Here is a 53,300-nt window from a genome sequence, read left to right on the forward strand (position 1 = left end):
CCCCGGCGTCGGCGTCCGCGCCCCGGTCGAGCAGCGCGCGGGCGGCCCCGGCCGCACCGCCCGCGGCGGCCCACGTCAGCAGGTCCACGCCGGTGACCGGGTCGGCCAGCGGTGCGCCCGCGTCGAGCGCCGCGGCCAGCTGGTCGGCGTCGTCGAGGTAGGCCGCGCTCGGCGCGTCGACCGGGGCGCCGAGGCTCCGGAGGACGGCGACCAGGTCTGGTGCGGACTCCAGCGCGGTGTGCAGCGGCGTGCGGTGCTGCTCGGTGCGCGCGGCCGGGTCCGCGCCGGCGGCGACCAGCAGCCGGACGATCTCGGCCTGACCCTCGGCGACCGCGACGTGCAGCGGCGTCCAGCCGCCCTGTCCGTCCCGCTCCACGGTCGCCGACAGCAGCCGCGGCGACTGCTCGACGGCGGTGCGGACGGCGTCGACGTCACCCTGGGCGATCAGCCGGGCCAGCCGCGGGCCGGTCATGCGGGTGGTCATGGGGGATCCCCGTTTCCGTTCGGGACGTGCCGGGCGGCCGTGCTAGACGACGTCCCGCCGGACGGCGAGCAGGGTGCCCAGCAGGGCCGCCACCAGACCGTAACCGAGCAGCAGCAGCCCGCCCTGCCAGGGTTCGAGGAGCTCGGGACCCTGGAAGGTCGCCGTCATCGCCTCGAGCGCGCCGCCGGGCATCCACTTGTAGGCCCCGGCCGTGGCCGGGATCTGGCGGATGATCGGCTCGACCACGAACAGGTAGACCAGGCCGCCGACGATGGCGCCCACCTGGTTGCGCAGCAGCGCGCCGAGACCGACGCCGATGACGGCGTAGATGACCAGGGCCAGGCCGGCACCCGTCATGACCCGCAGGTTGTCCCCGGTCAGCGACGGTGCCGCCCCCCGGGCGCCGGCGTGGATCGCGACGACGAGGTAGTTCACCGCCAGCACCAGCAGAGCGAAGGGCACCGCCGCCAGCGCGTAGCCGATCAGCTTGGCGACGACGACGCGGCCGCGCCGGGGCGTCGTGAGGAAGGTCGGCGTGGCGGTGCGGTGCCGGTACTCCTGGGTCATCCCGATGATGCCGAGGATGAGGAACAGCACCGTGACGTTGGCCGCGGTGGCCAGCGCGAGCTCCTCGTAGGCCTCCGTGCCCACGGCGGGCAGGCCGCTCTCCGCGCCGCCGGCGAAGGCGGTGAAGAGGATCGCGAAGCCGGTCACCATGACGCAGGCGCCGAGCAGCAGCCCGATCCACACGCGCGTGGTGAACAGCTTGGTCCACTCGGCGCGGACGAGCGCGGTCATCGGGCAGCTCCCTGCGTGATCGTGTCGGTCGGAGCGGCGGCGAACTGCTCCTGGCCCGCGGTGAGCCGGAAGTACAGGTCCTCCAGGCCGCTGCTCTCGGCGCGCAGCTCGTGCAGCTCGATCCCGGCCGCGAACGCGCGGGCGCCGACGACGGCCGGCGTCGTCCCGGAGACGGTCACCAGCCCGTCGCCGCCCGGTGCGACCTCGAGGCCGGCGGATCCGAGGACCTCGACCAGCCGGGCGGCCTCGGGGCTGCGGGCGAGCACGGTCCCGGGGCCCTGGGCGCCGGCGTGCAGCTCGGCGATCGAGCCCTCGCGGACCAGCCGGCCGGCGCCGACGATGACCACGCGGTCGGCGGTGTGCTCCATCTCCGAGAGCAGGTGGCTGGAGACCAGCACGGTGCGGCCCTGCTCGTGGGCCAGGTGGCGGATGAACCCACGCAGCCACTGGATGCCCTCGGGGTCCAGGCCGTTGGCCGGCTCGTCGAGGACGAGCACCGCCGGGTCGCCCAGCAGCGCCGTCGCCAGCGCGAGACGCTGCCGCATGCCGAGGGAGTAGCCGCCCGCGCGGCGTCCGCCGGCGTCGGCCAGCCCGACCTGCACGAGGACGTCCTCCGCGCGGGAGAGCGGCAGCCCCGCCGCGCGGCAGTACACGCGCAGGTGGTTGCGGCCGGACCGGGCCGGGTGGAACGCCGTCTCGAGGACGGCGCCCACGGTGCGGACCGGCGCGGGCAGGGCCGTGTACGGGGCGCCGTTGAACGTCGCGGTGCCCGAGTCCGGCTGCTCCAGGCCCAGCAGCATGCGCATGGTCGTGGTCTTCCCGGCCCCGTTGGGCCCGAGGAAGCCGGTGACCGACCCGGGTTCGACGGTGAAGGTCAGGTCGTCGACGGCGCGCACGGCGCCGAAGGTCTTGGTGAGGCCGCGGACCTCGACCCGCACGGGGTCTCGGGGTGCGGTGCTGCCGGGGCGGATGGCGCTCTCCTGGGGTCGGCGGGGGCCTGACGACGGCTCCATCCAAGCGCACCCGGACGACGGTCCGGGAGTCCCGGCGGGCGTGGCGGCCGAGGGTGATCGCGCGCACAGCGGAGGCCCTGCCGGTAGGTTCCCGAGCCGTGAGCGCGTATCGCACGGTGGTCGTCGGGACCGACGGGTCGGAGTCATCCCTGCGGGCGGTGCGCCGCGCCGGCGCGCTGGCCGGGGCCTGTGGCGCGCGGCTGGTCCTCGTCTGCGCCTACCAGCCCCCGCGGGTCGACGAGCGCGAGCTCCAGGAGGCGCGCGAGGTCTTCGGTGACGACGCCTACCAGGTCATCGGCTCGGGCCCGGCCGAGTCCACGGTGCAGACCGCGGCCGAGCGTGCGCGGGAGGCCGGCGCCACCGACGTCTACCCGATCGCCGTCGTCGGCGCGCCGGTCGAGACGCTGCTCGACGTGTGCGCCCGCGAGCAGGCCGACCTCCTCGTGGTGGGCAACCGCGGGCTCAACAGCATCAAGGGCCGGTTGCTCGGGTCGGTGCCCTCCGACGTGACCCGCCGGTCCACGGTCGACGTGCTGGTCGTCCACACCACGGGCTGACCCCCTGCCGGGCACCGGAGCCGAGGACGCCGCCGCGGGTGCACCCGACGCCCGGGAGGCGCTCGAGCGGCTGCTCCTCGACGGCCCGGGCTGCTACACCCGGCTGCAGGTCGCCGAGCTGGCCGGCATGCCGCCGGAGCGGACGCAGCGGCTGTGGCGGGCGCTCGGCTTCCCCGACGCCGCCGACGACGAGGCGCTCTTCACCGACACCGACGTGCGGGCGCTGGGCACGCTCTCGGCGCTGATCGACTCCGGCTTCGTCGACCCCGAGACCGAGGCGTCGATCGCCCGGGCCATGGGCCAGTCGCTGTCCCGGCTGGCCGACTGGCAGACCGACATGCTCGCCGACCTGCTGACCCGGGACGCCGGCGGCGAGCAGGCGATCGACCCCGCGGAGGCGGTGCGGACCGCGCAGCGGCTCTTCCCGCTGCTGCGCGAGGTGCAGGACTACGTGTGGCGGCGTCACCTGGCCGCCAACGCCGACCGGCTGCTGGCCTCGGCCGGACCCGGCGACCGGCGCGAGCTCGCCGTCGGCTTCGCGGACCTCGTCGGCTACACCACCCGCAGCCGCGGCATGGGCGGGCGGGAGCTCGGCGAGATGGTCGAGGACTTCGAGAGCACCGCCAGCGAGGTGATCGCCCGCCACCACGGCCGGGTGGTGAAGACCGTGGGGGACGGCGTCCTCTACACCGCCGTCTCACCCATCGACGCCGTCGAGATCGGGCTGGAGCTCCCCGAGGCGTGGCAGGCCGCCGACCGCCCGCCGCTGCGGGTGGGTGCCGCGCACGGCACGGTGCTGACCCACCTCGGCGACGTCTACTCCCCGGTGGTCAACCTGGCCAGCCGGCTGACCTCGATCGCCCGGCCGTCGGCCCTGCTGGTCGACCGCGAGCTGGCCCGGCACCTGCGCGGCCTGCCGCGGTACCGGGTCCGCCCGCTGAACCGGGTCTCCGTCCGCGGGTACGACCAGCTGCAGCCGTGGCTGGTCCGCCGCCGTCCTCCCGGCGGGGAGGACAACGCCCTGGAGGGCATGCTCGACGAGATGGCCGACGAGGTCCTCGCCGCCCCGGAGGACGGCGAGCAGCCCTGACAGGGGCCGGTGAGAGGCTGAACCCGTGCCCGCCACCCTCGTCGCCCGCGGGCTGGCCGCCGGCCACGGCGCCCGCGTCCTGTTCTCCGACCTCGACCTCGTCGTCGCGCCCGGTGACGTCGTCGGGCTGGTCGGGGTGAACGGCGCGGGGAAGTCCACCCTCCTGCGCACGCTGGCCGGCGAGCTGCCGGCCGAGTCCGGGGAGGTGACGGTCAGCCCGCCGACGGCAACTCTCGGGTACCTGCCGCAGGAGCACGAGCGGCGCCCCGGGGAGTCGGTGCGCGACGCCCTGGCCCGCCGCACCGGGGTGACCGCGGCCCACGCCGCACTGGACGCGGCCACGTCCGCGCTCACCGCCGGGCTCGATGGGGCCGGCGACGCCTACGGCGACGCCCTCGAGCACTGGCTGGCGCTCGGCGGCGCCGACCTGGACGAGCGCGCGGAGCAGGTGGTGGCCGAGGTGGCACCCGGCGTCGCGCTCGACGCCGCCATGACCGGGCTCTCCGGCGGGCAGGCCGCCCGGGTCGGGCTGGCGGCGCTGCTGCTGTCGCGCTACGACGTCCTGCTGCTCGACGAGCCGACCAACGACCTCGACCTGGCGGGCCTGGAGCAGCTGGAGCGGTTCGTCACCGACGCCCGCGGCGGGATCGTCGTGGTCAGCCACGACCGCGAGTTCCTCGCCCGCACGGTGACCCGGGTGGTCGAGCTGGACCTCGCCCAGCAGCTGGTGCGGGTGCACGATGGCGGCTACGAGGCCTACCTCGTCGAGCGGGAGGTCGCCCGCCGGCACGCCCGCGAGGAGTACGAGGAGTACGCCGACACCCGATCGGGGCTCGAGGCGCGGGCCCGGACGCAGCGCTCCTGGATGGACAAGGGGCTGCGCAACGCCGTCCGCAAGCAGAAGGACCCGGACAAGCACGTCAAGAACTTCCAGCGGCAGACCTCGGAGAAGCAGGCGGCCAAGGCCCGGCAGACCGAGCGGCGGATCGAGCGGCTCGAGGAGGTGGAGGAACCGCGCAAGGAGTGGGAGCTGCGGATGGAGATCGCCGCGGCGCCGCGCGCCGGTGCGGTGGTCGCCACCCTGTCCGGCGCCGTCGTCCGGCGCGGCGGCTTCACGCTCGGGCCGGTCGACCTGCAGGTCGACTGGGGCGACCGGGTGGCGATCACCGGGCCCAACGGCGCCGGCAAGTCCACCCTGCTGGCCGCCCTCCTCGGGCGGGTGCCGCTCGACGCGGGGCGGCACTCGCTGGGGCCGGCGGTGCGGATCGGCGAGGTGGACCAGGCGCGCCGGGCGTTCCTGGGGTCGGAGGGGCTGCTGGCCGCGTTCTCGGCGGAGGTGCCCGACCGGCCGACCGCGGAGGTGCGCACCCTGCTGGCCAAGTTCGGGCTGACCGCCGAGCACGTGCTCCGGCCCGCCGACACGCTCTCGCCGGGGGAGCGCACCCGCGCGGGGCTGGCCCTGCTGCAGGCGCGCGGCGTCAACGTGCTGGTGCTCGACGAGCCCACCAACCACCTGGACCTGCCGGCCATCGAGCAGCTGGAGCAGGCGCTGGCCGGCTACCGCGGCACGCTGCTGCTGGTCACGCACGACCGCCGGATGCTGGCCGCGGTGGAGACCACCCGCCGGCTCGCCGTCGACGGCGGCCGGGTCACCGGGTAGCGGGACCTCTCGCCGGCTCGCGGCGGGCCCCTCCAGCGAGGCCGGTCGCCGGGGCGGGCGACGGCGCCTCGAGGACGGCGGCCACCGCGTACTCGGCCAGCGTCGCGAGCTCCTCGGCCGTCGCGGCGGCCGAGGAGAGCGCCGGCAGCAGGTGCACCTCCACGACCACGCCCGCGGCGGCGCCCAGCCAGCGGAGGGTGGCGACCGTCGAGCGGGTCGCCGGCGGGTCGCCCGCGCCGCGGTAGCGCAGCGCCACCGGGCAGACGGGGGCGCCGGTCTCCGCCGCCGCGGCGAACAGCGCGGGGGAGAAGCGGCCGAGCGCGGCGGCCCCGGTCGGCTGCTCCTCGGGGCGGACGACGACCGGCATCCCGCGGCGCAGCGCGGTCGCGACGCGGGCGGAGACCGGGGCGACGGCGGGCACGGGCACCCCGGCGATCCGGTCGCGGTGTCCCGCGACCAGGACCCCGGGCAGCGCCGTCTGCAGGACCAGCGGGTCCAGCGCGGAGACGGCGTTGGCGACCAGCAGCAGTCCCGGGTCGCGGCCGGCGCGGGGCCACGGCGCCGACGGTGCGCGAACCGCCACCCGGACCCCCAGGCCGGTGAGCACCCGGGAGGCGCCGCACACCGCCCGGCGCCGGGAACTGCCGACGGCGGGGCGCAGCCGCTCGGTGGCGACGAGGGCGCCGGTGCGCAGCCAGCGGGCGGAGGCGGGGGGCGGGGGCACGGACGGTCGGGACACCGGGACCTCCAGGGTCACCCGGGCCCGGGTGGGCCCGTGGGGACCGAGCGTGACCGGCGGAGATGGCCGGGCGATGACACCGAGGCGACGGTGCCGGGACGTTCCGGGGTGGGCGCTCCGCGCCGGTTGCCGGCTCAGCCGTCGCCGAGCGCGTCGGCGAGGCCGACCGCGCTCATCCCGGCCCAGGTGTCGCGGACGTGGTGCGCCAGCACCAGCAGGTCCCGCAGCTCCCCGTCGCGGTCGCGGATGTGGTCGACCAGCAGCGCCTCGCCGGTGAAGCCCAGGTCGGTGAAGAGCGCGAGCGCCGCGCCCTGCTCGGCGACCACCTCGACCACCAGCTTGGTCAGCCCCTCCTCGAGGCCCTGCACCATCGCGTGCCGGGCCAGCTCGCGGCCCTGGCCGCTGCCGCGCGCGCCGGGCGCCACGACCAGCCGGAGCTCGCCGACGTGGTCCGACCAGCCGGGCAGCCGCAGCACCGCGACGTACCCGGTGACCCGCCCGTCGCCGTCCAGGGCCACCCACCGCCGGACGCCGGGGGCGCCGGCCGTCCACCCCCGCACCACGTCGGGGTCGGTGACGTCCTCGCGGATGAAGGTGCGGTCGCCCTCGGGGAGGTCGGCGAAGAAGCGCAGCAGCGCGTCGCAGTGCGCGTCGGTCACCTCGACGACGTCGCTCACCGGGCGGCCTCCTCGGCGGTCGCGTCCAGCGGTTCGCTGCGCCGCCGGAGGAAGTCGATGATCTGCGGCACCGTCGTGCGGGCCGCCGTCCGCCCGACCACCAGGCCCATGTGCCCGGCCGACAGCCGCAGCTCGTGCTTGTCCGGCGAGCCGACCAGGTCGATCAGCGGCGCGGTCGCCTCGGGCGGGACGATGTGGTCGCGGTCGGCTCGGACGGTGAGGAACGGCACGCGGATGTCGGCCAGGTGGATCCGGTCCCCGCTCACCGCCAGCCGGTCGGTGACCATCCCGTTGTCCCGCACCAGCATCCGCACCGTCTCCTCCGCCGCCGCCCCGGGGAAGGGCACGTGGTCGTCCGACCAGCCGGTCATGGCCTGGTAGGCGGAGACGTACTCGTCGTTCCAGAGCCGCTCCCACAGGGTCACGTAGCGGGTGACCTCGGAGGTCGGGGTCAGCGCGCGGAAGCCCTGGACGACGACCCGCGGCGGCACGTTGCCGTTCGCGTCGAGCACCGCGGCGACCTCCAGGCCGCCCACCCGGAACAGGTCGGCCAGCGGGCCCATGTGCCGGAAGTCGACCGGCGTGGCGAGCACGGTGAGGCTGCGCAGCGGGGCGTCGGGGTGGTGCGCGGCGTACAGCAGGGTGAGGTTCCCGCCGAAGCAGTAGCCGAACAGGTTGACCTCGCCGGCGCCGGAGAGCTCCAGCACCCGATGCACCGCGGCCGGGATGTAGTCGTCGACGTAGTCCTCGAGGGTGTTGGCCGCGTCCCGCTCGTCCGGTTCCCCCCAGTCGAGCAGGTAGACGTCGAACCCCGCGCCCAGGAGCTGCTCGACGAAGCTGTTGCCCGGCGTGAGGTCCAGGACGTAGCTGCGGCTGACCAGGCTGAACACGATCAGCAGCGGCGGGCTGTGCCGCACGTCGTCGTTGCGGTAGTGCCACAGCTGGGTGCGGCCGCGCTGCCAGACGACGTCCTTCGGGGTCAGCCCGACCCCGGGCCGGTCGACCCCGCTGACCAGCTTCAGCCCGTTACGGGCGCGCAGGGCGTTGCGTTCGACGTCGCGACGGACGCGGTCGAGGATCGTCTGCGGACGAGGCGCTGTCGGCATGGCTCTCCTCGGTCGTGCGTCGTCGCTCCGCCTCGAGTTGCAGGGTCAGCCGCCGGATCTCCCGGTCGAGCGCCCCCACCTGGGCCCGCAGCCGGCTGACGTCGGTGCCGGCGGGCAGGTTCAGCAGGTGCCACGCGCGGGTGGTCACGTCCCGCGCGGAGTCGCGGGCCAGCGTGGTGGCCCGGCGCAGCAGCGCGGCGCCGATCGAGAAGGTGTCGGTGCGGACGAACTCCTCGGCGCGCGGGGTCACCCGGCGCTCGGCGGCGTCGAAGGCCTGCCGCCACAGCGGCGGGCGTGCGTCGGCCACGGTTCCTCCTCGGGTCGGCGGGTGCGGGCTCAGGTGAAGGCGCTGACCCCGGTGATGTCGCGGCCGACGATGAGCGTCTGCACCGTCTCGGTGCCCTCGAAGGTGTGGATCGCCTCGATGTCGGCCATGTGCCGGATGACGTGGTTCTGCAGCAGGATCCCGTTGCCGCCGAGCAGGTCGCGGGCCTCGGCGAGGATCTCGCGGGCGGTCCGCGTGTTGTGCATCTTGGCCAGCCCCGCGACGGTCGGGGAGAGCCGGCCGGCCTCGGCCAGCCGGCCGATCTGCATGCAGTACAGCTGCATCCCGGTGAGCGCGGCGAGCATCCGCACCAGCCGCTCCTGCACGATCTGGAAGCTGACCAGCGGCTTGCCGAACTGCTTGCGCTCGCGTGTGTAGGCAAGCGCCGTCTCGTAGCCGGCGGTGGCGTGCCCCAGGGCCATCCACGCACAGGCGCCGCGGGTGGTGGCCAGCACCCGGCCGGTGTCGGCGAAACTGTGCGCCTCCTGCAGCCGGTCGGCCTCGGGCACCCGGACGCCGCTCAGCTCGATCTCGGCCTGCCAGACCGCGCGCAGCGACATCTTCCCGGTGATGACCGTCGCCTCGTACCCCTCGGCCGGCGTCTGGACGACGAAGCCCTTGACCTGTCCGTCGGCGACGTCCCGCGCCCACACGACCACCAGGTCGGCCAGCGACCCGTTGCCGATCCAGCGCTTCGAGCCGTCCAGCACCCAGGTGTCGCCCTCCCGGCGGGCGGTGGTCTCCAGCGCGACGGAGTCCGACCCGTGGTGCGGCTCGGTGAGCGCGAACGCGCCGAGCTTGTCCAGCGTCGACATCTGCGGCAGCCAGCGGTCCTTCTGCTCCGCCGAGCCGCACATCTCGATCGACTGCATCGCCAGCCCGGCGTGCACGCCGAGGAAGGTGCCCAGGCTGCCGTCGCCGCGGTGCAGCTCCATCTGCACCAGGCCCGCGGCCATGGGGCTCATCCCCGCAGCGCCGTGGCCGGTGATGCTGCCGCCGACGATGCCCAGCTCGGGCAGCCGGCGGATCAGCGGCCACGGCACCTCCGCGCGCTCCCAGTAGTCGCCGGCGACCGGCAGCACCTCGCTGTCCACGAAGCGCCGCACGGCGAGGAACTTCTCCCACTGTTCCTCGGTGAACTGGTCGCGCACCGAGAAGAAGTCGGTGCCGAGGGCCTCGCCCAGGTGGCTGGTGTCCAACTGCTGCGTCACTGACCGACCTCCGTGGGGACCTCGACGGCGCGGCGCAGGATCTTGCCGGTGGGCCCCTTGGGGAGGCTGTCGACCAGCCAGACGTGCCGCGGGTACTTGTAGGCGGCGACCCGCTCCTTCACCCAGGCCTGCAGCTCGGCCGGGTCGGCCTGTGTGCCGGGCTTGAGCGCGACGGCGGCGGCGACCTCCTCACCCAGTTCCGCGTGCGGGACGCCGATGCAGGCGGCCTCGGCGACCGCCGGGTGCTCGTAGAGCGCCTCCTCGATCTCCCGCGGGTACACGTTGTAGCCCCCGCGGATGATCATCTCCTTCTTCCGGTCGACGATCGCGTAGTAGCCGTCGGCGTCCCGGCGGGCGAGGTCGCCGGTGCGGAACCAGCCGTCCGGGATGGCCTTCGCCGTCTCCTCGGGGCGGTTCCAGTACCCCTTCATGACGTTCTCGCCGCGGATCGCGATCTCGCCGACGTCGCCCTCGCGGACGTCGCGGCCCTCGTCGTCGACCAGGCGCATCTCCACGCCGCGGATCGGCGTGCCGATCGTGCCGGGCTTCCGCTCCGCGTGCGGGTGGTTGAACGAGGCGACCGGCGAGGTCTCCGACAGGCCGTAGCCCTCCAGGACGATGCAGCTGAACGCCTCCTCGAAGCCGCGCATCACCTCCACCGGCATCGCCGACCCGCCCGAGACGCACAGCCGCAGGCTGGAGACGTCGTACCGGTCGCGGTCGGGGGAGTGCAGCATCGCCGAGAACATCGTCGGCACCCCCTCGAAGACGGTCACCCGGTCCCGCTCGACGATCGACAGCGCCTTGGCACCGTCGAACCGCGGCAGCAGGGTCAGGCACGACCCCGCGAGGACGCCGGCGTTGAGGGCGCAGGTCAGGCCGAAGACGTGGAACAGCGGCAGGCAGCCCATGATCACGTCGTCCGGGGAGCCCTCGAGCAGCGTCTCCTGCGTCGTCCGGGCGTTGCCGCGCAGGTTGGCGTGGGTGAGCTCGGCGCCCTTGGGCGGGCCGGTGGTCCCCGAGGTGTAGAGGATCACCGCGGCGTCCCCGTCGGCGCGGTCCACGACGTCGCCGTCGGGGGTGCCGGTCAGCGCGTCCCCGGTCCCGGTCGGCCCCACGGCCACCGCGTCCACACCGACCGCGCCGGCGGCCTCGGTGGCCGCCTCGGCCACCGAGTCGAGCGCGACCACGATCCGGGCGCCGGAGTCGCGCAGGTAGTACTCGACCTCGCGCGCCTTGAGCAGCGGGTTCATCGGGACGACGGCGGCACCGGCCATGAGGGCGCCGTAGAAGACGACCGGGAAGCTCACGACGTTGGGCAGCACCATCCCCACCCGGTCGCCGGGCTGCACCCCGCGGGCCCGCAGCCCGGCGGCGACCCGCGTCGCGTCCTCCCGGAACCGGTCGTAGGTGAGGACGGCGTCGTCCATCCGCAGTGCCGGGCGGTCGCCGTGCGCCGCCGCGGTGTCCACCAGGTGCTGGGCCAGGTTCGTCATGGGGCTGCCACCTCTGCTGGGGGCTGGGAGCCGACCCCTACCCGGCCGCGGGGTGGTCCACCCCTCACTTGGGGTCGCGGTGGCGGCCGGGCCTCGCGGGCGACAGGCTCGCGGGCACCGACACCGACGACGGGAGCGACAGTGGCAGGCATCCTCGACATGTTCCGGCTCGACGGCCGGGTGGCGATCGTGACGGGGGCCTCCTCCGGCCTGGGCGCGGTCTTCGCCCAGGCGCTCGCCGAGGCCGGCTGCGACGTCGCACTCGGTGCCCGTCGCGAGGACCGGCTGGCCGGCACCCGGGAGGCGGTCGAGGCCGCGGGCCGGCGGGCGATCCCGGTGCGCACCGACGTCGCCCGGCCCGAGGACTGCCAGGGCCTGGTCGACGCCGCGATGGCCGAGTTCGGCAAGGTCGACGTGCTGGTCAACAACGCCGGGGTCGGCACCGCCGTCCCGGCCACCCGGGAGACCCCCGAGCAGTTCCGCGACGTCATCGACGTCAACCTCAACGGCTGCTACTGGATGGCCCAGGCCTGCGGGCGGGTCATGCAGCCGGGCAGCTCCATCGTCAACGTCTCGAGCATCCTCGGGCTGACGACGGCGGGGCTGCCGCAGGCGGCGTACGCGGCGAGCAAGGCCGGCCTGATCGGGCTGACCCGCGACCTGGCGCAGCAGTGGACCGGCCGCAAGGGCATCCGGGTCAACGCGCTCGCGCCCGGGTTCTTCGAGTCGGAGATGACCGACCAGTACCCGGAGGGGTACATCGAGTCGCAGTTGTCCCGGGTGCTCGTCGGGCGCAAGGGCGACCCCCGCGAGCTGGCCGCGGCGCTGGTGTTCCTGGTCAGCGACGCCGGGGGCTACGTCACCGGCACGACGCTGCCGGTCGAGGGCGGGCTGCTGACCAGCTGACGGCGTCGGCGGCCGGCCCTACGCTGCCGGCCGTGCGCGAGGAGCTGGACGAGCGCTTCCCGGGGGAGTCGCTCGACACCGACGTGTGGTTCCCCCACTACCTGCCGCACTGGAGCTCGCGGGCGGCGTCCGCGGCGACGTGGCGGGTGGCCGACGGGGAGCTGCACCTGACCATCCCCGCCGACCAGCCGCTCTGGTGCCCGGACCTGCACGAGGAGCCGCTGCGGGTGTCCTGCCTGCAGACCGGCAGCAGCGTGGGTCAGCAGCCGTTCGCCGAGGGCCTCGTGGTGCGGGAGGAGCACGCTCCGTTCTGGGGCTACACCCCGCGGTACGGGCACCTCGAGGTGCGGATGCGGGCGCGGATCACGGGCCGGTCCATGGTCGCGTTCTGGCTCTCCGGCATCGAGGACCGGCCGGAGCACTCGGGGGAGATCTGCGTGGCCGAGGTCTTCGGGGACACCGTCCGCGACGGGACCGCGGCGGTCGGGACCGGCCTGCACCGGTTCCGGGACCCGCGGCTGACCGAGGACTTCGGCGCCGAGCGGCTGCCCGTCGACGTTGCGCGGTTCCACACCTACGCCGTCGACTGGGCGCCCGGGTCGCTGGTGTTCAGCGTCGACGGCGACGTCGTCCGCCGGGTCGGCCAGGCGCCCGACTACCCGGTGCAGCTGATGCTGGGCGTCTTCGACTTCCCCGGCCGCGCGGATCCCGGAGACCCGGCGGTCCCGGTCCCCGAGCTGGTGGTGTCCTCGGTCGTGGGACGCCCCCTGCCGGCCTGACGCCGGGTCAGCCGGCGCACTCCTCCACCCGGCAGGTGCAGGCGACGACCCGGTCGGCGTCGGGATCCGGTTCCGGGAGCGCCGCGGCACCGCCGCTGACCAGCGGGCCCGGCCGGCGGGGCACCCGGTCGCCGGTGCCCCCGCCGCGGTGCGGGTACACGAGGACGCCGTTCACCGGGTCGGGCGCGGCGTCCAGCGCGGCGCCGACGACGGGGGACTGCCGGAAGGCGTCCCGCTGCCGCTCCTCGGGGAAGGCGAACTCGAGCACGACACCCCACCGGTGCTCGTGCTCGTCCCAGAAGGCGGCGCCGCCGGCCAGCGCCGCCTCGACGAGCCGGTCGTGCCACCCGCGCGCCCACCCGGCGGCCGCCGTGGCGCCGTCGAACACCTCGAACGTGACCCAGTTCACAACGCGGGGGACGCTACGCCGACCGGGGTGCGGAGACGAGACCCGCGGGGCGGCGGCCGTTCCTGTCGGTGGCCCGTGCTGTCCTCCTCGCACCCGCTCCACCCGACCACCGCGAGGAGACCCCCGTGCCCGTCGACATCGTCGATCCCGAAGGTCTGCCGAGGTCCGAGCAGTACGCGCAGGTGGGCGTCGCCACCGGCACGCGCACCGTCTACCTGTCCGGTCAGGTGGCCCGGGACGCCGACGGGCGCCCGGTGGGTGCCGGTGACCTCGCGGCGCAGACCGAGCAGGCGCTGATCAACGTCGTCACCGCGCTGCGCGGGGTGGGGGCGGAGTACTCCGACGTCGCCAAGCTGACGATCTACGTCGTCGACTGGTCGCCGGAGAAGATGGCCGACCTCGGCGCCGGCGCCGGGCGGGCCGCGCAGCGGCTGGGCGTCGACCCGCGGCGGCCCACGACGCTCGTCGGGGTGGCGGCGCTGGCCGAGCCGGACCTGCTGATCGAGGTGGAGGCCATCGCGGTGCTGGACTGAAGGGTGCCCCCGGCAGGATTCGAACCTGCGCACCCGCCTCCGGAGGGCGGTGCTCTATCCCCTGAGCTACGGGGGCTCTGCGGTGGGGCAGGGAGAAACCTACCAGCCCCGCGCGGCAGCCCTGACGGCGGCCGTCACGGCGCGGGCAGGGGCGTTCCTCCGCGGGCGGTCAGCATCCGCTCCATCGTCGTCACCTCGGCGGCCTGCGTCTCGGCGATCGTGCCCGCCAGCGTCGCCACCGCAGGTTGGGTGGCGTGCTCGGCGGCGTACTCGGCCATCTCCCGGCCGCCCTGGTGGTGCCGGATCATCAGCCGCAGGAACTGGACGTCGAACTCCGTGCCGGTCAGAGAGCGCAGCTGGGCCAGCTCCTCGTCGGTCGCCATCCCGGGCATGAGCTCGCCGGCCGTCCCGTGGCCGGTGTGCCCGGTCGCGGGAGCCATCCAGGCCATCGTCTCGCCGCCGGTCGGGGGCAGCCCCCACAACGACAGCCAGCCCTGCATCCGGCCGGTCTGGTTCGTCTGGGTCGCGGAGATGTCGAAGGCCAGCCGGCGCACCTCGGGGTCGGCGCTGAGGTCGAGGGCGAGGTTGGCCATCTCCACGCCCTGCAGGTGGTGGCGCGACATGTCCCGGGCGAACCCGGCGTCCACCGAGTCGGCGCCGGGCACCGGGTCGCCCCGGCCGATGCCGAGGGCCACGGCGAGGCCGCCGCCGAGCAGCACCAGCCCGACGGCGATGACCGCGAGCAGGGCCGTCCGCAGCCCGCGTCCGGGGCCCCCGGCGGGGGTCACGGGGCGCCGGTCTCGGCCCCGGCCTCCGGCGTGGTCGGGGCGTCGGTCGTCATCGACGCGCTGCCGCGGCTGACGTCGTCGACGGTGAGCGGGGCGCTGATGAACTGCGGGTTCTCGCAGCTGGCCCCGGGCTCCGGGAAGAACTCCTGGTTGTAGGTCAGGAAGTCGGCGAACTGCGTCAGCCGCACGTCCTCGACGGAGTCCACCTTCAGCTGGTGGTTCCAGGACTGGATGCTGACGGGGGAGTCCTGGCCCGCGTAGGGGGACAGCATCCGGCCGGACTCGTCGGCCAGCTCGGCCAGCGTGGCGATCTCGTCCTCGGAGAGCGCGTCCGGGTCGTAGGTGATCCAGACGGCGCCGTGCTCGAGGCTGTGGACGGCGTTCTCGTGCCGGATGTCGACGTCGTAGACGGTGCCGGTGCAGTCGGCCCACTCGCCGTCGTGCGGCCCCCCCACCGGCGGCGACTGCTCGTACTGGACGGGGGTGGTCACGTGCTCCTGGCCCGCGGCGTACTCGAAGGTCGCGACCCCGGCGATCTCGTCGACCGAGTCGATCCGGCCCTCCTCCGCCTGGTTCACCTGCACCACCGCGTAGGTGATGACGGCGGCGGCGAACACCACCACGGCGACCGCTCCGGCGATGAGGCCCCAGGGGCGCTGCTGGCTGACGACGTTGGTCACCGGCGGGCGGGTGCGCCCCTTGGTGCCGGCGGCCGGTCGGCCGCCCGGCTTGCCGGACCCGCCGCGCGCGCGGCCGTCCTGGGGCTTACCGTCCTTGGCCACGGACTGTCTCCTCGTGCACCAGATGCTCGCGGGACCGCGCCGCGCCTGGTGGGGGCCCGGGAGCCCACGCACGCGCTGGTCCGGGGACGGGCCCGCTGCCCTCCCCGGGTGGCCAGTCTAGGGCGGCTGCCTGGCAGGGCCCTGGCAGCGGCGTGCCGCGTCGGGGGCGGGGGACCGGGCATGCGCACCGCGCTGCGTACGATCACGCGGTGACACCGGAGCAGTTGCGCGACGTCGTCCGGACCGCCGTGGCCGCCGCCGTCGACCGCGGCGAGCTGCCCGTCGACGTGCCCGCGGACGTCCTCGTCGAGCGTCCCAAGAACGCCGAGCACGGCGACTACGCCACCAACGTCGCCCTCCGGCTGGCCAAGCCCGCCGGCCGGCCGCCGCGCGCGGTCGCCGAGGTGTTGGCCGCCGAGCTGCGGGCCCACGCGGGGATCGCCGCGGTCGACATCGCCGGCCCCGGCTTCCTCAACATCACCCTCGCCGAGGGCGCGCTCGGCCGGATCGCGGTCGAGGCGGTGACCGCGGGCGAGGCGTACGGCCGCACCGGCGCCCTCGCCGGCCAGCGGCTGAACCTGGAGTTCGTCTCGGCCAACCCGACCGGCCCCGTGCACATCGGCGGCAGCCGGTGGGCGGCGGTCGGCGACGCGATCGGCCGGCTGCTGGAGGCCAGCGGCGCCGAGGTGACCCGCGAGTACTACATCAACGACGCCGGCGCGCAGATCGACCGCTTCGCCCGGAGCCTGGCGGCCGCCGCGAACGGCCGGCCGGTGCCGGAGGACGGCTACGGGGGCACCTACATCGCCGACATCGCCTCGCAGGTCGTCGCGCTCGAGCCCGACGTGACCGGCCGGGACGACGCCGAGCAGCTGGCCGTCTTCCGGGACCGCGGCGTCGCGCTGATGCTCGAGGAGATCCGCCGGTCGATGGAGGACTTCGGCGCCGCCTTCGACGTCTGGTTCAGCGAGAAGTCGCTGTACGACTCGGGCGCGGTGGAGAAGGCGCTGGCCCGGCTGCGCGAGCAGGGCCACGTCTACGAGGCCGGCGGTGCGGTCTGGCTGCGGACGACGGACTTCGGCGACGACAAGGACCGCGTCCTGGTCAAGGCCGACGGCGAGACGACCTACTTCGCCTCGGACTGCGCCTACTACCTGGACAAGCGCGGCCGCGGTTTCGACCGGGTCGTGATCATGCTGGGCGCCGACCACTCCGGCTACGTCGGCCGGTACAAGGCGCTGGTCGCCGCGGCCGGTGATGACCCCGACGAGCACCTCGAGATCCTCATCGGCCAGCTGGTCAACCTGCTGCAGGGCGGCGAGCCGGTGCGGATGAGCAAGCGCGCCGGCACGATCGTGCTGCTGTCGGACCTGGTCGACGCGATCGGCGTCGACGCCGCCCGCTACGCGCTGGCACGCGCCTCGGTCGACCAGCAGATCGACATCGACGTCGACCTGTGGAGCCGGCGGACCAACGACAACCCGGTCTTCTACGTGCAGTACGCGCACGCCCGGATCTCCTCGGTGCTGCGCAACGGCGCCGACCTCGGTCTCGCCCTCGGCGGGCCCGGCGACGTCGACGCGGCGCAGCTGACCCACGACCGGGAGAACGACCTGCTGCGGGCGATCGGCGAGTTCCCGCGGGTGGTGTCCGCGGCAGCCGAGCTGCGCGCCCCGCACCGGGTGGCCCGCTACCTGGAGGAGCTGGCCGGCACCTACCACCGGTTCTACGACAACTGCCGGGTGCTGCCGCGCGGCGACGAGGAGCCGACCGCGCTGACCACCGCCCGGCTGTGGCTGTGCGCGGCCACCGCCGTCGTGCTGCGCAACGGCCTCGGCGTCCTCGGCGTCAGCGCCCCGGAGCGGATGTGAGGGCGCACCCGGCCGGGCCGCTGCACGGCACGATCGCCCCGCCGACGGCGGCCGGCGCGCCCCCGGCCGACCTCGGCGCGCTCGTCCCGCACGTCTGGCCGCGGACGGCGACGCGGGTCGGCGGGGAGCTGCACCTCGGAGGCCGGCCGGTCACCGAGCTGGCCCGCGCCCACGGGACGCCGCTGTTCGTGCTCGACGAGGCCGACTTCCGCGGCCGCGCCGCCGACTTCGCCGCCGCGTTCGACGGCGCCGACGTGCACTACGCGTCCAAGGCGTTCCTGTGCGGGCAGGTGGCCCGCTGGATCGCCGACGACGGCCTGCACCTGGACGCCTGCTCCGGCAACGAGCTGGCCCTCGCGCTGGCCGCCGGCTTCCCGGCCGAGCGCATCTCGCTGCACGGCAACAACAAGTCGCTGGTCGAGCTGCGGCTGGCCGTCGACGCCGGCATCGGGCACGTCGTCCTCGACTCCTTCGACGAGATCGAGCGGCTGCTGCCCCTGGCCGCGGCGCGGGTCGCCGCGGGCGGCAGCCCCGTGCCGGTGCTCATCCGCGCGACGGTCGGCATCGAGGCGCACACCCACGAGTTCATCGCCACGGCCCACGAGGACCAGAAGTTCGGCTTCTCGCTGGCCACCGGCGACGCGCTGACCGCCGCGGTGCGGGTGATCCGCGAGCCGGCGCTGCGGCTGACCGGCCTGCACAGCCACATCGGCTCGCAGATCTTCGACACGGCCGGCTTCGAGGCCGCCGCCCACCGCGTGGTCGGGCTGATGGGCCAGGTCTCGCAGGCCACCGGCCAGGTGCTCGAGGAGCTCAACCTCGGCGGCGGGTTCGGCATCGCCTACCTCGCCGACGACGACCCGGTCAGCCCGGCCGACGTCGCCCGGCGGCTGGTCGCCGTGGTCGAGGCCGAGTGCGCGATGGCCGGGCTGCCGGTGCCGCGGCTGGCCGTCGAGCCCGGCCGGGCCGTCGCCGGTCCGGGCACCGTCACGCTCTACGAGATCGGCACGATCAAGCCGGTCCGGCTCGGTGCCAGCGGAGCGCCCGGCACCCCGCTCGTGCGCAACTACGTGTCGGTCGACGGCGGGATGAGCGACAACATCCGCACCGCCCTCTACGACGCCGCCTACACCTGCGTGCTGGCCAACCGCGTCTCCGACGCCCCGCCCGCGCTGTGCCGCGTGGTGGGCAAGCACTGCGAGAGCGGCGACGTCCTGGTCCGCGACCTCTGGCTGCCCGCCGACGTCCAGCCCGGTGACCTGCTCGCCGTCGCCGCGACCGGCGCCTACTGCTGGTCGATGGCGAGCAACTACAACTACCTGCTCAAGCCGCCGGTGGTCGCCGTGCGGGACGGCGTCGCCACGGAGATCGTCCGTCGGCAGACACTGGCGGACGTGTTCGCCCTCGACGCCGTCCTCGCCGACGTGCCCGCACCCTCGCCGGCGATCGACCAGCCCGCACCCGAGCACCCCGCCGGAGCCCGCTCGTGAACACCGCCCCACTGAAGGTCGCCCTGCTCGGCTGCGGCACCGTCGGCAGCGCCGTGCTGCGGCTGCTCGAGGAGCAGGCCGGCGACCTCGCCGCGCGCATCGGCCGGCCGGTCGAGGTCGCCGGGGTCGCCGTCCGCCGTCCCGACCGGCACCCCGACGTCCCCGCCGAGCTGCTCACCACGGACGCCGCGGCCCTGGTGACCCGGCCGGACGTCGACCTCGTCGTCGAGGTGATCGGCGGGATCGAGCCGGCCCGCGCGCTGCTCATGGCCGCCGTCGAGGCGGGCAAGTCGGTGGTCAGCGCGAACAAGGCGCTGCTGGCCGACGACGGCACCGCGCTGCACCGGGCGGCCGCCAAGGCCGGGGTGGATCTGTACTACGAGGCCGCGGTCGCCGGGGCCATCCCGCTGCTGCGCCCGCTGCGCGAGTCGCTGGCCGGCGACCAGCTGCGCCGGGTGGTCGGCATCGTCAACGGGACGACCAACTACATCCTGTCCCGCATGGCCGAGACCGGGCACGGGTTCACCGAGGCCCTGGCCGAGGCCACCGAGCTCGGCTACGCCGAGGCCGACCCGACCGCCGACGTCGACGGCTTCGACGCCGCCGCCAAGGCCGCCATCCTCGCCTCGCTGGCCTTCCACACCGAGGTCACCGCGGCCGACGTCCACCGCGAGGGCATCTCCGCGGTCACCGCGACCGACGTGGCCCGGGCGGCGGAGATCGGCTGCACGGTGAAGCTGCTGGCCATCTGCGAGCGGGTCCCGGGCGAGGGCGGGGACTCCGTCGCCGTCCGCGTGCACCCGGCGATGATCCCGACGACGCACCCGCTGGCCGCCGTCGGCGGGGCGTTCAACGCCGTGTTCGTCGAGGCGGAGGCGGCCGGCCAGCTGATGTTCTACGGCCAGGGCGCCGGCGGGGAGCCGACCGCCAGCGCCGTCCTCGGCGACCTGGTCGCCGTCGCCCGCAACCGGGTGACCGGCGTGGCGGGCCCCGGGGTCACCACCTACGCGGGGCTGCCGGTCCGGTCGATCGACGAGACGCCCACCCGCTACCACGTCAGCCTGGACGTCGCGGACAAGCCCGGCGTGCTGGCGACCGTGGCGCAGGAGTTCGCGTGGCACGGCGTCAGCATCGCGACGGTGCGCCAGGACGGGCACGGCGAGGCCGCCACGCTGGTGATCGTGACCCACAGCGCCCCGGACGCCGCGCTCTCGGCGACGGTGGCCGCGCTGCGGGAGATGCCGGCCGTCCGCGCCGTCACCAGCACCATGCGTGTGGAAGGACTCTCATGACGACCGACCTGCCCGTGCGGGGTGCCGTCTCGCCGTACTGGCCCGGCCTGATCGAGGCCTACCGCTCGCGGCTGCCGGTCAGCGAGAGCACGCCGGTGATCACGCTGCAGGAGGGCGCCACCCCGCTGGTGCCCGCCCGCGAGCTGTCCCGCCGCACCGGCTGCGAGGTCTACCTCAAGGTCGAGGGCGCCAACCCGACCGGGTCGTTCAAGGACCGCGGGATGACGTTGGCCATCACCAAGGCCGTCGAGGAGGGCTCGCAGGCGGTCATCTGCGCCTCGACCGGCAACACCAGCGCCAGCGCGGCCGCGTACGCCGCCCGCGCCGGCCTGGTCTGCGCCGTCCTCGTGCCGCAGGGGAAGATCGCGCTCGGCAAGCTGGCCCAGGCGCTGGTCCACGGCGCGAAGCTGCTGCAGGTCGACGGCAACTTCGACGACTGCCTGGCGCTGGCCAGCAAGCTGGCGATCGACTACCCGGTCAGCCTGGTCAACAGCGTCAACCAGTTCCGCATCGAGGGGCAGAAGACCGCCTCCTTCGAGATCGTCGACGTGCTCGGCGACGCCCCCGACATCCACTGCCTGCCGGTCGGCAACGCCGGCAACATCACCGCGTACTGGCAGGGCTACCGCGAGTACGCCGCGGACGGCACCGCGTCACGCACGCCGCGGATGTGGGGCTTCCAGGCCGCGGGCGCGGCCCCGATCGTCAGCGGTCAGGTCGTCGAGCACCCGCAGACCATCGCCACGGCCATCCGCATCGGCAACCCGGCGTCCTGGACCAAGGCGCTGGCCGCCCGCGACGAGTCCGGGGGGCTGATCGACGCGGTCACCGACCGGGCGATCCTGGCCGCCTACCGCCTGCTGGCCCGCAGCGAGGCGGTCTTCGTCGAGCCGGCGTCGGCCGCCTCGGTCGCGGGGCTGCTGCAGGTGGCCGAGGCCGGCGGCCTGGAGCCCGGGCAGCGGGTGGTGTGCACGGTGACCGGCAACGGCCTCAAGGACCCGGAGTGGGCGATCTCCGGCGCGCCGGCCCCGGTGACCGTCCCCGTCGACGCCGGCGTGGCCGCCGCGAAGCTCGGGCTGTGACCGCCATCGCGCGGGTGCGGGTGCCCGCGACCAGCGCGAACCTCGGCCCCGCGTTCGACTGCGCCGGCCTGGCCCTGGCCTGCCACGACGTCCTCGAGTTCGCCGTCACGACCGCGGGCCTGAGCGTCGAGGTCTCCGGCGTCGGGGCCGGCCAGCTGCCCACGGGCGAGTCCCACCTGGTGGTGCGCGCCTTCCGCGCGGCCTGCGCCGAGCTGGGCTGGACGCCGTCCGGCCTGCGCGTCGTCGCGGAGAACGGCATCCCGCAGGGGCGGGGGATGGGGTCCTCGGCCGCGGCCGTGGTCGCCGGGGTCGTCGGCGCCTGGGCACTGTGCCCCGACGTCGCCGAGATCGACCGCAGTGCCGTCCTGCGCCTGGTGACCGAACTGGAGGGGCACCCCGACAACGTCGCGCCGTGCCTGTACGGCGGGGCGACGCTGTCGTGGACGACCGACCGCGGCCCGGTCGCCGACCGGCTGCCGGTCGACCCCTCCATCGCGCCGATCGTGCTGGTGCCCGAGGCGACGCTGTCGACCCACGTGGCCCGCAGCCTGTTGCCGGAGCTGGTCCCGCACGCCGATGCCGCCTTCAACGCCGCCCGCGCGGCGCTGCTCGTGCACGCGCTGACCGCCGAGCCGGCGCTGCTGCTCGACGCCACCGAGGACCGGCTGCACCAGCGGCAGCGCGCCGCGGCCATGCCCGACACCCTGGCCCTCCTCGACCGGCTGCGGGCCGCCGGCCACGCCGCCGTGGTCTCCGGCGCTGGGCCGAGCGTGCTGGTGCTCGCCCGGCGGACGACGGGGGAGGAGCTGCCCGCGCTGCGCGAGGTGGCCGATCTCACCCCTGCGGGGTGGAAGGTGCGTCCGCTGGACGTCGACGCGGGCGGCGCCTGCGTCGTGAACGGCGCAGTTCAGGTATCGTCTCGGTAACGGGGAACACACCGGTACCCACCAGTGTTGTCGTGGTCGTGAGCGCGGTTTAGGCTCACGACGTAGCCGCCCTCTCGGGCGAGCCTCGCGCGGGGCGTTGCAGACCGAAGAGATTCCGTCGCCGCAGATTCCGCCTCGCACCCACTCGATCCCGTTCTCTCCCCTGTCCTCACACAGGCCGGGCGGGGAGGAACCGGGTCACCCCCTGCGCTTATAGGCGCAGGTCTCCGCAGGGAAGGACCTGTACGTGAGCGAGACCACCGACCTCGTCACCGCGCCGCAGGGCGCTGAGAACGACGAGGCACCTGCCGCTTCTGGGACGACGGGCCGTACCCGTCGCCGCGGCAGCGGGCTGTCCGGCATGCTGCTGCCCGAGTTGCAGCGCCTGGCGGCCGAGCTCGGCATCTCCGGCACCGGCCGGATGCGCAAGGGCGACCTGGTCGCCGCCATCTCCGCCCGCCAGGTGGGCGGAGATGGCGCCAGCAACGCGCCCGCCGACGTCGCTCCGACCGCCGGGATCCCGGCCGCCCGCGGTGCCGACACCGCCCGCGGTGTCGCCGCCACGGCCGAGCCGCTCGAGGCCCCGGTCAGCGGCGGCGCGAACAGCGGCCCGGTGACGGCGCCCGCCACCGGTGCGACCGAGGCCGCGCCGCGGCGCCGCCGGGCTGCCAGCCGCCCCGCCGGTGCGCCGGCGGCCGAGAGCACCACGCCCCCGGCCGAGAGCACTGCGCCCCCGGCCGAGAGCACCGCGCCGGCGGTCGAGAGCACCGCGCCGGCCGGCGAGGTCACTCCGGCGGCCCCGGCCACCCCCGAGCCGCGCCTCGAGGCGCCCGCCGCCGAGTCCGCGCAGGTCGCGGCTCCGGCCCCGGCTCCCGAGAGGACCGAGGGCGAGCGCACCGACGGCGACCGCGCCGAGGGTGACCGCCCGCAGCGCAGCCGTGACCGTGGCGAGCGCACCGGCCGCACCCGCGGCGAGCGTGACGGCAGCCGCACCGACCGCGACGGCGGTGACCGCGCCGAGCGCGGCAGCCGCCCGGAGCGCGACGGCGGCGAGCGCCCCACCCGCGACGGCGGTGAGCGCCCCACCCGCGACGGTGGCGACCGGGCCGAGCGCGGCAACCGCGCCGACCGGGACGGCAACCGCCCCGACCGCGACGGCAACCGTGGCCAGGACCGCAACGACCGCGGCCCCGAGCGCGGCGGCCGGCCGGACAACCGCACCGACACCCGCGACAACCGGAACGACCGGAACGACCGGGGCAACGACCGTCCCGACGAGGACGACGACGACTTCGAGGGCGGCCGCGGCCGCCGCGGGCGCCGGTACCGGGACCGCAACCGCCGCCCCAACGGGCGCGAGCGCTTCGAGCCGAACGAGCCCACGGTCAGCGAGGACGACGTCCTGCTGCCGGTCGCGGGCATCCTCGACGTGCTGGACAACTACGCGTTCGTCCGCACCTCCGGGTACCTGACCGGGCCGAACGACGTCTACGTCTCGCTGTCGCAGGTGCGCCGCTACGGCCTGCGCCGCGGTGACGCCATCACCGGCGCCGTCCGGCAGCCGCGCGAGGGCGAGCGCAAGGACAAGTACAACGCCCTGGTCCGGCTCGACACCGTCAACGGCCTGGACCCCGAGCAGGCGCGGCAGCGTCCGGAGTTCACCAAGCTGACCCCGCTCTACCCGCAGGAGCGCCTGCGGCTGGAGACCGAGCCGCACCAGCTGACCACCCGGGTCATCGACCTGGTCATGCCGATCGGCAAGGGGCAGCGCGCGCTGATCGTCAGCCCGCCCAAGGCCGGCAAGACGATGGTGCTGCAGTCGATCGCCAACGCGATCACGACGAACAACCCCGAGTGCCACCTCATGGTCGTCCTCGTCGACGAGCGGCCCGAGGAGGTCACCGACATGCAGCGCTCGGTGAAGGGCGAGGTCATCGCCTCGACCTTCGACCGGCCGCCGTCGGACCACACCACGGTCGCGGAGCTGTCGATCGAGCGGGCCAAGCGCCTGGTCGAGATGGGCCACGACGTCGTCGTCCTGCTGGACTCCATCACCCGCCTGGGCCGTGCCTACAACCTGGCGGCCCCCGCCAGCGGGCGCATCCTCTCCGGCGGTGTCGACTCCACGGCGCTGTACCCGCCCAAGCGCTTCCTGGGTGCGGCCCGCAACATCGAGAACGGCGGCTCCCTGACGATCATCGCCTCGGCGCTGGTCGAGACCGGCTCGACGATGGACACGGTCATCTTCGAGGAGTTCAAGGGCACCGGTAACGCGGAGATCAAGCTCGACCGCCGGCTGGCGGACAAGCGGGTCTTCCCGGCCGTGGACGTCAACGCGTCGGGCACGCGCAAGGAGGAGATCCTCATGTCGCCCGACGAGCTGGCCATCGTCATCAAGCTGCGCCGGGTGCTCGCCGCCCTGGAGCCCCAGCAGGCCCTCGAGCTGCTGCTGGACAAGCTCCGGAAGACGCGGAACAACATCGAGTTCCTCATGCAGATCCAGAAGACGACGCTCGGCCCCGGCAACGACTGACGACGGGGCCACGTGCCCGCCCTCCGGCGGGGCTCGCGGATCAGGGATACTGGCCGACCGAGCCCCGCTGCGCGGCCGGAATGACCGGCCGGCCGCCGGCGTTCGACTGACCAGTTCGGCACAGACTGCAGAAGAGGCGATATGAAGCCCGGAATCCACCCCGAGTACCACACCACCACGGTGACCTGTGGCTGCGGGAACACCTTCACCACCCGCAGCACCGCGCCCGGCGGTCAGCTGACCGTCGAGACGTGCTCCGCCTGCCACCCCTTCTACACGGGCAAGCAGCGGATCCTGGACACCGGCGGCCGCGTCGCCCGGTTCGAGAAGCGCTTCGGCAAGCGCGGCGCGACCGCAGGCAAGTAGCACCCCCGACGGCGCCCGTCCCACCTCGTGTGGGGCGGGCGCCGTCGTCGTGTCCAGCCCCACCCCCGTCGGTTTCCGCGGAAACCGCCACCTCCCGGAGTGACCCCTGTTGAGCAGCTCCACCGAGGCCGCACCCGACCGCCTGTCCGGTCTGCTCGCCGAGCACGCCGCCCTCGAGACCGAGCTCGCCGACCCCGCCGTGCACACCGACGCCGCCCGGGCCCGCCGGCTCGGCCGCCGCTACGCGCAGCTGGCCCCGCTCGTGGAGACCGCGCGGGTCCTGGACGCCGCCCGGGACGACCTCGCCGCCGCCCGCGAGCTCGCCACCGAGGACTCCTCCTTCCTCGACGAGGTGCCCGGCCTGGAGGAGCGGGTCGCCGAGCTCGAGGACCGGTTGCGCGAGCTGCTCCTCCCCAAGGACCCCGACGACGACAAGGACGTCATCCTCGAGATCAAGGCGGGGGAGGGCGGCGCGGAGTCGGCCCTGTTCGCCGGCGACCTGCTGCGCATGTACCTGCGCTACGCCGAGCGGCGCGGCTGGTCGGCCGAGGTCATCGACGCCGTCGACGCCGACCTGGGCGGGTACAAGGACGTCGCGGTGGCGATCAAGTCGCGCACCGACGAGGGCATCTGGTCGCGGCTGAAGTTCGAGGGCGGGGTGCACCGGGTCCAGCGGGTGCCGGTCACCGAGAGCCAGGGGCGCATCCACACCTCTGCCGCCGGCGTGCTCGTCCTGCCGGAGGCCGAGGAGGTCGACGTCACCGTCGACCCGAACGACCTGCGCATCGACGTCTTCCGGTCGTCCGGCCCCGGCGGTCAGAGCGTCAACACGACCGACTCCGCCGTACGGATCACCCACCTGCCCACCGGCATCGTGGTCAGCTGCCAGAACGAGAAGAGCCAGCTGCAGAACCGCGAGTCCGCGTTGCGGATCCTGCGCTCCCGGCTGCTGGCCGCCGCCCGCGAGGAGGCCGCCGCCGTGGCCAGCGACCAGCGGCGCAGCCAGGTCCGCACCGTCGACCGCAGCGAGCGGGTGCGCACGTACAACTTCCCGGAGAACCGGATCTCCGACCACCGGGTGGGCTTCAAGGCGCACAACCTCGACGCCGTGCTCGACGGCGAGCTCGACCCGGTCATCGACGCGCTGACCCGCGCGCACAGCGCCGAGCTGCTGGCGGCCGGCTCCTGAGCGCCCGCGCGCTGCTGACCGACGCCGCCCGGCGGCTGGCCGAGGCCGGCGTCGAGTCCCCGCGGGTGGACGCCGAGCTGCTGCTCGCCCACGTCCTCGGCGTGCCCCGCACCCGGCTGCTGACCCTCGACCGGGTGCCCGGCGACGCGGCGACCCGGTTCGCCGACCTCCTGGACCAGCGAGCCGGCCGGGTGCCGCTGCAGCACCTCACCGGCCGCGCTCCGTTCCGCCATCTGGAGCTGGCCGTCGGTCCCGGCGTCTTCGTCCCGCGCCCGGAGACCGAACTGCTCGTCGAGTGGGCGCTGGCCCGCCTCGCCGGGCTGCCCGAGCCGGTCGTCGTCGACCTCGGGGCCGGGTCGGGGGCCATCGCGCTGTCGCTCGCGCACGAGCACCCGGGCGCCCGGGTGACCGCCGTCGAGCGCGATCCCGGCGCCGTCGAGTGGACCCGCCACAACGCCGCCGCCCGCCGGCAGGCCGGGGACACCCCGGTCGAGGTCCTCGCCGGGGACATGACCGACCCCCGGCTGCTGGCCGGCCTCGACGGCGCCGTCGACCTGGTGGTCTCCAACCCGCCCTACGTGCCCGACGGCGCCCGGGTGCCGCGCGAGGTCGCCGACCACGACCCGCCGCTGGCGCTGTGGGGCGGCCCCGACGGGCTCGACGTCGTCCGCGGGCTGCTGCGCACGGCGGCGCGGCTGCTCCGCCCTGGCGGGCACCTCGGCGTCGAGCACGCCGACCAGCAGGGGAGCGCGCTGCCGGTGCTGGTGCGCGGGCACGGGGGCTTCACCGGCGTCGCCGACCACCCCGACTTGGCCGGCCGGCCCCGGTTCACCACGGCCCGCCGCGCGGGGGGATGACAGACTCCCGCCTCGTGGCCGACGTCTACGACTGCTCCGACCCCGACGCCCGCGCCGCCGGACTCGACGCCGCCGCGGCGGCGATCCGCGACGGCCGGCTGGTCCTGCTGCCCACCGACACCGTCTACGGGGTCGCCGCCGACGCCTTCAGCCCCGAGGCGGTCATGTCGCTGCTGGCGGCGAAGAACCGCGGCCGGACGATGCCGGTCCCCGTGCTCATCGGCGAGGCGTCCACGCTGGGCGGGCTGGTGCTACGCACCCCCGAGGTCGCCCTGCGGCTGGCCGAGTCGTTCTGGCCCGGCGGGCTCACCCTCGTGCTCGAGCACGCACCCTCGCTCGCCTGGGACCTCGGGGACGCCGAGGGGACCGTCGCCGTCCGGTTGCCGGACGACGCCGTCGCGCGCGACCTGCTGCGCCGCACCGGCCCGCTCGCCGTCTCCAGCGCCAACCGTTCCGGCCGGCCCGCCGCCACCACCGCGGACGCCGCAGTCGCCCAGCTGGGCCTGCAGGCGGCCGTGGTCCTCGACGGCGGGCCGCGGCAGGACTCCCGGCCGAGCACGATCGTCGACTGCACCAGCCCCACCCCGCGGGTGCTGCGGATCGGTGCCGTCCCGCTCGAGGAACTGCGCGAGGTCGTGCCCGAGCTCACCGACTGAGGGGCGGCCGCGCCTGCGCGATGCCGGTCGGCGGGCGTCCGGAGCGATACCGTGGGGCGACAGACCGTCGTCGAATCCGGGAGTCCCGCCGCGATGAGCACGCCGTCCTGGAGTCCCGACACCGATCGGACGCCTGTGGACGCGGCCTCCCTCGACCCGGCCTGAGCCCATGCGCGAGTACGTCATCGTCCTGCTCACCGCGGCGCTGGTCACCTTCCTGACCACGCCCGTGGTGCGGGCGGCGGCGGTCCGGCTGCGCATGATGGCGGCCCCTCGCGAGCGGGACGTGCACGTCATCCCGACCCCGCGCGGCGGCGGGGTGGCGATGTACCTGGGCGTCGCCGCGGCGATCCTGGTGGCGACCCGGCTGCCGGCGCTGCAGCGCACGTTCGAGGACTCGCAGACGGCGGCCGTCCTCGCGGCCGGGGGCCTGATCTGCGCGCTCGGCGTGCTCGACGACAAGTGGGGCCTGGACGCGCTGACCAAGCTCACCGGCCAGATCGCCGCGGCCGGCGTCATGGTGCTGCTCGGCGTGCAGCTGGCCTTCGTCTTCCTGCCGGTCGCCGACATCGGCACCCTGTCGCTGGGGCCGAGCATCGGCGTCCCGCTGACCATCCTGCTGACCGTCCTCACGGTCAACGCGCTGAACTTCATCGACGGCCTCGACGGCCTGGCGGCGGGGGTCTCCGCGGTCGCGGCGCTGGCCTTCTTCGCCTACAGCTACAACCTCGGCCTGGTCGGCTACGACGAGGTCGCCAGCGCTCCCGCGCTGATCACCGCCGTCCTCGCGGGGGCCTGCCTGGGCTTCCTGCCGCACAACTTCAACCCGGCGCGGATCTTCATGGGCGACTCCGGCTCGATGCTGGTCGGGCTGATGCTGTCCGCGGCCGCGGTGAGCGCGACCGGGCGGGTGGACCCGCAGTCGTTCGACTCCGCGGCCAGCCTGCTGCCGCTGGCCCTGCCGCTGCTCGTTCCGTTCGCGGTCCTGTCCATCCCATTCATCGACCTCGTGCTGGCCGTCATCCGGCGCACCCGCCGCGGGCGGTCGCCGTTCTCGCCGGACAAGATGCACCTGCACCACCGGCTGCTGGCCATCGGCCACTCGCACCGCCGCGCGGTCCTCGTCATGTACTTCTGGGCGGCCCTGCTGTCCTTCGGCGCGGTCGCGCTCTCCATCACCGGGGGGACGGCGGAGCTGCTGGTGGCCATCGGCGTGCTGCTCGTCGTCGGCGTCATCGTCGTCCTCAGCCCCCGGGCCCGCCGCGCCGCCCGCGAGGCACGCGCCGCGGAGCTGGTCGTCCAGCGCGAGCGCAGCCGGGCCGACCACCCCACCGCGCGCGCCTCGCGCGCCGCCACGTCGACCACGACCCCAGGCCGGTCACCCGACCCGGCCGCCGAGCCGTCCCCCCGGGCGGCAGGGGCGGGACAGGGAGTCCGATGACCGCCGATCCGCACACCGAGGTCCCCTGGGACCTCTCCTTCCTCCGCGTGGGAGCGCTGGTCACCGCGGGGCTCACCGCCGTGGCGGTGCCCGTCGCCGGCCTGCTGGGAGGTTGGGACGACGCCCTGGCGGTCCTCGTGGGCGCGGTCGTGGTCACCTTCTTCTTCGCCGTCTCCGGCCTGGTCATCGCCTGGGCCGGGCGCCACGGCGAGGCCTTCACGCTGCCCGCGGCACTGGGGTCGTTCCTGGTGAAGATCTTCGTCCTCGCCGCGGTGCTCCAGGCGCTCCCGGCCGACGGGTGGGTCGACCGCCGCACGCTCGCCTGGGCGGTCATCGCCGGCGCTCTGCTGTGGAGCGTGGTCCAGCAGCGATGGGTCTGGACCCGCCGGCTCTACTACGTCCAGCCGCCCGCGCCACCCACGTCCGGGCGAACCCTCCCGCCGCCGTAAAGCGCCCCGACACGCGGCTGATAGTGTCCCGACCGATGGCCGAGGCACGCTCTCCTCAGGGGGGATCTCGACCCCGACCTGCAACGACCACCGACCGTCAGCCCAGCGGGGCCGACATCGGCTGGGGGATCACCGGGACGATGCTCTCCGGGATCATCGTGTGGGGCGGGGCCGGGCTGCTGCTCGACCGCTGGTGGGGCACGAACTTCGTCGCCCTGATCGGCGTTCTCCTCGGCCTCACGGTGGCCATCTACCTGGTGGTCGTCAAGTACGGCGCCGTGCCCCCGGCCGAGGGGGGCGGGCGCACCGGCTCCACCCGGGGCGGGCGCAACAGCCCGCCCAGGACGCAGAAGGGACAACGGTGACCTCCAGCGCCCTCGCGCTCGCCGACGTGCTCGCCGCCGAGGGTGGCGGTGACGGCGGCTTCCAGTCTCCGACGATCGCGGAGTTCTACCCGACCCCGATCTTCGAGTTCTCGGTCCTGGGCATCGACTTCTCGATCACCCGGATCACGATCATCCTGTGGATCGCCACCGCCGCGATCCTCGTGCTCCTGGTGCTGGCCGCCCGCAAGGCGTCGATCGTGCCGGACAAGCTGCAGTACATCGGGGAGAGCGGCTACTCGCTCATCCGCGACGGCATGGCCCGTGACGTGATCGGGCCCAAGGGGCTGCCCTTCGCGCCGTTCCTGGCGTCGCTGTTCTTCTTCATCCTCGCGAACAACTTCATGAGCATCGTCCCGTTCGCGCAGATATCGCCGATGTCGAAGTTCGCCTTCCCGCTCGTCCTGGCCGTGATCGTCTGGGTGCTCTACAACTACATCGGCATCCGCGAGCAGGGCGCCGGGCGCTACTTCAAGGACGCCGCGATCCCGCCGGGTGTGCCGGCCGCCGCGCTGATCCTCGTCACGCCGATCGAGCTGCTCCAGGTCTTCGTCATCCGGCCGTTCACCCTGGCCGTCCGGCTCTTCGCCAACATGTTCGCCGGCCACATGCTGCTGGTGGTCTTCTCCCTCGGGGCGGTCTACCTGCTCACGGCGGGCGGCATCTTCCCCATCTTCGGCGTGGCCTCGTTCGTCATGGCGCTGCTCATGACGTTCTTCGAGCTGCTCGTGATCGTGCTGCAGGCCTACGTCTTCACCGTGCTCACGGCGACCTACCTCAACGGCGCCGTCGAGCCCGCTCACTGACCGCACCACCCCCAGCCAGCCGCCCGGGACCATCCCGGGCGACCGACACAGGAGGAAAACCTCGTCATGGACCTCGACGTCCTCGCAGAGCTGACCGGCAGCATCGGCTCGGTTGGTTACGGTCTCGCCGCGATCGGCCCGGGCATCGGTGTGGGCATCGTCTGGGCCGCCTACATCCAGGCGACCGCCCGGCAGCCCGAGTCCGCCGGCCTGACCCGCACCTACGCCTTCCTCGGTGCCGCCCTCTCCGAGGCGCTGGCGCTCATCGGCCTGGTCGTGCCCTTCATCTTCGGTCAGTGAGTCCGGCGCTGCCGGTTCGCATCCCATCTGACGTAGGGACGGAACGAGCATGAGTGTCCTGGCCGCGGAGTCGACGAACCCGCTGCTCCCCCCGCTGGGGGAGATCATCATCGGGACGATCACCTTCGCCATCGCGTTCTTCGTGCTGGCCAAGTTCGTGTGGCCGCGCTTCGAGCAGGTCTTCCGGGCTCGCCGCGAGGCGATCGAGGGCGGCATGGAGCGGGCCGAGGCGGCGCAGGCCGAGGCCAAGGCCGCGCTCGAGCAGTACCGCGCGCAGCTGGCCGAGGCCCGCACCGAGGCGGCCCAGATCCGCGACCAGGCCCGCGCCGAGGGCCAGCAGATCCTCGAGGAGCTGCGGGCCCAGGCCCAGCAGGAGTCCGCGCGGATCGTGGCCCGGGGCGAGGAGCAGCTGGCGGCCTCCCGCCAGCAGGTCGTCAACGACCTGCGTGGCCACATCGGGCAGCTCGCCGTCGACCTGGCCGGCCGTGTGGTCGGGGAGTCCCTCGAGGACCAGGCCCGGCGCAGCGGGACCGTCGACCGGTTCCTCGACCAGCTCGACGGCATGGCCGGCAGTTCGCCCGACGGCCGCTCCGGCAGCTCGGTGTACGCCCCGGAGGGCAACCGCTGATGGATGCCTCCAGCCGGCAGGCGCTCGCGCAGGCGCGCGAGCGCCTGACGGAGCTCACCCGGCCCGCGTCGGGGCTGCTCGAGAAGGCGCGGGACCGCGTCACCGGGCAGCCGCGGGCGGTCTCCGGAGACGAGCTGCTCGGCCTCGCCGAGGAGCTGTTCGCCGTCGCCCACCTGCTGGACCAGCAGGTCTCGCTGCGTCGCGCGCTGTCCGACCCGTCGGGCAAGCCCGCCGACCGCGCGGCCCTGGTCGGCCGGGTCCTCGGCGGCAAGGTGTCCGGGGCGACCCTCGACCTCGTGGAGACGGTGGCCCGGCAGCGCTGGTCGCGTCCGCTGGATCTCGTCGAGGCGACCGAGGCCCTGGCCACCGACGCCGCGCTCGACGCCGCGGACGTGCGCGGGGAGCTCGACGGTGTGGAGGACGAGCTGTTCCGGTTCGGCCGGATCGTCGCCGCGGACCCGGGGCTCTCGCGCATCCTCGGCGACCGCGCCGCGCCGGCGACGGGCAAGAACGCGCTGCTGGACCAGCTGCTCGCGCGGCGGGTCAGCCCGGTCACCGCGCTGCTGCTGCGCCGGCACCTCACGATCCGGCACACCGGCAACGCCGAGAACGTGATCGAGCGGCTGTCCGAGGCGGCCTCCGGCCGCCGCGGCCAGTCGGTCGCCCGCGTCACCAGCGCCGTTCCGCTGACCCCGGCGCAGGAGCGCCGGCTGACCGACGTGCTCAGCCGCCTCTACGGACGCTCGATCGCGCTGCAGGTCAGCGTGGACCCGAGGATCCTCGGCGGGCTGGTGATCCGCGTCGGCGACGAGGTCATCGACGGCAGCGTCGCCCACCGTCTCGAGGACGCCGGCCGGCGTCTGGTCGGCTGAGGCCGACCCGCCCGGCTCCCGAGCCCCCAGTCCAGCAGACAGACACGACCCCGCAGGGAAGAGGACGGACCCCATGGCCGAGCTGACGATCTCCGCTGACGAGATCCGCAGTGCCATCCAGAACTACGTCACCGAGTTCTCCCCGGACGTCAACCGGGAAGAGGTCGGGATCGTCACCGAGGCCGGCGACGGCATCGCCCGCGTCGAGGGCCTGCCCTCGGTCATGACGAACGAGCTGCTCGAGTTCGAGAGCGGCGTCCGCGGACTGGCGCTGAACCTGGACGTGCGCGAGGTCGGTGTCGTCGTCCTCGGCGACTACTCCGGCATCGAGGAGGGTCAGCAGGTCCGCCGCACCGGCGAGGTCCTGTCGGTCGCGGTCGGCGACGGCTACCTCGGCCGGGTCGTCGACCCGCTGGGCAACCCGATCGACGGCGCCGGGCCGATCGCCACCACCGGGCGGCGTGCCCTCGAGCTGCAGGCCCCCACCGTGGTGCAGCGGCAGTCGGTCAAGGAGCCGCTGCAGACCGGCATCAAGGCCATCGACGCGATGACGCCGATCGGCCGCGGCCAGCGCCAGCTGGTCATCGGTGACCGGCAGACCGGCAAGACCGCGATCGTCACCGACACGATCATCAACCAGAAGGAAGCCTGGGCCACCGGCGACCCGCAGCAGCAGGTCCGCTGCATCTACGTCGCGGTCGGACAGAAGGGCTCCACCATCGCCGCCATCCGCGCCGCCCTCGAGGAGGCCGGCGCGATGGAGTACACGACCATCGTCGCCGCGCCGGCGTCGGAGGCTGCGGGCTTCAAGTACATCGCCCCCTACACCGGCTCGGCCATCGGCCAGCACTGGATGTACGAGGGCAAGCACGTCCTCATCGTCTTCGACGACCTGTCCAAGCAGGCCGAGGCCTACCGCGCCGTCTCGCTGCTGCTGCGCCGTCCGCCGGGCCGCGAGGCATACCCCGGCGACGTCTTCTACCTCCACTCCCGCCTGCTGGAGCGCTGCGCGAAGCTCTCCGACGACCTCGGTGCCGGGTCGATGACCGGCCTGCCGCTGGTCGAGACCAAGGGCAACGACGTGTCGGCGTACATCCCGACCAACGTCATCTCGATCACCGACGGGCAGATCTTCCTCGAGACCGGTCTGTTCAACTCCGGTGTCCGCCCGGCCATCAACGTCGGCATCTCGGTGTCGCGCGTCGGCGGCTCGGCACAGATCAAGGCCATGCGGTCGGTCGCCGGGCGGCTGCGGCTGGACCTCGCCCAGTTCCGTGAGCTCGAGGCCTTCGCCTCGTTCTCCTCGGACCTCGACGCCTCGAGCCGGGCGACCCTCGAGCGCGGGCAGCGCCTCGTCGAGCTGCTCAAGCAGGGCCAGTACTCGCCGTTCCCGGTGGAGCGGGAGGTCGTCTCGCTCTGGCTGGGCACCACCGGCAAGCTCGACCGGGTGCCGGTGTCGGAGGTCCGCCGGTTCGAGGCGGAGTTCCTCGACTTCGTCGCCCGCGGCGACACCGGCATCTACGACGAGATCCGGCAGAGCCGGGTGCTCGGCGACGACGCCGTCGGCAGCCTGGAGTCCGCGGTGGAGGAGTTCTACCGCCAGTTCCAGACCTCCGACGGCGAGACGCTGCACCTCAACGAGCCCGATGCCGAGGCCATGGACGCGTCCCAGCGCGGCCAGGAGCGCGTCCAGGTCAAGCGGAGCGCCTGAGCATGGCCAGCAACCTCCGCGCGCTGCGGCGCCGGATCCGCTCCACGAAGTCGACGAAGAAGATCTTCTCGGCGCAGGAGCTGATCGCCGGTGCCCGCATCGTGCGCGCCCAGGCCCGGGTGGAGGCGTCCAAGCCCTACGCCCGGGAGATCACCCGGGTGCTGTCGGCGCTGGCGTCCTCGGCGTCGCTGGACCACCCGCTGCTCACCGAGCGGCAGAACCCGCGCCGTGCGGCGGTCCTCGTGATCACCTCCGACCGCGGCTTCGCCGGGTCGTACAACGTCAACGTGCTGCGCCGCACCGAGGAGCTGCTCTCGCTGCTGCGCCAGGAGGGCAAGGAGCCGGTCCTCTACGTGGTGGGCCGGAAGGGGGAGACCTACTACTCCTTCCGTCACCGCCAGATGGCCGACACCTTCACCGGCTTCTCCGAGCAGCCCACCTACCCCGACGCCCAGCGCGTGGGGGAGGAGCTGATCGCCGCCTTCACCGCCGGTGAGGACGACGCGGAGGCCGGTGAGCGCATCGAGGGCGTGGACGAGCTGCACATCGTCTACACCGAGTTCCGCTCGCTGCTCGCGCAGGTCCCGGTCGCCAAGCGGATGGCCCCGCTGGAGGTCGAGGAGGTCGAGGAGTTCGACTACGAGCGGGAGGACCGGGAGCACGGTGTCGCCAACGACACCGGGGTGCCGACCTCCTACGAGTTCGAGCCCTCGCCCGACGCGCTCCTCGACGCGCTGCTCCCGAAGTACGTCACGACGCGCATCTTCGCCGCGATGCTCGAGTCCGCGGCGTCGGAGTCGGCGTCGCGGCGGCGCGCGATGAAGTCGGCGTCGGACAACGCCGAGGAGCTGGCCAAGAACCTCTCGAGGCAGGCCAACCAGGCCCGCCAGGCCGAGATCACGCAGGAGATCAGCGAGATCGTCGGCGGTGCCGACGCGCTCGTGTCGGCCGGCGCCGACGACTGACCCCCACCCCGCTCCGGCGGGGCCATCGAAGACGCGACAAGCAAGCGAGCCCGAGGGCAGGAGAGCAGTACAGATGACCGTCACCGAGGACCGTCCGACCACCCAGACGACCGGCCGCGTCGTCCGGGTCACCGGGCCGGTCGTCGACGTCGAGTTCCCGCGCGACGCGATGCCCGACCTGTTCAACGCCCTGAAGGTGGAGGTCACCCTCGCCGACCTGGGCAAGACGCTGACCCTCGAGGTCGCCCAGCACCTCGGCGACAACGTGGTCCGCACCATCTCGATGGAGCCCACCGACGGCCTGATCCGCGGTGCCGAGGTCCGGGACACCGGCACCGCGATCTCCGTGCCCGTCGGCGACATCACCACCGGGCACGTGTGGAACGCCCTGGGCGAGTGCCTGGACACGCCCGGCTACGGCGCGGACGCCCCGCGGTGGACGATCCACCGGCACGCGCCGCGGTTCGACCAGCTCGAGGGCCGCACCGAGATGCTGGAGACCGGCATCAAGGTCATCGACCTGCTCACGCCGTACGTGGCCGGCGGGAAGATCGGCCTGTTCGGCGGTGCCGGCGTGGGCAAGACGGTGCTGATCCAGGAGATGATCCGCCGGGTCGCCCAGGAGTTCGGTGGCGTGTCGGTGTTCGCCGGCGTCGGTGAGCGCACCCGCGAGGGCAACGACCTCATCACGGAGATGACCGAGTCCGGCGTCATCGAGTCCACGGCCCTGGTGTTCGGCCAGATGGACGAGCCGCCGGGTACCCGCCTGCGGGTCGCGCTGTCGGCGCTGACGATGGCGGAGTACTTCCGCGACGAGCAGAACCAGGACGTGCTGCTCTTCATCGACAACATCTTCCGGTTCACCCAGGCCGGCTCCGAGGTCTCCACGCTGCTCGGCCGCATGCCGTCGGCCGTGGGTTACCAGCCGACGCTGGCCGACGAGATGGGGGAGCTGCAGGAGCGGATCACCTCGACCCGCGGCCACTCGATCACCTCGCTGCAGGCGATCTACGTGCCGGCCGACGACATCACCGACCCGGCGCCGCACACGACCTTCGCCCACCTCGACGCGACGACGGTGCTCTCCCGGCCGATCTCGGAGAAGGGCATCTACCCGGCCGTGGACCCGCTGGACTCGACCAGCCGGATCCTCGACCCGCAGTACGTCGGGCAGGAGCACTACTCGGTGGCCCGCGAGGTGCAGCGGATCCTGCAGCGGTACCAGGAGCTGCAGGACATCATCGCCATCCTCGGCATCGACGAGCTCTCCGAGGAGGACAAGGTCACCGTCAACCGGGCCCGGCGCATCGAGCGGTTCCTCTCGCAGAACATGTTCGTGGCCGAGGCGTTCACCGGTCAGCCGGGCTCCTTCGTGCCGCTGGCGGAGACGCTGCAGGCGTTCAAGGCGCTCGCCGACGGCGACTACGACCACGTCCCCGAGCAGGCGTTCTTCATGTGCGGTGGACTCGAGGACCTCGAGCGCAACGCCGACAAGCTGAAGAAGGGCTGAAGAAGGACCCCCCTGCAGGGACCCGCCGTTCGCGAGCTCGCGGCGGGTCCCTGCAGGGGGGCCGCGATGACGGCCGGGCCCCGCACGGGAGCCCGGCCGTTCCGCGTGTCGGGCCGGGAGTGTGGGGTAGTCCACCTCTGCCGGTGGCACGAGGACCCTGGTGCGTGCGGCCGGGAGCGCGGGATGCTCCGGCCGACGGACAGCAGGCAGGCCCGGAACAGCCCGGGCGACATGGGAGACGACGAGTGGACGGCACGACCGAGACCAGGCCGGACGGCGGCGACTGGAGCTGGCCGCCCTCGGCCGGGATCCCGTACACCAGCGGTCGCCCGTACGTCACCGAGCGCTGGGCGCCGGCGTCGACGGTCCACCGGCCCTGGGTCCGCGTGGGCCGCTGGACCCTGCTCTACCGCCGCGGCGTGTAGGAGGACCCCCTCCTCCCCACCCCTCGCGAGCTGGGGGCGGTGCCCGGGAGGGGGCCTGGGCGCCCGCGCCGTTAGAGTGGGCTCGACCCGTCGCCGTGTCCGCCCCGGATGCGGCGGCTCCGCACCGCCCGGCGGTGGACCCCGAGGAGTGTCGTGGCGACCCTGCAGGTCGAGTTGGTGGCCGTCGAGCGGCTGATCTGGTCCGGCGAGGCCAGCATGGTCATCGCCCGCACCACAGAGGGCGAACTCGGCGTCCTGCCCGGGCACGCGCCGCTGCTCGGTGAGCTCGCGCCCGGTGGTGTGGTCACCATCCGCACCACCGAGGGCGAGGACCTCGTCGTCGCCGCCCACGGCGGCTTCCTCTCGGTCACCCAGCGGGGCGTGTCCATCCTCGCCGAGACCGCGGAGATCTCCTCGGAGATCGACGTGGAGCGCGCCCGCGAGGCGCTGCGCCGCGCCGAGGACAGCGGCGACGACGCCGAGGCCCTGGCCGCCGCCCGTCGCGCCCAGTCGCGGCTGCGCGCCGCCGGTCAGGACGCCTGAGCCAGCACCGCTGACCCCTCGATGCGCCGGCCCGCAGGATGACCACCGCACTGCTCGTCCTGGCCGGCGTGCTGGTCGTCGCCCTGGTCGTGGCCTTCCTCCTGCGCCGGCGCTTCCTGCTCTCCGGGCTCGGCGCGGTCACCATGTGGCTGCGCCCGACCGGTTCGACCCGCTGGTCGGTGGGGGTGGCCTGGTACGGCGGAGACGCCCTCCTCTGGTACCGGGCGGTGTCGCTCTCGGTCCGGCCGCAGCAGCGGCTGTGCCGGGCGGAGTTCCGGGTGGGGGAGCGGCGCCGCGCCCGTCCGGACGACGTCGCGCTGCCGCCCGACGTCGTCGTCCTCTCGTGCGCCACCGCCGCGGGACCCCGCGAGCTGGCGATGGACCCCTCGACGGTGACCGGCTTCCTCTCCTGGGTGGAGTCCGCGCCGCCGGTTCGCTGACCGGCCCCTCCACGGCACCGCTGCGAGCTGGCGAGGAGTGGGGAGGAGGGGGTCCTTCGTCAGTCGCCGGCCGGCTCCGCGGCCGCGCGCTGGGCGTGCGCCCCGCTGTGCGCACCGGGCTCCCACAGCACGTCGCCGCCGGGGTTGGCCACCCGGGCGAGGATGAAGAGCAGGTCCGACAGGCGGTTGAGGTAGCGCGCCGTCTCGGGGTTGGTGCGCTCCCCGTCTGCCTCCGCCAGCGCCCAGACGCTGCGCTCGGCCCGCCGGGTGACCACCCGCGCCTGGTGCAGCAGCGCGGCCAGGGCCGTGCCGCCGGGCAGGATGAAGCTGTCGAGCTTCGGCAGCGTCTCGTTGTGGCTGTCGCAGGCCGCCTCCAGCCGCTCGGTGTAGGCGGCGGTGATCCGCAGCGGCGGGAACTGGGGGTCGGGCGTGATGGGGGTGCAGAGGTCGGCGCCGACGTCGAACAGGTCGTTCTGCACGCTGCGCAGCAGCTCGGCGACCTCCGGGGACGGGGACCCCAGCGCCAGGGCGACGCCGAGCACGCTGTTGGCCTCGTCGACGTCGGCGTAGGCGACCAGCCGCGGATCGGTCTTCGCGACCCGGCTCATGTCGCCCAGGTGCGTCTGACCGGCGTCGCCGGTCTTCGTGTAGATGCGGGTCAGCCGGACGGTCATGCCCGCGAGCCTAGAAGAAGGACCCGCTGCCCCCCACCGCTCGCGGGGGACCCTGCAGCGGGCCCCCGTAGGGTGACCGGGTGGAGTGCTTCGAGGTCACCGGTGGCACCGCGCTGACCGGACGTGTGCGGGTCACCGGCGCCAAGAACAGCGCGCTCAAGCTCATGGCCGCCGCCCTGCTCGCCTCGGGGCGCACGACCATCGACGAGGTCCCCGACATCCTCGACGTGGCGATCATGAGCGAGGTGCTCCGCCGGCTCGGCTGCGACGTCAACTACGAGCGCCACCCGCACGGGCGCGGCGGCGGGCGGGTGGTCGTCGACGTCCCGGAGGAGCCGGCCACCGAGACCGACTACGACCTCGTCCGGAAGATGCGCGCCTCGATCAGCGTCCTCGGCCCCCTGGTGGCCCGCTGCGGCTCCGCGCGCGTCGCGCTGCCGGGCGGGGACGCCATCGGCTCCCGCGGTCTGGACATGCACATCTCCGGCCTCGAGCGGCTCGGCGCCCGGATCGAGAGCGAGCACGGCTTCCTGGTGGCCACCGCGCCGCGGCTCACGGGCACCTCGATCTGGCTGGACTTCCCGTCGGTGGGCGCCACCGAGAACCTGGTCATGGCCGCGGTGCTCGCCGAGGGCGCCACGGTCATCGACAACGCCGCCCGCGAGCCGGAGATCGCCGACCTCTGCGCGATGCTCGCCGCGATGGGGGCGCAGATCGAGGGTGCGGGCACCTCGACGATCACCGTCGAGGGCGTCTCGTCGCTCAAGCCCGTCACCTACACCACCGTCCCCGACCGGATCGTCGCCGGCACCTGGGCGATCGGCGCGGTGATGACCCGCGGCGACGTCGTCATCGAGCGGGCCGTCGCCGACCACCTCACCGTGGCGCTGGACAAGCTGGTCGACGCCGGCGCGCACGTCGAGCCGCTGCCCGACGGCCTCCGGGTGGCCATGGACGGCCGGCCGCGCTGCGTGGACGTCGTCACGCTGCCCTACCCGGGCTACCCGACCGACCTGCAGCCGATGGCGGTCGCGCTGGCGGCGGTCTCCACCGGAACCGCGCTGATCACCGAGAACGTGTTCGAGGGCCGGTTCATGTTCGTCAACGAGCTGGTCCGGCTCGGCGCCTCCGTGCGCATCGACGGGCACCACGCCGTCGTCCGGGGCCGGGAGCGGCTCTCCAGCGCGCCGGTGCTGGCCACCGACATCCGCGCGGGCGCCGGGCTGGTGCTCGCCGGCCTGGTCTCCGACGGCGTCACCGAGGTGCAGGACGTGCACCACGTCGACCGGGGCTACCCCGACTTCGTCGAGCAGTTGCGCGGCCTCGGCGCGCAGATCGAGCGGGTGCAGAAGCCCTACTAGCCGGCGGGGAAGGACGCGGCGAGCTGCCGCGCCCGCTCGGCGTCCTCGGGGAAGACCAGCACCTCGGCGCGGTGCGCTGAGGGGAAGCGGACCGTGGACCGGATGCCGGCGTCGGAGAGGACCGCGCGCAGGGCCAGCGCCGACTCCCGCCGGGACAGCGTGGCCACGCGGGTGAGCAGCCCGTCGTCGGACGGCGGACGGCGGGGCTCGTCGGGCCCGAACGCCCAGCGCAGGAACAGCGCCAGCAGGGCCAGGACGGCGAACGCGATCACCGGCCCGACCAGATAGTGCAGGCTGCTGCCGACTCCCAGGGGCATGGGCGGGCCTCCTCCCGGCCCCTGCGAGTGTGCCACCGCAGCCCGCCGGAGGGGCCGTTCCTACTCGCCGGTAACCGCGCCTAGACTCCGCTGGCATGCCGTTCCCGACGTCCCCGGACGAGCGTGACCGCCCCTGGGTCATGCGCACCTACGCGGGCCACTCGTCTCCTGCCGAGTCCAACGCGCTGTACCGGCGCAACCTGGCGAAGGGCCAGACGGGCCTGTCGGTGGCCTTCGACCTGCCCACGCAGACAGGCTACGACCCGGACGACGAGCTCGCGGTTGGTGAGGTCGGCAAGGTCGGGGTGCCGGTCACACACCTCGGGGACATGCGCGCGCTCTTCGACGGCATCCCGCTGCGCGAGATGAACACGTCGATGACGATCAACGCCACCGCGATGTGGCTGCTCGCGCTCTACCAGGTCGTGGCCGTGGAGCAGGCGGAGCGCGCGGGCACCGATCCGGACGAGGTCCTGGCCACGCTCGCCGGCACGACCCAGAACGACATCATCAAGGAGTACCTCTCGCGCGGGACCCACGTCTTCCCGCCCGGGCCGTCGATGCGGCTGACCACGGACGTGGTCGCGTACACGGTGACGGCGATGCCGACGTGGAACCCGGTCAACATCTGCAGCTACCACCTGCAGGAGGCCGGGGCGACGCCGGTGCAGGAGATCGCCTACGCGATGAGCACCTCGATCGCCGTCCTGGACTCGGTGCGCGACTCCGGGCAGGTGCCGGAGGAGCGCTTCGGCGAGGTCGTCGCGCGGATCTCCTTCTTCGTCAACGCGGGCGTCCGCTTCGTCGAGGAGATGTGCAAGATGCGGGCCTTCACCCAACTCTGGGACGAGCTGACCCGCGAGCGGTACGGCGTCCAGGACGCCCGGCAGCGGCGGTTCCGCTACGGCGTGCAGGTCAACTCGCTGGGGCTGACGGAGGCGCAGCCGGAGAACAACGTCCAGCGGATCGTGCTGGAGATGCTCGGCGTCACCCTGTCCCGCGATGCCCGTGCCCGCGCCGTCCAGCTGCCCGCGTGGAACGAGGCGCTCGGCCTGCCGCGGCCGTGGGACCAGCAGTGGTCGCTGCGGCTGCAGCAGGTGCTGGCCCACGAGACCGACCTGCTCGAGTACGAGGACCTGTTCACCGGCTCGGTCGTCGTCGAGGCGAAGGTGGCGGCGCTGGTCGAGGGCGCCCGCGCGGAGATGGCGCGGGTGGCGGAGATGGGCGGGGCGGTGGCCGCGGTCGAGTCCGGCTACATGAAGGGCCGGCTCGTGGCCTCGCTGGCCGAGCGGCGCCGCCGGATGGAGAGCGGCGCGGACGTCGTCGTCGGGGTCAACCGGTTCGAGGCCACCGAGCCCAACCCGCTGCTGGCCGACCTCGACGCCGCGATCCAGACCGTCGACCCGGCGGTCGAGGCCGCGGCCTGCGCCTCGGTGCGCGAGTGGCGGGCCGGGCGCGACGACGAACGGGTGACGCGGGCCCTGGACCGGCTCCGCGCCGCCGCCGGCACCGACGAGAACCTCATGGCCGCCACCCTCGAGTGCGCCCGCGCCGGCGTGACGACGGGGGAGTGGGCCGGGGTGCTGCGCGGGGTGTTCGGCGAGTACCGGGCGCCCACCGGCGTCGCGGCGGCCGCCGGCGGAGCGGACGACGGGACGCTGGCGCAGGTGCGCGAGCGGGTCCGGGCCACCGGCGAGGAGCTCGGCGGGCGGCTGCGCCTCCTGGTCGGCAAGCCCGGCCTGGACGGGCACTCCAACGGGGCCGAGCAGATCGCCGTCCGGGCGCGGGATGCCGGCTTCGAGGTCGTCTACCAGGGGATCCGGCTGACCCCGGCGCAGATCGTGTCGGCCGCCGTCCAGGAGGACGTGCACGTCGTCGGGCTCTCGGTGCTGTCCGGCTCGCACCTGCAGGTGGTGCCGGCGGTGCTCCGCGGGCTGCGGGAGGCCGGGCTGGACGACGTCCCGGTGGTGGTCGGCGGCATCGTGCCCGACGCCGACGCCCGCCGGCTGCGCGAACAGGGCGTGGCCCGCGTCTTCACCCCGAAGGACTTCGGGCTCACCGACATCATGGGCCAGATCGTCGACGTCGTCCGCGCGGCCCACGGCCTCGACGCGCGGGTGCCGGCCTGAGCTAGAGCGCGACGACGACGCCCTCGGTGGCGCTGCGGCGGGCGGCGTCGAGCACGGTGGCGGTGGCGACGGCGTCCCGCGGGTCGACCGGCACCGGCCCCTGACCGCGGACGGCGGCGGCGAAGGCCGGGTAGAAGGTGTCCCAGCGGCCGCGCTCGGTCGGCACCGTGTCGCCGTCGTCCCCGCGGCGGAGCCGTCCCCAGCGTTGCTCCGGCTCGGCTCCCCAGCGCTCGCCGAGGCTCGCCGGCGTCTCCCCGGCCAGCAGCAGCTCCTCCTGGACGTCCATCGGGCCGTCGACGACGTAGCTGCCGGCCGTGCCCGTGACCCGGAAGCGCAGGCCCGGAGCGCCTTCGATCCAGCTGCCGGTCAGGTGGGAGCGGGCTCCGTTCGCGTGGGTGAGTGCGACCAGGAAGTCGTCGTCCAGTCCGCTGTCGCGCAGCTGCCACTCCGCGTAGACGCTCGCCACCGGGCCGAGCAGGACCAGCGCCTGGTCGACGAGGTGGCTGCCGAAGTCGCGCAGCGTGCCACCGCCTGCGGCCGGGGGGCCGGGCTCGGGGCTGAACCGCTCGAACCGCGACTCGAAGCGGCTGACGGTGCCCAGCCGGCCGTCGGCGACCAGGGCGCGGACGGTCCGGAAGTCGGAGTCCCAGCGCCGGTTCTGGTAGGGCGCCAGCGGCAGCCCGAGCTCCGCGGCCAGCTCCACCGACCCGCGTGCGGCGGCCGCGTCCATCGCGAACGGCTTGTCGCACACGACGGCCAGGCCCAGGCGCAGCGCCCGCTCGGTCAGCTCGGTGTGGGTGTCGGCGGGGGTGGAGATCGCCACCGCCTCGCCTCCGGCGGCCGCCAGCTGATCCAGCGAGTCGAACGTCGGCAGGCCTGGGTGCTCGGCGGCGATCTGCGCCCGCCGCTCCGGTGAGGTGGTCACCACCCCGAGCAGGTCGCACTCCGGGGCGGCGGCCAGCAGGGGTGCGTGGAAGTACCGGCCGCCGAAGCCGTAGCCCACCAGTCCGAAGCGCACGGGATCCATGCCCGGATCATGCCGAACACCGCGGCATCGGCATGCCCCGGGGAACTCCCGTACCGCTGCGTGCACAGATCGTGACCGACAGCCGCTACGGTGCCGCGCGTGCAGAGCCCCCGCCTCGCCGTCGCCGATCCCGACCGGCTCGCCGCGATCGCCAGCTACCGGCTCGCCGGCCACGCCGGCGACGCCGACCTCGATGCCGTCGTCGGCTACATGGCCCGGGCGCTGGACGCGCCCATCGCGGTGATCAACCTCGTCGGCCCGGACCTGCAGTGCTTCCCCGCGGAGATCGGCGTGGGCGCGCCGTTCTCCGCCGTCCCCGACGAGCTGTCGTTCTGCGCCTACGTCGTGGCGATGCGCCGGCCGCTGGAGGTGCCGGACGCGCTCGCGCACCCGGTGTTCGCCGCGAACCCGGCGGTGGCGGCCGGCGTCATCCGCTCCTACCTCGGGGTCCCGCTGATCGACGAGGACGGCTTCGTCCTCGGCTCGCTGGGCGTGTTCGACGACGACGTCCGCTCCTTCTCCGGGGAGGACCTCGCCACCCTGGAGATCCAGGTCCGCCTCGTGCGCAGCGCGCTGTCCCTGCGCCGCCAGGTCGCGGCGCACCGCTGGGACGCCCGCCTGCTGGCCGCGCAGGGCCGGGTGCTCGAGGCGGTCGCCACCGGCGCTCCGCTGGAGGACGTCCTGGACCTGCTCTCCGCCGCGGTCCGCGAGCTGGCACCCGACGCCGACGCGGCGCAGCACCTGCTCCTCGACGAGACCGTCGACCGGCTGACCGCCGTGGCCACCGAGGCCGACGGCTGGCGTGCCGCCATGACCCGGGTCGCCCGGCAGGACCCGCTGACCGGCCTGTCCAACCGCGCCCACCTGCTCGACGCCGGCCGGGCGGCGCTCACCGGCGGCGGCGCGGTCCTGTTCATCGACGTCGACCGCTTCAAGGAGGTCAACGACCGCGGCGGGCACGCGGTCGGGGACCAGTTGCTCGTCCGGCTCGCCGATCGGCTCCGAGCCCAGGTGGAGGGGGTACCCGACGCGGTGGTCGGGCGGCTGGGCGGCGACGAGTTCGCCGTCGTCCTGCCGGGCCTGGACCTCGCGACGGCGGAGACGATCGGGGAGCGGCTGGTGGCCGCGCTGGTGGACGAGGTCGCGGTCGGACGGCGCAGCGTGCGGGTCTCGGCGAGCATCGGGCTGGCCATGGCCGCGCCGGGCACGCCGTTCGAGGAGGTCCTGCAGGAGGCCGACCTGGCGATGTACGGCGCCAAGGAGCAGGGCCGCGGGCGGTTGCACGGGAGGACCGCGGGCGTCGAGGTCGGCTAGCGTCGGACCATGACTGCAGAGGGTGCGCCCCGGGTCGTCCGCGACGGCGACGTCGTCACCATCACGATGTGCCGGCCGGCCCGGCGCAACGCCCTCTCCCGCGACCACCTGGAGCAACTGCTCGCCGCGTTCACCGAGGTCGGCCGCACCGACACCGCCGGCATCGTGCTGGCCGCGGAGGGGCCGGTGTTCAGCGCCGGCCACGACCTCGGGGACGTCGCCGGGGCGCCGCTGCCGGAGGTCCGCAGCCTGCTCGCGCTGTGCACCGAGCTGATGCAGACCGTCCAGGACGTGCCCCAGGTGGTGCTCGCCCGCGTGCACGCCCTCGCCACCGCGGCCGGCTGCCAGCTGGTGGCCTCCTGCGACCTCGCGGTCGCCGCGGAGTCGGCGGCGTTCGCCGCCCCGGGTGGCAAGGGCGGCTGGTTCTGCCACACGCCGATGGTCGCGGTCGCCCGCAACGTCGGCCGCAAGCGGGCGATGGAGCTGGCCCTCACCGGGGACGTCATCGACGCCGCCACCGCGCTGGACTGGGGGCTGGTGAACCGGGTCGTCCCCGACGACGAGCTCGACGCCGCGGTCGCCGAGCTCATGGGGCGCGCCACCCGCGGTTCGCGGACCAGCAAGGGGATCGGCAAGCAGACGCTCTACGCCCAGCTCGACCGGCCCGAGCGGGACGCCTACGGGATCGCGGTCGAGGTGATGGCCGCGACGAGCCAGCTGCCGTCCGCGCAGGAGTGGACGACGGCGTTCATCGAGAAGCGGCGCCCGGTCTGGACCGACTGAGGTGACCGGGCCGCACGCCGACCGCCCGGTGATGCCGGGCTACGGCGTGCTCCCCGCGGACGAGGGCAGCGGGCTGCTGCCGTGGGCGGAGGCCGAGCGACGGCTGGGCCTCTCGCACGACTACTGGGTGGCCACCGTCCGCCCGGACGGCAGCCCGCACGTCATGCCGGTCTGGGGCGTGTGGCTCGACGGCCGGCTGTGGTTCTCCAGCGGACGGCGATCCCGCAAGGCCCGCAACCTCGCCGCCGACCCCCGCTGCACGGTGACCACGGACGACGCCCGCGACCCGGTGGTGCTCGACGGCGTCGCGGAGCGGGTGACCTCCGCTCCGGGGATCGCGGACTTCGTGGCGGCGGTGAACGCGAAGTACGGCGGCGGGGTCTCGGTGGAGTTCCTCGACCCCGAGGTGAACGGCACGTACGCCGTCCGGCCGGTCCGGGTGATCGCCCAGAGCGAGGCCGACTTCGCGGGCGCGCCCACCCGCTGGACCTTCCCCCCGGGGTGAACCGCCCCACACCGGGATGGGACCCCGCCGCCGCGGCCTTGACCCTGGCGTGGTCGACCTGTGGAACCTCACCCGGCGGCGCGCCCTGGACTTCGGGCGCGTGACGGCCGACGCCTGAGCGCGTCCGCGCCCCGTCGTCGTCCATCCCCGCCCGTTTCCGGAAGGCACCCCTCGTGCTCGCTCGTCTCCGCCGCGTCCCGTTCGCGGCACAGGTCCTCCTCGCCCTCGTCCTCGGCGTCGCCCTGGGCCTGGTCGCCCGTGACCTCGGCCCCGTCGCCGACGGCACCCCCAACTGGCTGACCAGCACCCTGGCGACCATCGGGTCCACCTTCGTCACGCTGCTGAAGGTCCTCGTCCCGCCGCTGATCGTCACCGCGGTGATCGTCAGCATCGCCAACCTCAAGCAGGTCTCCAACGCCGCGCGGCTGGCCGGCCAGACCCTGCTGTGGTTCGCGATCACGGCCCTGATCGCCGTGGCCATCGGCATCGGCCTCGGCCTGCTGACCGAGCCCGGCCGCAACAGCTCCGTCGACGCCGCCGCGCAGGCCGCGCCCGAGAAGGCCGGCGGCTGGTTCGACTTCCTCACCGGCCTGGTGCCCGGCAACGTCTTCGGCCTGCAGGGCTCGGCCGACGGCTCCCTGTCGTTCAACGTGCTCCAGCTGATCGTCATCGCCGTCGCGATCGGGATCGCCGCGCTCAAGGTCGGCGAGCCGGCCGAGCCGTTCCTCGGGTTCGTCCGCGCGGCCCTGGCGATCGTGCAGAAGGTGCTGTGGTGGGTCATCCTGCTGGCCCCCATCGGCACGCTCGGCCTGATCGGCAACGCCGTCGCCACCTACGGCTGGGAGTCCCTCGGCTCGCTCGGCGTCTTCGCCGGCGCCGTCTACGCCGGTCTCGCGCTCGTGCTCTTCGTGGTCTACCCGGTGCTCCTGCGCCTGCACGGCCTCTCACCGCTGCGGTACTTCGCCGGGGCGTGGCCGGCCATCCAGCTGGCCTTCGTGTCCCGCTCCTCGATCGGCACCCTGCCGGTGACCGAGCGGGTGACCGAGCAGAACCTGGGCGTCCCGCGGTCCTACGCCTCGTTCGCCGTCCCGCTGGGCGCGACGACGAAGATGGACGGCTGCGCGGCGATCTACCCCGCCCTGGCCGCGATCTTCGTCGCCCAGTTCTTCGGGGTGGACCTGTCGATCACCGACTACCTGCTGATCGCGCTGGTCTCGGTCATCGGCTCGGCGGCCACCGCCGGCGTCACCGGCGCGGTGGTCATGCTCACCCTCACGCTGTCGACCCTCGGCCTCCCGCTGGCCGGCGTCGGCCTGCTCCTGGCCATCGACCCGATCCTCGACATGGGCCGCACGGCGGTGAACGTGGCCGGTCAGGCGCTCGTGCCGACGATCGTCGCCAAGCGCGAGGGCATCCTCGACGTCGAGCGCTACCGGGCGACGTCCACGATCGACCCGCTCGCCCGCGTCGACGAGCGCGGCGGGGTGGACGCCGACCTGCGCGAGCCCGCCACCGTCTGATCCGTCGGCTTCCGCGGAAACCGACGACGGCCCGGTCCTCCTGACGGAGGGCCGGGCCGCTGTCGTCCTACTCCCCGGAGAGGTCGGCGCAGCCGGTCTCGTGCGGCAGGAGCGGCCGGAGCGTCAGCGCCCAGCGGCTGCCGTCGGCCGCGGCCCAGGGCGTGAGCGAGTTGGCCCCGGCCGCCGCGTCCAGGACCGCCGTGGCCTCCTCGCCGCGGGCGACCACGCAGGACACGCCCAGCCGCTCGTCCAGCGCCTCCCCGGGCAGGGCCGGTCCAGGCCAGGCGACCTCGGGCTGGACCAACTCGGGCTCCGGGTCGGCGGTGTATGCGGTCACCACGGCGCCGACCGCCTCGGGCCGGTAGGTCTCCGGCCCCGATGCGCCGAGCGGCCCGTCCGGCGCGGTCAGCACGTCGAGCAGGCCCATCAGCTCGCCGCGGGTGGCCTGCTGCTCGGGGGTGAGCCCGCTGTCGTCAGGCAGCTCGAACAGCGCCTGCACCTCGCGCACCGAGGTGCCCTCCTCGGTGACGAGGGTGAACCGGGTGGCGGGGGCGTCGGCGACCGGCGGGCTGCCGAGGTCGCCGCTCCCGGTCACCCCGGCGGCGATGGCCCGGTCGACGACGGTGCGCAGGCCGTCGTCGTCGAGCTGCCACACCTGCTCGTTGGGCAGGGCGGGCGAGGGGTAGATCGCGATCTGCGGGCCCTGCGCGATCACCCGGCCGTCGGAGTAGACGGCCACCAGCGGCAGCCGGGCGGCGGTGGTCTCCGGCGTCACGAACCCGCCGACGTGCTCCACCAGCAGCACCAGCCGGCCCGGGCCCGCGGGGGACGGTGCCGGCGCCCCGGCGTCGCCACCGCGCTGGGCGCAGGCGGCCAGCAGCAGGAGGGCCAGCGCGAGAGCGACGGGACGCAGGGCTCGGATCACCCCGCCAGGATGCCGCGCGGCGGGCCGCCCTCCGGGTTCCCCGGGCGAGCCGTTGCCGGTTCGGTACCGTCGGACCCCGTGCGCCTGGTCATCGCCCGCTGCTCGGTCGACTACATCGGCCGGCTCACCGCCCACCTCCCCATGGCGCCCCGGTTGCTGCTGGTGAAGTCCGACGGGTCGGTGTCGGTGCACGCCGACGACCGGGCCTACAAGCCGCTCAACTGGATGAGCCCGCCGTGCACGCTCAAGGACGAGCTGAGCGACGGCAGCGGAACCTGGACGGTGACCAACAAGGCCGGCGAGCAGCTGGTCATCACCATCGAGTCGGTGGAGCACGACTCCTCGCACGAGCTCGGGGTCGACCCCGGCCTGCAGAAGGACGGGGTGGAGGCCGAGCTGCAGCGGCTGCTGGCGCTGCACGTGGAGACCTTCGGCGCGGGCTGGTCGCTGGTCCGCCGGGAGTACCCGACCGCGATCGGCCCGGTCGACCTGCTCTGCCGCGACGCCGACGGCACCACGGTGGCGGTCGAGGTGAAGCGGCGCGGGGAGATCGACGGCGTCGAGCAGCTGACCCGCTACCTGGAGCTGCTCAACCGCGACCCGCTGCTGGCACCGGTCCGCGGGGTGTTCGCCGCGCAGGAGATCAAGCCGCAGGCGCGGGTGCTCGCCGGCGACCGCGGCATCGACTGCCTCACCGTCGACTACGCCGTCCTCAAGGGCACCGACGACCCCTCCGAGCGGCTCTTCTGACGCCGGGCGGAGTCGCCCGAGCGCGGGAAGCGTCACCCGGCGACTCCGCTACCGTGGCGCCGTGGCCAGAGAACTGAGCGAGGTCGGGGTCGTCGGGCTGGGCACGATGGGCGCCGGCATCGCCGAGGTGCTCGCCCGGGCGGGCCTGTCGGTGACCGCCGTGGACATCGACGACACGGCCGTGGCCCGCGGCCGCGAGCACCTCGAGCACTCCACTGGGCGGGCCGTGACGCGCGGCAAGCTGGCGCCCGAGGAGCGCGACGCGATCGTCGGGCGGATCCGGTTCAGCACCTCGCTGGAGGACCTCGCGCACGCGGAGCTGGTCGTCGAGGCCGTGCCCGAGCGCCTGGAGCTCAAGTGCGAGGTCTTCGGCGAGCTGGACAAGATCTGCCCGCCGGACACCATCCTGGCCACCAACACCTCGAGCCTGTCGGTCACCGAGATCTCGGTCGCCACCGGCCGGCCGAGCAAGGTCATCGGGATGCACTTCTTCAACCCGGCGCCGGTCATGAAGCTGGTCGAGATCGTGCGCACCGTCGTCACCGAGCCCTCGGTGGTCGAGGACGTCGAGGCGCTGGCCGACCGGCTGGGCAAGGTCGACGTCACCATCGGCGACAAGGCCGGGTTCATCGCCAACGCGCTGCTGTTCGGCTACCTCAACCACGCGGTCTCCATGTACGAGAACCGCTATGCCAGCCGCGAGGACCTCGACGCCGCCATGAAGCTCGGCTGCGGGCTGCCGATGGGCCCGCTGGCGCTGATGGACCTCATCGGCATCGACACCGCCTACGAGATCCTCGACACGATGTACAAGCAGTCGCGCAACCGGCTGCACGCGCCCAGCCCGGTCATCAAGCAGATGATGACCGCCGGGCTGCTGGGCCGGAAGTCCGGCCGCGGCTTCTACAGCTACGCCGACCGGGACTCCGCCGAGGTGGTCCCGGACGCGCACACGCCGGTCGAGGGCGGGGCCGCGGCGGGTGCCCGGCCGGTGGCCACGGTCGGCGTGGTCGGCTCCGGCACGATGGCCACCGGCATCGTCGAGGTGGTCGCCAAGGGCGGCTACGACGTCCGGTTCGTCGCCCGCTCGCCGGAGAAGGTCGAGTCGGTGCGCCGGGAGCTCGCGCGGTCGCTGGAGAAGCAGGTGCAGCGCGGCCGGCTCGACGAGGCCACGCGGGACGCCGTCCTGGCCCGGGTCAGCGGGACGACGTCGCTGGACGAGCTGGCCGACCGCGACCTGGTCATCGAGGCCGTCGTCGAGTCGTTGCCGGTGAAGGAGGCGCTGTTCGCCAACCTCGGCGAGATCGCCAAGCCGGGCGCGGTGCTGGCCACGACCACCTCCAGCCTGCCGGTCATCGAGTGCGCGCAGGCCAGCGGCCGGCCGGCCGACGTCGTCGGCATGCACTTCTTCAACCCCGCGCAGGTCATGAAGCTGGTGGAGGTCGTCTCCACGATCGCCACCGCGCCGGACGTCGCGGCCACCGCGCACGCCGTCTCGCAGCACCTGGGCAAGCACGCGGTCTCCTGCACCGACCGGGCCGGGTTCATCGTCAACGCCCTGCTGTTCCCGTACCTCAACGACGCGGTGAAGATGCTCGAGGCGCACTACGCGACCGCCGACGACATCGACGCGGCGATGAAGGTCGGCTGCGGCTACCCGATGGGGCCCTTCGAGCTGCTCGACGTCGTCGGCCTCGACGTCGCGCTGGCCATCGAGCGGGAGCTCTACACCGAGTTCCGCGAGCCCGGGTTCGCGCCGGCGCCGCTGCTCGAGCACCTGGTCACCGCCGGGTACCTGGGCCGCAAGACCGGCCGCGGGTTCCGGGACCACGCGCACCGCTGACGGCGTGCCCCGACGCGGCAGCCGGCGCGGCGCACGCCCCGCGGGGCGGGAGCCGGCGCGCCGTCCCGACCCGGTGGAGGAGGCGACCGACGGCGACTGGGTGGTCCGCCCGCTCGCCGGCTCGGCGACCGGCAAGACCTACCGCTGCCCGGGCTGCGACCAGGAGATCCGCCCGGGCACCCCGCACGTGGTGACCTGGCCGGCCTACGCCCGCGACTCCGACCTCGAGCCCTGGGACACCGATTCGGCGGCCGACTGGCGGCGGCACTGGCACACCGCCTGCTGGCGGGCCCGGGACCGGCGACGGTGACGCCGCCGTCGCATCGGTTTCCGCGGAAATCGTCGGGTCAGGCGGTCCGGACGGCGGTCACCACGAGGTTGTCGAGGTAGCTGCGCCGCGACCGGTCGAACGCGCCGCCGCAGGTGACCAGGCGCAACTCCGCACGCGGCGTGGGCCCGTAGACCGCCGCGGTGGGGAACTCGGCCTTGGGGGAGCGCTCGACCGCGGTGACCGTGAAGCGCACCGTCGTCCCGTCGGCGCGGTCGACGACCACCTCGTCCCCGGCGGCGAGGTCGCGCAGCCGCCAGAACACCGCCGGCCCGCTGGTGGAGTCGACGTGACCGGCGAGCACGGCCGGCCCGACGTCGCCCGGGGTGGCGCTCCCGGTGTACCAGCCGGCCCGGGCGGGATCCGCAGGAGGGACGAGCGCGCCCGCGGCGTCCAGGCCGAGCCGCTCCAGCGAGCCGTCCAGCCCGATCGCCGGGATCCGCACCCCCACCGGCTCGGCCGAGGCACGGTCGCCGGCGGCCGTGCCCGCCACGACGGCGCGGGCCGTCGATGCCGCCGGTTCCGGCGGCTCGGGGGAGTGCAGCGCGACCGCGCCGGCGGCCAGCGCGGTGGCGGCCAGCAGCCGCCGGACGGGCACGCGGCCGCTCACCGGCGTCGCCGGGGGACCACGAGGGCACCGAGGACGACCAGCGCAGCGAGGACCATGAGCCCCGGCAGCGGGGACCGGCCCGCGGCGCCGCCCGCGCCCGCCGCGACGCCGCCGGAGGGCACCACCGCGGCGCCGGCCGCGTCGAGCACCGGCCGCACCGTCAGCCCGCCGCCGACCCGGTCGAGGACCAGCACGCTGTAGACGGACCCGGCGGCGAACTCGACGGGCACCTCCAGGGACACCTCGTCGCCCGTGACCTGCAGCGTGCCGGCCCCGGCCGGCACGGGAGCGGGGGCACCGGCGCTGCCGAAGCGGAGCCCCGCGGCCAGCGGGCCACCGCCGGCGACCGCCACGTCGAGTTCCGGCGCGGACGCGGCGGCCGCGACCACCCGGACCCGGGCACTGCCCGGCGGGGGCGGGGAGAGGTCGTCGTCGACGACGGCGAGATCCAGGCCGGCGAAGGGCCCGGTCACCGCGACCGTGCGGGCGCCGCCGGCGGTCAGGTCCACGCTTGCGGAGAGCACCGGGGGACCGCCGGGATCGGCCCCGGCGCGGCGCACGGTGACCGTGTACCCGCCGGGCGGCAGCTCCCGGTGCCCGGAGACGGTGCCGTAGTGCACGCCGGGCAGCGTGATCACGGGCGCGCCGCCGTCGGCCGGGGTGACGGTGAGGTCGACGGCGGGGCTGTCGGGGGAGAGGTGGGCCAGCCGCAGCAGGCCGCCGCCGGTCGCCTGCGCCGGGCTGCCGGCGAGGGCGCACACCACGGCGAGGAGGACGGCGGCGACCAGCCGTGGCGTGGCCGGGACCCGGCCGGCCGGGCGGGTCCCGCGGGGGCTCGGTGCGGAGGTCAGCGGCGGCCGGTCACCGGCTGGGTGCCGGTGTCCGCGTCGGGCTGGCCGACCGCGGGCTGGACGAGGGTCGGCGCGTCCGCGGCGGGCCGCTCGCCGGCCGACGGGTCCTCCGAGGAGATCGGGCGGATCACCTGGGTCTGCTGCGGTGGCGCAGCCGGGGGCTCGGCGTCCTCCGGCTCGGCGCCGTGCCGGCCCGGCGCCGGCTGGACGGCGGGCTGGGTGGGCGGCGCCGGCGGGCGGGTGGGCTGCCGGGCGGCGGCCGCCTCCCCGTTCCC

General features: G+C 74.5%; 56 protein-coding genes, 1 tRNA gene and 1 pseudogene. 38 read left to right on the forward strand and 20 right to left on the reverse strand.

What is annotated here, in order from left to right; all coding sequences use genetic code 11:
* From MY520_RS20370 to MY520_RS20380, 3 genes are all read right to left on the reverse strand, one after another.
* The coding region (locus tag MY520_RS20370; protein WP_436694397.1) for an ankyrin repeat domain-containing protein at positions 1 to 484 on the reverse strand (484 nt) is incomplete at its 3' end.
* Positions 485 to 526: 42 nt separating this feature from the next.
* Entirely contained in the window at positions 527 to 1,282 is a 756-nt protein-coding gene (locus tag MY520_RS20375; RefSeq protein ID WP_436694398.1) for an ABC transporter permease, read from the reverse strand.
* On the reverse strand, positions 1,279 to 2,178 hold the full coding sequence (locus tag MY520_RS20380) for an ABC transporter ATP-binding protein (protein WP_436694449.1): 900 nt from the start codon (positions 2,176 to 2,178) through the stop codon (positions 1,279 to 1,281). Before MY520_RS20380 ends, MY520_RS20375 begins: the two co-directional genes overlap by 4 nt.
* Positions 2,179 to 2,393: 215 nt before the next feature.
* Between MY520_RS20380 and MY520_RS20385 the strand changes: the two genes are divergently transcribed.
* The 3 genes from MY520_RS20385 to MY520_RS20395 all read left to right on the forward strand — a co-directional run bounded on the left by MY520_RS20385 (position 2,394) and on the right by MY520_RS20395 (position 5,602).
* On the forward strand, positions 2,394 to 2,852 hold the full coding sequence (locus MY520_RS20385) for a universal stress protein (protein ID WP_436694399.1): 459 nt from the start codon (positions 2,394 to 2,396) through the stop codon (positions 2,850 to 2,852).
* A gap of 70 nt (positions 2,853 to 2,922) precedes the next feature.
* The gene (locus MY520_RS20390) at positions 2,923 to 3,942 is read left to right on the forward strand and encodes an adenylate/guanylate cyclase domain-containing protein (RefSeq protein ID WP_436694450.1); all 1,020 of its coding nucleotides are present in this window, start codon (positions 2,923 to 2,925) and stop codon (positions 3,940 to 3,942) included.
* A 25-nt stretch (positions 3,943 to 3,967) separates the two neighbouring features.
* Complete coding sequence (locus tag MY520_RS20395) at positions 3,968 to 5,602, forward strand: ABC-F family ATP-binding cassette domain-containing protein (RefSeq protein ID WP_436694400.1); 1,635 nt, start codon at positions 3,968 to 3,970, stop codon at positions 5,600 to 5,602.
* On the opposite strand, the gene MY520_RS20400 is transcribed toward MY520_RS20395, so the two are convergent.
* From MY520_RS20400 to MY520_RS20425, 6 genes are all read right to left on the reverse strand, one after another.
* On the reverse strand, positions 5,592 to 6,341 hold the full coding sequence (locus MY520_RS20400; RefSeq protein WP_436694401.1) for a hypothetical protein: 750 nt from the start codon (positions 6,339 to 6,341) through the stop codon (positions 5,592 to 5,594). The genes MY520_RS20395 and MY520_RS20400 overlap by 11 nt on opposite strands.
* Positions 6,342 to 6,475: 134 nt before the next feature.
* A complete protein-coding gene (locus MY520_RS20405; RefSeq protein WP_436694402.1) occupies positions 6,476 to 7,018 on the reverse strand; it encodes an N-acetyltransferase family protein in 543 nt (180 codons plus the stop codon).
* A complete protein-coding gene (locus tag MY520_RS20410; RefSeq protein ID WP_436694403.1) occupies positions 7,015 to 8,124 on the reverse strand; it encodes an alpha/beta fold hydrolase in 1,110 nt (369 codons plus the stop codon). Before MY520_RS20410 ends, MY520_RS20405 begins: the two co-directional genes overlap by 4 nt.
* Positions 8,045 to 8,431 (reverse strand): hypothetical protein, encoded by a 387-nt coding sequence (locus MY520_RS20415; protein ID WP_436694404.1) that lies wholly within the window; start codon positions 8,429 to 8,431, stop codon positions 8,045 to 8,047. Before MY520_RS20415 ends, MY520_RS20410 begins: the two co-directional genes overlap by 80 nt.
* A gap of 29 nt (positions 8,432 to 8,460) precedes the next feature.
* On the reverse strand, positions 8,461 to 9,660 hold the full coding sequence (locus MY520_RS20420; protein WP_436694405.1) for an acyl-CoA dehydrogenase family protein: 1,200 nt from the start codon (positions 9,658 to 9,660) through the stop codon (positions 8,461 to 8,463).
* Entirely contained in the window at positions 9,657 to 11,156 is a 1,500-nt protein-coding gene (locus MY520_RS20425; RefSeq protein ID WP_436694406.1) for a long-chain-fatty-acid--CoA ligase, read from the reverse strand. Before MY520_RS20425 ends, MY520_RS20420 begins: the two co-directional genes overlap by 4 nt.
* Positions 11,157 to 11,297: 141 nt before the next feature.
* On the opposite strand from MY520_RS20425, the gene MY520_RS20430 reads away from it, so the two are divergent.
* Positions 11,298 to 12,062 (forward strand): SDR family NAD(P)-dependent oxidoreductase, encoded by a 765-nt coding sequence (locus MY520_RS20430; protein ID WP_436694407.1) that lies wholly within the window; start codon positions 11,298 to 11,300, stop codon positions 12,060 to 12,062.
* 32 nt (positions 12,063 to 12,094) lie between these two features.
* The gene (locus tag MY520_RS20435; RefSeq protein ID WP_436694408.1) at positions 12,095 to 12,841 is read left to right on the forward strand and encodes a glycoside hydrolase family 16 protein; all 747 of its coding nucleotides are present in this window, start codon (positions 12,095 to 12,097) and stop codon (positions 12,839 to 12,841) included.
* Between the two features lie 7 nt (positions 12,842 to 12,848).
* Here the strand turns inward: MY520_RS20435 and MY520_RS20440 are convergent, their stop codons facing one another.
* The gene (locus MY520_RS20440; protein ID WP_436694409.1) at positions 12,849 to 13,250 is read right to left on the reverse strand and encodes a hypothetical protein; all 402 of its coding nucleotides are present in this window, start codon (positions 13,248 to 13,250) and stop codon (positions 12,849 to 12,851) included.
* A 125-nt stretch (positions 13,251 to 13,375) separates the two neighbouring features.
* Here MY520_RS20440 and MY520_RS20445 point away from each other — a divergent pair, with 125 nt between their 5' ends.
* Positions 13,376 to 13,783 (forward strand): RidA family protein, encoded by a 408-nt coding sequence (locus MY520_RS20445; protein ID WP_436694410.1) that lies wholly within the window; start codon positions 13,376 to 13,378, stop codon positions 13,781 to 13,783.
* Between the two features lie 4 nt (positions 13,784 to 13,787).
* Here the strand turns inward: MY520_RS20445 and MY520_RS20450 are convergent.
* From MY520_RS20450 to MY520_RS20460, 3 genes are all read right to left on the reverse strand, one after another.
* Positions 13,788 to 13,859, reverse strand: a tRNA-Arg gene (locus tag MY520_RS20450).
* Positions 13,860 to 13,917: 58 nt separating this feature from the next.
* Complete coding sequence (locus MY520_RS20455) at positions 13,918 to 14,571, reverse strand: DUF305 domain-containing protein (RefSeq protein WP_436694411.1); 654 nt, start codon at positions 14,569 to 14,571, stop codon at positions 13,918 to 13,920.
* Positions 14,568 to 15,353, reverse strand: coding sequence for a DUF3105 domain-containing protein (locus MY520_RS20460; RefSeq protein ID WP_436694412.1), 786 nt, complete (start codon positions 15,351 to 15,353; stop codon positions 14,568 to 14,570). The genes MY520_RS20455 and MY520_RS20460 overlap by 4 nt, the downstream gene beginning before the upstream one ends.
* Before the next feature lie 209 nt (positions 15,354 to 15,562).
* Here MY520_RS20460 and argS point away from each other — a divergent pair, with 209 nt between their 5' ends.
* The 23 genes from argS (at position 15,563) to MY520_RS20575 (ending at position 38,088) form a co-directional block, all read left to right on the forward strand.
* On the forward strand, positions 15,563 to 17,224 hold the full coding sequence (gene argS / locus MY520_RS20465) for an arginine--tRNA ligase (protein WP_436694413.1): 1,662 nt from the start codon (positions 15,563 to 15,565) through the stop codon (positions 17,222 to 17,224).
* Positions 17,221 to 18,714 (forward strand): diaminopimelate decarboxylase, encoded by a 1,494-nt coding sequence (gene lysA / locus MY520_RS20470; protein ID WP_436694414.1) that lies wholly within the window; start codon positions 17,221 to 17,223, stop codon positions 18,712 to 18,714. Before argS ends, lysA begins: the two co-directional genes overlap by 4 nt.
* Positions 18,711 to 20,006: a homoserine dehydrogenase gene (locus tag MY520_RS20475; protein ID WP_436694415.1), complete on the forward strand. Its 1,296-nt coding sequence runs from the start codon at positions 18,711 to 18,713 to the stop codon at positions 20,004 to 20,006. The genes lysA and MY520_RS20475 overlap by 4 nt, the downstream gene beginning before the upstream one ends.
* Positions 20,003 to 21,088: a threonine synthase gene (gene thrC / locus MY520_RS20480; RefSeq protein WP_436694416.1), complete on the forward strand. Its 1,086-nt coding sequence runs from the start codon at positions 20,003 to 20,005 to the stop codon at positions 21,086 to 21,088. The genes MY520_RS20475 and thrC overlap by 4 nt, the downstream gene beginning before the upstream one ends.
* Entirely contained in the window at positions 21,085 to 22,014 is a 930-nt protein-coding gene (gene thrB, locus MY520_RS20485; RefSeq protein WP_436694417.1) for a homoserine kinase, read from the forward strand. Before thrC ends, thrB begins: the two co-directional genes overlap by 4 nt.
* A 247-nt stretch (positions 22,015 to 22,261) precedes the next feature.
* Positions 22,262 to 24,547 (forward strand): transcription termination factor Rho, encoded by a 2,286-nt coding sequence (gene rho, locus MY520_RS20490; RefSeq protein ID WP_436694418.1) that lies wholly within the window; start codon positions 22,262 to 22,264, stop codon positions 24,545 to 24,547.
* A 141-nt stretch (positions 24,548 to 24,688) separates the two neighbouring features.
* On the forward strand, positions 24,689 to 24,913 hold the full coding sequence (gene rpmE / locus MY520_RS20495; protein WP_436694419.1) for a 50S ribosomal protein L31: 225 nt from the start codon (positions 24,689 to 24,691) through the stop codon (positions 24,911 to 24,913).
* Positions 24,914 to 25,022: 109 nt separating this feature from the next.
* On the forward strand, positions 25,023 to 26,102 hold the full coding sequence (prfA, locus tag MY520_RS20500) for a peptide chain release factor 1 (RefSeq protein WP_436694420.1): 1,080 nt from the start codon (positions 25,023 to 25,025) through the stop codon (positions 26,100 to 26,102).
* Between the two features lie 14 nt (positions 26,103 to 26,116).
* Entirely contained in the window at positions 26,117 to 26,959 is an 843-nt protein-coding gene (gene prmC, locus MY520_RS20505) for a peptide chain release factor N(5)-glutamine methyltransferase (protein ID WP_436694451.1), read from the forward strand.
* Positions 26,956 to 27,615 carry an L-threonylcarbamoyladenylate synthase gene (locus MY520_RS20510; protein ID WP_436694421.1) on the forward strand — a complete coding sequence of 220 codons (660 nt, stop codon included), beginning with the start codon at positions 26,956 to 26,958 and terminating at the stop codon, positions 27,613 to 27,615. Before prmC ends, MY520_RS20510 begins: the two co-directional genes overlap by 4 nt.
* Positions 27,616 to 27,784: 169 nt before the next feature.
* Positions 27,785 to 29,056, forward strand: a complete 1,272-nt coding sequence (locus MY520_RS20515; RefSeq protein ID WP_436694422.1) for a glycosyltransferase family 4 protein — start codon at positions 27,785 to 27,787, stop codon at positions 29,054 to 29,056.
* Positions 29,053 to 29,505, forward strand: a complete 453-nt coding sequence (locus MY520_RS20520; protein WP_436694423.1) for a hypothetical protein — start codon at positions 29,053 to 29,055, stop codon at positions 29,503 to 29,505. The genes MY520_RS20515 and MY520_RS20520 overlap by 4 nt, the downstream gene beginning before the upstream one ends.
* Positions 29,506 to 29,645: 140 nt before the next feature.
* Positions 29,646 to 29,870 carry a hypothetical protein gene (locus tag MY520_RS20525; protein WP_436694424.1) on the forward strand — a complete coding sequence of 75 codons (225 nt, stop codon included), beginning with the start codon at positions 29,646 to 29,648 and terminating at the stop codon, positions 29,868 to 29,870.
* Positions 29,867 to 30,694 carry a F0F1 ATP synthase subunit A gene (gene atpB, locus MY520_RS20530; RefSeq protein ID WP_436694425.1) on the forward strand — a complete coding sequence of 276 codons (828 nt, stop codon included), beginning with the start codon at positions 29,867 to 29,869 and terminating at the stop codon, positions 30,692 to 30,694. The genes MY520_RS20525 and atpB overlap by 4 nt, the downstream gene beginning before the upstream one ends.
* A gap of 66 nt (positions 30,695 to 30,760) precedes the next feature.
* Positions 30,761 to 30,994: an ATP synthase F0 subunit C gene (gene atpE / locus MY520_RS20535; protein WP_163480575.1), complete on the forward strand. Its 234-nt coding sequence runs from the start codon at positions 30,761 to 30,763 to the stop codon at positions 30,992 to 30,994.
* 49 nt (positions 30,995 to 31,043) lie between these two features.
* The gene (locus tag MY520_RS20540) at positions 31,044 to 31,622 is read left to right on the forward strand and encodes a F0F1 ATP synthase subunit B (RefSeq protein ID WP_436694426.1); all 579 of its coding nucleotides are present in this window, start codon (positions 31,044 to 31,046) and stop codon (positions 31,620 to 31,622) included.
* Positions 31,622 to 32,494 (forward strand): F0F1 ATP synthase subunit delta, encoded by an 873-nt coding sequence (locus MY520_RS20545; protein WP_436694427.1) that lies wholly within the window; start codon positions 31,622 to 31,624, stop codon positions 32,492 to 32,494. The genes MY520_RS20540 and MY520_RS20545 overlap by 1 nt, the downstream gene beginning before the upstream one ends.
* A gap of 73 nt (positions 32,495 to 32,567) precedes the next feature.
* Complete coding sequence (atpA, locus tag MY520_RS20550) at positions 32,568 to 34,205, forward strand: F0F1 ATP synthase subunit alpha (protein WP_436694428.1); 1,638 nt, start codon at positions 32,568 to 32,570, stop codon at positions 34,203 to 34,205.
* Between the two features lie 2 nt (positions 34,206 to 34,207).
* Positions 34,208 to 35,170: a F0F1 ATP synthase subunit gamma gene (locus MY520_RS20555; RefSeq protein ID WP_436694429.1), complete on the forward strand. Its 963-nt coding sequence runs from the start codon at positions 34,208 to 34,210 to the stop codon at positions 35,168 to 35,170.
* Between the two features lie 73 nt (positions 35,171 to 35,243).
* A complete protein-coding gene (gene atpD, locus MY520_RS20560; protein ID WP_436694430.1) occupies positions 35,244 to 36,680 on the forward strand; it encodes a F0F1 ATP synthase subunit beta in 1,437 nt (478 codons plus the stop codon).
* Between the two features lie 245 nt (positions 36,681 to 36,925).
* Positions 36,926 to 37,105 (forward strand): hypothetical protein, encoded by a 180-nt coding sequence (locus tag MY520_RS20565; RefSeq protein ID WP_436694431.1) that lies wholly within the window; start codon positions 36,926 to 36,928, stop codon positions 37,103 to 37,105.
* Positions 37,106 to 37,258: 153 nt separating this feature from the next.
* A complete protein-coding gene (locus MY520_RS20570) occupies positions 37,259 to 37,648 on the forward strand; it encodes a F0F1 ATP synthase subunit epsilon (protein ID WP_436694432.1) in 390 nt (129 codons plus the stop codon).
* Between the two features lie 38 nt (positions 37,649 to 37,686).
* Positions 37,687 to 38,088 (forward strand): DUF2550 domain-containing protein, encoded by a 402-nt coding sequence (locus MY520_RS20575; RefSeq protein WP_436694433.1) that lies wholly within the window; start codon positions 37,687 to 37,689, stop codon positions 38,086 to 38,088.
* A 59-nt stretch (positions 38,089 to 38,147) separates the two neighbouring features.
* Here MY520_RS20575 and MY520_RS20580 read toward each other — a convergent pair whose 3' ends face one another.
* Complete coding sequence (locus MY520_RS20580; RefSeq protein WP_436694434.1) at positions 38,148 to 38,762, reverse strand: cob(I)yrinic acid a,c-diamide adenosyltransferase; 615 nt, start codon at positions 38,760 to 38,762, stop codon at positions 38,148 to 38,150.
* Positions 38,763 to 38,842: 80 nt separating this feature from the next.
* Between MY520_RS20580 and murA the strand changes: the two genes are divergently transcribed.
* Positions 38,843 to 40,123, forward strand: coding sequence for a UDP-N-acetylglucosamine 1-carboxyvinyltransferase (gene murA / locus MY520_RS20585; RefSeq protein WP_436694435.1), 1,281 nt, complete (start codon positions 38,843 to 38,845; stop codon positions 40,121 to 40,123).
* On the opposite strand, the gene MY520_RS20590 is transcribed toward murA, so the two are convergent.
* Complete coding sequence (locus tag MY520_RS20590) at positions 40,120 to 40,440, reverse strand: hypothetical protein (RefSeq protein WP_436694436.1); 321 nt, start codon at positions 40,438 to 40,440, stop codon at positions 40,120 to 40,122. The two genes, murA and MY520_RS20590, sit on opposite strands and share 4 nt — an antisense overlap.
* A 95-nt stretch (positions 40,441 to 40,535) precedes the next feature.
* Here MY520_RS20590 and MY520_RS20595 point away from each other — a divergent pair, with 95 nt between their 5' ends.
* On the forward strand, positions 40,536 to 42,569 hold the full coding sequence (locus MY520_RS20595) for a methylmalonyl-CoA mutase family protein (protein ID WP_436694437.1): 2,034 nt from the start codon (positions 40,536 to 40,538) through the stop codon (positions 42,567 to 42,569).
* 1 nt (position 42,570) lies between these two features.
* Here MY520_RS20595 and MY520_RS20600 read toward each other — a convergent pair whose 3' ends face one another.
* Positions 42,571 to 43,596 (reverse strand): Gfo/Idh/MocA family protein, encoded by a 1,026-nt coding sequence (locus MY520_RS20600; RefSeq protein WP_436694438.1) that lies wholly within the window; start codon positions 43,594 to 43,596, stop codon positions 42,571 to 42,573.
* Between the two features lie 99 nt (positions 43,597 to 43,695).
* Between MY520_RS20600 and MY520_RS20605 the strand changes: the two genes are divergently transcribed.
* The 4 genes from MY520_RS20605 (at position 43,696) to MY520_RS20620 (ending at position 47,718) form a co-directional block, all read left to right on the forward strand.
* Positions 43,696 to 44,910, forward strand: a complete 1,215-nt coding sequence (locus tag MY520_RS20605; protein ID WP_436694439.1) for a diguanylate cyclase domain-containing protein — start codon at positions 43,696 to 43,698, stop codon at positions 44,908 to 44,910.
* Between the two features lie 9 nt (positions 44,911 to 44,919).
* A complete protein-coding gene (locus MY520_RS20610) occupies positions 44,920 to 45,693 on the forward strand; it encodes an enoyl-CoA hydratase-related protein (protein WP_436694440.1) in 774 nt (257 codons plus the stop codon).
* 1 nt (position 45,694) lies between these two features.
* The gene (locus tag MY520_RS20615; RefSeq protein WP_436694441.1) at positions 45,695 to 46,198 is read left to right on the forward strand and encodes a pyridoxamine 5'-phosphate oxidase family protein; all 504 of its coding nucleotides are present in this window, start codon (positions 45,695 to 45,697) and stop codon (positions 46,196 to 46,198) included.
* A 173-nt stretch (positions 46,199 to 46,371) separates the two neighbouring features.
* The gene (locus tag MY520_RS20620; RefSeq protein ID WP_436694442.1) at positions 46,372 to 47,718 is read left to right on the forward strand and encodes a dicarboxylate/amino acid:cation symporter; all 1,347 of its coding nucleotides are present in this window, start codon (positions 46,372 to 46,374) and stop codon (positions 47,716 to 47,718) included.
* A 67-nt stretch (positions 47,719 to 47,785) separates the two neighbouring features.
* Here MY520_RS20620 and MY520_RS20625 read toward each other — a convergent pair whose 3' ends face one another.
* Positions 47,786 to 48,643 (reverse strand): hypothetical protein, encoded by an 858-nt coding sequence (locus MY520_RS20625; protein ID WP_436694443.1) that lies wholly within the window; start codon positions 48,641 to 48,643, stop codon positions 47,786 to 47,788.
* 78 nt (positions 48,644 to 48,721) lie between these two features.
* On the opposite strand from MY520_RS20625, the gene nucS reads away from it, so the two are divergent.
* From nucS to MY520_RS20640, 3 genes are all read left to right on the forward strand, one after another.
* Positions 48,722 to 49,393 carry an endonuclease NucS gene (gene nucS / locus MY520_RS20630; RefSeq protein WP_436694444.1) on the forward strand — a complete coding sequence of 224 codons (672 nt, stop codon included), beginning with the start codon at positions 48,722 to 48,724 and terminating at the stop codon, positions 49,391 to 49,393.
* A 61-nt stretch (positions 49,394 to 49,454) separates the two neighbouring features.
* A complete protein-coding gene (locus MY520_RS20635) occupies positions 49,455 to 51,236 on the forward strand; it encodes a 3-hydroxyacyl-CoA dehydrogenase family protein (protein WP_436694445.1) in 1,782 nt (593 codons plus the stop codon).
* A 4-nt stretch (positions 51,237 to 51,240) separates the two neighbouring features.
* Positions 51,241 to 51,546 (forward strand): hypothetical protein, encoded by a 306-nt coding sequence (locus MY520_RS20640; RefSeq protein WP_436694446.1) that lies wholly within the window; start codon positions 51,241 to 51,243, stop codon positions 51,544 to 51,546.
* A gap of 37 nt (positions 51,547 to 51,583) precedes the next feature.
* Here the strand turns inward: MY520_RS20640 and MY520_RS20645 are convergent, their stop codons facing one another.
* From MY520_RS20645 to MY520_RS20655, 3 genes and pseudogenes are all read right to left on the reverse strand, one after another.
* Positions 51,584 to 52,162, reverse strand: a complete 579-nt coding sequence (locus tag MY520_RS20645; protein ID WP_436694447.1) for a class F sortase — start codon at positions 52,160 to 52,162, stop codon at positions 51,584 to 51,586.
* An 8-nt stretch (positions 52,163 to 52,170) separates the two neighbouring features.
* Entirely contained in the window at positions 52,171 to 52,938 is a 768-nt protein-coding gene (locus tag MY520_RS20650; protein WP_436694448.1) for a DUF4397 domain-containing protein, read from the reverse strand.
* Between the two features lie 83 nt (positions 52,939 to 53,021).
* Positions 53,022 to 53,300 (reverse strand): annotated as a pseudogene (locus MY520_RS20655) (hypothetical protein); the annotation flags it as partial.

The organism is Geodermatophilus sp. CPCC 205506, from assembly GCF_051383635.1.
Classification (GTDB): Bacteria; Actinomycetota; Actinomycetes; order Mycobacteriales; family Geodermatophilaceae; genus Geodermatophilus.

Bases quoted from the DNA above. Each gene is read 5' to 3' on its own strand.
- MY520_RS20580 (WP_436694434.1), bottom strand. From the start codon at position 38,762: ATGACCGTCCGGCTGACCCGCATCTACACGAAGACCGGCGACGCCGGT.
- MY520_RS20375 (WP_436694398.1), bottom strand. From the start codon at position 1,282: ATGACCGCGCTCGTCCGCGCCGAGTGGACCAAGCTGTTCACCACGCGC.
- atpA (WP_436694428.1), top strand. From the start codon at position 32,568: ATGGCCGAGCTGACGATCTCCGCTGACGAGATCCGCAGTGCCATCCAG.
- MY520_RS20425 (WP_436694406.1), bottom strand. From the start codon at position 11,156: ATGACGAACCTGGCCCAGCACCTGGTGGACACCGCGGCGGCGCACGGC.
- MY520_RS20575 (WP_436694433.1), top strand. From the start codon at position 37,687: ATGACCACCGCACTGCTCGTCCTGGCCGGCGTGCTGGTCGTCGCCCTG.
- MY520_RS20540 (WP_436694426.1), top strand. From the start codon at position 31,044: ATGAGTGTCCTGGCCGCGGAGTCGACGAACCCGCTGCTCCCCCCGCTG.
- MY520_RS20595 (WP_436694437.1), top strand. From the start codon at position 40,536: ATGCCGTTCCCGACGTCCCCGGACGAGCGTGACCGCCCCTGGGTCATG.
- MY520_RS20525 (WP_436694424.1), top strand. From the start codon at position 29,646: ATGCTCTCCGGGATCATCGTGTGGGGCGGGGCCGGGCTGCTGCTCGAC.
- atpD (WP_436694430.1), top strand. From the start codon at position 35,244: ATGACCGTCACCGAGGACCGTCCGACCACCCAGACGACCGGCCGCGTC.
- MY520_RS20510 (WP_436694421.1), top strand. From the start codon at position 26,956: ATGACAGACTCCCGCCTCGTGGCCGACGTCTACGACTGCTCCGACCCC.
- MY520_RS20600 (WP_436694438.1), bottom strand. From the start codon at position 43,596: ATGGATCCCGTGCGCTTCGGACTGGTGGGCTACGGCTTCGGCGGCCGG.
- MY520_RS20515 (WP_436694422.1), top strand. From the start codon at position 27,785: ATGCGCGAGTACGTCATCGTCCTGCTCACCGCGGCGCTGGTCACCTTC.
- rpmE (WP_436694419.1), top strand. From the start codon at position 24,689: ATGAAGCCCGGAATCCACCCCGAGTACCACACCACCACGGTGACCTGT.
- MY520_RS20610 (WP_436694440.1), top strand. From the start codon at position 44,920: ATGACTGCAGAGGGTGCGCCCCGGGTCGTCCGCGACGGCGACGTCGTC.
- MY520_RS20555 (WP_436694429.1), top strand. From the start codon at position 34,208: ATGGCCAGCAACCTCCGCGCGCTGCGGCGCCGGATCCGCTCCACGAAG.
- MY520_RS20545 (WP_436694427.1), top strand. From the start codon at position 31,622: ATGGATGCCTCCAGCCGGCAGGCGCTCGCGCAGGCGCGCGAGCGCCTG.
- thrC (WP_436694416.1), top strand. From the start codon at position 20,003: ATGACGACCGACCTGCCCGTGCGGGGTGCCGTCTCGCCGTACTGGCCC.
- MY520_RS20590 (WP_436694436.1), bottom strand. From the start codon at position 40,440: ATGCCCCTGGGAGTCGGCAGCAGCCTGCACTATCTGGTCGGGCCGGTG.
- atpE (WP_163480575.1), top strand. From the start codon at position 30,761: ATGGACCTCGACGTCCTCGCAGAGCTGACCGGCAGCATCGGCTCGGTT.
- MY520_RS20410 (WP_436694403.1), bottom strand. From the start codon at position 8,124: ATGCCGACAGCGCCTCGTCCGCAGACGATCCTCGACCGCGTCCGTCGC.
- MY520_RS20520 (WP_436694423.1), top strand. From the start codon at position 29,053: ATGACCGCCGATCCGCACACCGAGGTCCCCTGGGACCTCTCCTTCCTC.